Origin of the sequence: Pseudoalteromonas sp. 3D05, assembly GCF_002723455.1 — a bacterium.
Taxonomy (GTDB): Bacteria; Pseudomonadota; Gammaproteobacteria; order Enterobacterales; family Alteromonadaceae; genus Pseudoalteromonas.
Map to the genome: position 1 here is coordinate 57672 of NZ_PDUS01000006.1, position 57671 is coordinate 115342.

Below are 57671 nucleotides of genomic sequence, written 5' to 3' on the forward strand. Positions count from 1 at the left end.
ACTTCCACAACCTTAATTAACATAGACATTGCTTGTAACTTGTCCATTGATTATCTCATTGATTGAAAATATCCTTATCAAATTTACCGTATTATCTTTTAAATAACAAAATGTCATAGTGCAGCTATCAAATAAAGATAGGAAACATACTCTATGCACACTTTATCTCCTGTGAACCCTCAAGCTGCTCTTGCCTATGATCATGTTGGTATTCGAGTCAGCAATAGACAAAAATCAGTCCACTTTTATGAACGTCTTGGATTCAAAGAAACCTATCGCATTGCAGAAGGCGAAGCGAATGAGATGGTTACAGCGGGCGGTGTTCGCATAAATCTTATTTTTAATGGTGCAAAAATAACAGGGCAAAAGAACACACTCCTTGATGAGCCGATAAAAAAACCTGGGATCACGCATCCTGCATTCATTATTAATAACATCAATGAATTTCAAGCTTGGCTATCTAAAGAAGGGATCACAATCACTGAGGGACCAAAAAAACTCGGCCCGAGAAGAATCGCTTTATTTATCCGTGATCCTGATGGGAACGTTCTTGAGTTCAATCAATTATTATCAGAGGAGACAAAAAATGAAATTATATGATTTAGAGTTATCAGGCAACTGTTACAAAGTAAGGTTATTTGCCTCACTGATCCATACACCATTAAATATTATTCCTGTTAACTTTATGCAAGGCGAGCATAAGCAAAGTAAATTAATGAAATTAAACCCTTGGGGAGAAATCCCAATACTTGAAGATGGCAATATAGTGTTAAGAGATGGGCAAGCAATATTAGTCTATCTAGCCAATAAATATGGTGGTGAAGCATGGTGGCCTAGTGAAGCACATTTACAAGCAGACGTTATGCAATGGTTGTCTGTCGCGGCTAATGAAATACAACATGGGCCGAATAAAGCTAGGTTAATTAAAAAGTTTGCAGCTGATTATGATCATACTCAATGCGTGCTGCAATCAAATAAAATACTTGCATTAATCGATTCTCACCTTATGAATAACCATTGGTTAGCAGCAAATCGCCCGACTATCGCTGACTGTGCAATTTATCCTTATATATCAATCGCCCATGACGGAGATATTGAAGTAGATAAATATCCGAATATTAAAGCGTGGATGAAGAGAATTGAGCAGCTACCAGGCTATATCTCTATGCCTGGTAACTAACATTGCCGTATTTTATGCAGACCTAAACAGTCGCTATATTAAGATAACCACGAAACCTTGCAGCTCTGTTGCAAGGTTTTTTAAACCCATAGTTATTTAGCAGGGTAAGATCAGTCATCGATGCTGTTTTAAGCATGAGCAAATCATAATTATTAGCTGGCACAAACCTTGTATTCACTTAGAAGCACTGAACAACATGCACATTTTGTTTATTTTTACTGCGTAATTCGGTAATGATTACGTAGTCGGCTTTATATTTTACAAGGAGGCACTGTGTCTAAGTCTGCAATTTTATATCGCATGGTAACCGGTGAGCATATTTGTCCGTTTGGTTTGAAATCAAAAAATCTGTTAGAACGTAATGGCTACGATGTTGATGATCGCCACCTGACTAACCGCACACAAAGCGATGCATTCAAACAGCAGTACGATGTAAAAACCACCCCGCAAACCTTTATTGATAATAAACGTATTGGTGGCTACGATGAGTTGCGCGACTTTTTCAATCTGGCCAAAGCCGGGCAACAAGGCACAAGCTACACGCCGGTGTTAGCCATTTTTGCAGTCACTCTGTTACTTAGCTGTGGATTGAGCTATGCCAGTGGCGATACTTTATTGTCGATGCAAAACTTAATGCTGTTTATTGCACTATCGATGGCAGTTTTAGCCATTCAAAAGCTGCAAGACTTATACAGTTTTTCAAACTCATTTATTACCTATGATTTACTCGCCATGCGGGTTGTACCCTATGCATATGTGTACCCGTTTATAGAAGCTTACGTGGCAGTTGGTATGGTAGCTGAATTGCCCGCTTATGTAGTTGCACCCTTTGCGTTATTTATTGGTCTAATAGGTGCGGTATCTGTATTTAAAGCCGTGTATATAGACAAGCGAGAACTCAAGTGCGCATGTGTTGGTGGTGATAGTAATGTACCTCTGGGGTTTATTTCACTTACCGAAAACATATTCATGATAGCTGCTGGTTTCTGGATGCTACTCAGTTGCTAGAACATAGAAACCGCACACTCATAGGTTAATATTTTCTTCGTGGTGGAAACATCAAAACTTAGCTAGTATAGCCAAGTGATATACTTATTAACGTCCCATCAATTAGGAATTTATGAATACAGATTTGCTGCTCCACCCTGTTTTCGCTTCATTGGTAATAATTACCATCGCGTATAGCCTCAAAATTATTGTTGCAAAGCTAGCGCGCCACAGAGCCGAAAAGAAAGAGAAAGATATTCGCTATATCTCGCATAATATTAAACACTTTATAAACTTAGTAATGGTGTTGCTATTATTGTTCGTGTGGTCAACAGAAATTCAAAATTTTGCGCTATCAATTGCCGCATTTGCCGTTGCCATTGTGCTGGCAACAAGAGAGTTTATTCAGTGCGTAATTGGCTTTTTTTACCTAGTGACGACTCGCCCTTTTCGGGTTGGCGATTGGGTGCAGGTTGGTGAGTATTATGGTGAAATTGCTGAAACCGATTGGATCAAAACCACTATGCATGAAATTGACATGCACACCTATCAGTTTTCGCGTAAGACCATTTTTATTCCGAACAATAAGCTGATCACTAGCCCGATTAAAAACTTAAACTTTGTGAAGCGCTTTACCACACATCACTTTAATATTGTGCGTAAGGAAAGCTTTAACCCGTACCCTATTTACTCCACTTTAACTCACAAAGCAAAGGAGTACTGTGAGGAATTTGAAGATGTGGCAGGGCGTTACAACTCAATCATTGAGCGAAAGCTAGACGCTAAAATTTCAGGCCCGGAACCAGAAATACACTTTAGCACCACAGAATTAGGTGAATTTAAGGCGAGTTTTACACTATTTTGCCCAACGGAAAAAGCATTAGAAATAGAGCATAAATTAACCGAGTACTTTATGCAGCTTTGGTACAGTGAGGCTGCGAAACAACAAAGCAATAACGCTCCCGCATAGCAAAAATAGGTCACTTTATGGGTATGGCTTAGCTAACTTGATTAAAACAAAGTGAGCTAAGCTTTTGATACTAGCCTCCGGTTCGGAGATCTCGCTCAAACTCAGTTTCAGTTTTTACTGGCTGACAATGTGTTTGTACAGTACTTTTGTTTGCCTCATCTTTGTCGGTGCTAAAAATGGTATAGTTGTAGTCTGTTTCTACTTCACCACCTAGGCACTCATGCTCTGCATAAACCCCGTTTTCATAGCCGTCTTTTACCTCTTGTGATGCACACCCTGCTAGGAGTAAAAACACAGTTAACACAGATAAAAATTTCATAACAACTCCAATAAGGTAATTTTTAGTAATTTATAGTTCATATTCAACATGGAATGAGGGAAGCTTGTTAAGTAATGGTAATAGTGATCTTTCTCTTATTAAATCATCACGCTCATCATCTAACATTTCTCGTTCCCGGTGCAGCTCTTTACGTTTATTACTGCCAACCGTTTCGGCACTTAATTCATCCCTAATGGTATTAAGCCGCCAATCTATTTCATTAAGTCGTTGCTCTATTTCAGCTTTTCTTTCCTCAAGCTGATAACGATCATTACCCTCTTGCCACGCTTTTCTAAACTGTGTGTTATTACACACACCATTATATGATTCGCCACGGATACCCAGAGTAAAGCCATTTTCAGGTTCACAATAATATCGCAAGCCATTGTCATAACCTTCTTTATACTGTGCAACGTCAGGTGAAATACCAAACTCCTGACAGGCTGTTACGGTATCAACACCTTGGCTGTAAGTTTTTCCTGATTGGCCATGATCATAGCCAAGCTGCTGCCAATTCGCGTATGCGCACTCTTCTTGCGATAGGCTCGTACAGCCGCTAAGAGTAATAAGGGCTAGGCTAAAAACACATTTTTTAATCATAAAAAATAACATCTGTTTTCATTTGAATATGCAAGCATACTATTCCTTCTTTAGGGCCATATCAATAAACTCAGAAGTTCCCTGTAAATAAACAAGACCTACCTAACAAGGCTATACTTCTACATTTTGCTCTCTAATAGGTAACTCAATAATAAAATCTATCCCTTTATTCAGTTCTGAATGGCATGTAATTGTTCCTGCAAACAGCTGAGTTACTAAGTTATAAACAATATGTGTGCCTAAGCCGCAACAACCCGCTCCTCTTTTTGAGGTTACAAAAGGATCAAATATCTTATTTTTCATCTCTGGCGTTAAGCCACAGCCAGTATCTTGGTATATGATTTTTATTTTTTGCTGCTCTTGACTGACATTAATAGATATTACCTTTTCTGCATCCCAATCTTTGAATCCATGAATAATAGAGTTGCAGATTAAATTGGTGTAAATTTGAATAAAATGACTTGGATAACTATCAATCTCTATGCTTTCTGGGCAGTTAATCTTCACGGTACAATTAGATTGCTTTATTTCATGTGAAAGTGATTGAATGATCTGCTCTAAATTTGTGCGTATATTAAAGCGGTAACTTTGCTCTGAAACCTGATCGACAGCAACTTGTTTAAAACTTGAAACTAATTCCGCTGCACGATGAAGATTATGTTCAATTAATTGGGTTGACTCAGTCATGTTATCTAAAAAACAACCAAAATCACTTTTAGACACTTTCCCCTGAGCATACTTATCTGTCATATTTTTAACTTGTTCTTTTACATAGCTTGCAGTAGTAATACTCACACCTAAAGGGGTATTTATTTCATGGGCAACACCTGCTACTAAACCACCTAATGAGGCCATTTTTTCTGATTCAAGCAAGTGCGACTGTGTAAATTTAAGTTCATCCAGCGTATTTTTAAGTATTTGATTACTTTCGTTTAATTTCTCTGTCCTTTGTATCACCTTCTCTTCAAGCTGCTGATTTAGATCGGTTAAAGCTATCTCAGCTTGAATAAGAGGAGTAATTACGTGACCATTAAAAATATAGGCTGCAAGTTTACCTTTATGGTATATGGGTGCGCATTGCCACTCTATGACCTCTTCATTGTTATTGACGGTGCTTATTTTAAGCTGTATTACATGCTGTTTTCTTGATGATAAAAATTTATCACTAACATTTTTAAAATCTCTATTTTGTGTAAAAAGCTGTTGCCACAGCTGCCCTTTAATTTGAGTATTTTCCATCGCGAGCACTTGCTCAACAGCTTTGTTAAAACGTTGGATTACAAAATTCTCATCGGTACACACCAATAATGAAGACATTGTTTCAATTACTGTTTCAGAAAAATCTTGCTCATCTTGAAGTAGTTCAATAACTTTTTGTCGCTCATTCATTGTTGAGCTTATTTCTTGATGTAAACGATTAAAAGCACTAGCTAACTCATCTAGCTCATCGGCTTTATCGTGTTGGCATTTTTCGCGCCCAGGTAAACGTAATTCCGGCACGGAACCTGGGACAAATGGTGTACTTCTTAAAAAATTAACAATAAAGTTTAAGTGTCTGATAAGCAGATAGTACATAACAAGTAACACACAAGCAGAAACAATAATCGTTTTAATAAACTGAATAAATAAAATTAATACCGACTTTCTTAATAACTCACCATAAACCTTCGTTAATGATGCCGAAACATGCAGCTCACCAACGAGTGTCTCTTCATAATATAAAGTGAAACTTGAAGCGAGAACTGAACCTGAATCATCAGTTCCAGAATCATAAAAAGTCGTTCGCTCACCTTGAATAACCTGCTCTATTTTTAATGAATCAATATCGGGGATATCTTCAACGCCGTGGATCAAAATAGTTAATTGCTCTTCGTCAAAATTCCATAAACTTTGTGCAAGCGGCTTAGTGAAGCTGATATCAATATAACTAAGCGAGCTATTTATTTGTTCAACTCGATTATTAAAATCCCACGTAATTTGTAAAACCGTTGCCAAAGCAGCAAACAATGAGCTAAAAAGTAATATATAGGACAGTAATTTTTTGGATAAATTACTGTGCTTAAATTGAAAAATTAAATCAGACTTTAATGCTGCAAATTGCGGCATATACACATTCTCTCTGCTACTCTTTTATACAACTTTAGTTTATTTTTCGGATTACAAAAAATATGAAAGCATTATTTTTTAAAATCTCAGCTTTATTTACTATAGTGTGTAGCATGAACTTACTAGCGAATGATGCAGGCATCACGTTATACGCAGAAGATGGCTGGCCTCCATACTCATACGCTGACGGATCAGGGATAAGCAATCAAAAAGTTATAGAAGCTTTTGCGCTTGAAGGCGTAAAGGTAAACATTAAAGTGCTGCCTTTCGCTAGAATTCTTAATTTATTAAAAACTGGTAATGCTATTTTAGGCGTAAACGTAGCTAAGACTGATGAGACCAAAGAGCAATTTTTATTTCACAAATCACCTTTATATACCGTTAAATCGCACTTTTATTATTGGCATAATAAACCGCTTATTATAGGTACTAAAGAAGAGTTAAATAAAAACACTCGCATTGGGGCTATTATTGGTTATGACTACGGTGACTTTATTGATAAGAATGAAGTTGGGCTTAAAATTGAACGAGTTAAAAACCATGAGCAAAACCTTAAAAAGCTTTCCTCTCACCGACTAGATGCACTCATCCTTTTTGACGACATTGCAGAAGAGCTCATCACTACAAACAACCTAGAAAATAAGCTCATCAAGGGGCCTCCTGGCGATTCAATAGAAATTTTTGTGGCTTTTTCTAAAGTTCACCCTAGCAGCTTGAAGTATCTTGAAATATTAAACCGTGGTTTGACTAAGCTGGATAATCAGTAAACCAGCCTAGCCTGATATTTCTTATTATGCTGTACCACCAACCGTTAGGTTATCAATTTTCAGGCTTGGCTGGCCAACGCCAACTGGGACACTTTGACCGTCTTTACCACAAACACCCACGCCTTTATCAAGCGCTAAATCATTACCTACCATAGAGATTTGTTGCATAACCTCAGGGCCATTACCAATTAATGTTGCTCCTTTAATTGGCTGAGTAATTTTACCGTTCTCGATTAAGTAAGCTTCTGATGCACTAAACACAAACTTGCCTGAGGTGATATCAACCTGGCCACCACCAAAGTTTGGCGCAAAAATACCTTTTTTAACTGTACTGATAATATCGGCTTGGCTGTGCTCTCCACCTAACATATAGGTGTTGGTCATACGCGGCATAGGTAAATGCGCGTATGATTCACGGCGCGCGTTACCTGTTGGGTTAACCCCCATCAATCGCGCGTTCATTTTATCTTGCATATAGCCTTTTAGAATACCGTTTTCAATAAGCACATTGTAAGCAGCTGGTGTGCCTTCATCATCAACGTTCAATGAACCACGGCGATCAGCAATAGTGCCATCATCAACCACAGTACACAGCTCTGATGCGACTTTTTCGCCAACTTTCCCACTAAATGCTGATGCACCTTTGCGATTAAAATCGCCTTCTAATCCATGACCTACCGCTTCATGAAGTAGAACACCGGGCCAACCTGCGCCAAGTACCACTTCCATTGTGCCAGCTGGCGCATCAATGGCTTCTAAGTTAACTTTAGCTTGACGCACTGCCTCTTCTGCAAAGCCCATCCAGCGCGGTTTGCCATCTTCTAACTCTTTAAAGTAACCATAATCTAAACGCGCACCGCCACCAGCACCACCACGTTCACGGCGGCCATTTTTCTCTAGCAATACAGAACAGTTTAAACGGATCAGCGGGCGAATATCGGTGGCAAAGGTGCCATCACTGGCAGCAATCAACACTTCTTCATATACCGCCGACATAGAGCTAATCACCTGCTCGGCATCGGGGGCTAATTCGCGGATGTAATTTTCAAGTTCGCGCAATAAGCTGACTTTATCGTTATCGCTCATGCTTTGAATAGGTTGATGTGGCGCATACTGTTGTTTTGCTGCTGTATCACTAAACACTTGAACGGCTTTGTTTTCACCAGCATCAGCAATACTTCGTGCAGCTGTGGCTGCTTTATTAAGCGCTTCAAGATTAATAGCATCTGAGTATGAAAAACCGGTTTTTTCACCGCTCACCGCGCGTACGCCAACCCCACGCTCTACATTGTAAGAGCCTTCTTTTACCAAACCATCCTCTAGTACCCAAGATTCATGGTGGCTTGATTGAAAATAGAGATCTGCGTAATCAACATTGTGTTGATGAATAAAGCTAAGCGTTTTTTCGAGTTCTTCTCGATTTAGCTGGCTGTCGTGTAATAAATGCTGTTCAACCGTGTTCATAATAAATGCTCTCTAAATCGTTGGTGAGATTGCACTGGCATATCTCGTCTAATGGCATGTAGTTGGGATAAGTCTGGTTGGCAACCAATAAACCCAACACCATTTTTTAGCTCACTGAGGATATTGCCCCAAGGAGAAATAATTAAACTATGGCCATATGTCGCTCGACCATTCTCATGTTGACCTACTTGTGCTGCGGCAATCACGTAACTTTGTGTTTCTATCGCTCGCGCTGTTAAAAGTGGTTGCCAATGCGCTGCGCCTGTCACTGTGGTGAACGCACTGGGCACTAAAATAACTTCTGCTCCAGCACGTTGTAATGCACTAAATAAGCCACTAAAGCGTAGATCATAGCATACTGTGAGGCCTATTTTACCAAAAGGGGAATCAACCACCACTACGTCATTACCTGCTTGCGTAAAGTTTGATTCGCGATAAGCGCCGGTGCCATCTGCTACATCCACATCAAATAAGTGAATTTTATTGTAGCGTGCAACTACATCGCCTAGGCTATTAAATAGAAGTGACGCAGCATAGTATTTATTGTTGTCAGTGGCGATAGGCAGTGTACCTGCCGCTAGCCAAATATCATATTTACAACAAAGCTGGCTTAATTGTGCCTGATATGTATCACTTTTTTGAGCTACGGCGAGAGTATCTGCACCCGACTTGGCAAACACTAAAAAGCTTTCGGGTAAACACACTAATAACGGGCGAGTGCTGGGTAAGTTACACAGCTGCTGCTCTAACTGAGCAAGGTTTTCTTGAGCATTGATGCCGGAACACATCTGTAGCGCAATGATATGACCCGATGAAGGCGATGTATAACTCATTGTGTTGCCGTTACCGCTGCATCTTTGAGCTTTAATTCACGTACCTGAGACCCATCTTCAGGTTGATTTTGAGCCGCTTGAGGAAGCTCAACCTCCCGGCTTTTTCTATCGACCTCTTGTACAACAGGGTCGCTCATACTGCCCGTTACTTTAAAGTTGATCTCAGATATTACACGCGCAGAGTGAATCACCTTATCAATAGCCAACGCTGCCAAACCCGTTACTGGGTTTACCATCCATGCAACAATAACCGGAATACTTGATGTTACTTGTGGCGCAACAGCCAAGTCATAATTGATTTCCATGGTGTTTAAGTTTGTGTGCCCTTTAATCGTCAAATCCGCTGGCACCCCATCCATTTTGGTATCTTGAGTATAGGCAACACCTTTATCTAATTGCATGCTGCCTTGAAAGCTATTGTAAAAAAAGCCTTTGGAGAATACGTCTCTAAAATCAAGTTTTAACTTGCGCACTAGTGAGTCTAGGCTCAGCAATGAAAAAACTCGCGCTCCGCCATCACTTATTTCTGCAAGGTGACCATCTTCTAAGTTCCATGCTAAATCACCCGATAATGTGGGTATATCAAATTGGTAAGGTGCGCCTTGCCATGCTAAATCAAAAGTAATGTCAGCATCAGAGTCCTTCACCGTGGTGGTAATATCAAACTCATCAAACAGTTCACCTATATCATCACTTTGCATATTGCCATTAAGGCGTGTTTGACCATTTTTCCACTGCCCTTTAGCACGCAGAATATGCTCTCCTTTATCAACGACAAGCTCAGGGATCAGTAACTGTGTACCATCGCCAAATAAGGACGCACTTACATTATCCAGTTGATAGCTATCTACTTTACAATCTAAACAGTTAAACTCAATCGCAGGGATATTATTTAACCAGGCTAAATCTTCAACTGATGCCGCATTCTCTTGTTCCACAGGCTCTTCATCAGGTTTAGAAAGAAAGTTTAACCGTAAGTAATCACTGGTCACTTGAATAGGACGACTAGTTTGATTAATAGGAATACTAATTTGTGAGCGTAGCTCTTTTGCATTCAGCCTTAAGTTGAGCTCATTTGATTTAGGTTTTAACCGCATTTCAAAATCATTAAAAACAATATCAGCAACGGTTAAACGATTTATTTGCCCCACCACTTCTTTCAATGGAGGAAGCACACCTTCACTTTGTGTTTCAACTTGGCTTACAGTAATAATTTGATCAATCAGCGTGACCCAGGACAATAATGGGGTTTCCTCTAAATTTATAGAAACAGTGAAATCTTCTCTATTCAACCCTAAGTCCTGCGACCCCAAAATTAGGTGTGCATTCGTCATTTTAGCGCTGGCATTTGCTAAAATAGCATTAAAGTAAATCTGATCATTTATATTTGCAGTGATCAAATTAGATATATCATCACCCTGAACCTGTGCCTTAAGTTCCCATGGTTGATCAGCATTTTTAGTATAGGGTGCAGGTAATTCACTTTTCAGCCCTATAAGCTGTGAATTTACTTCAGCGAGGTAATTGAACCCCGAAGGCAAAAAGTTTAATGTGACATCAATCGCAAGGTCACTTTCACCCTTTAAGTAACCCTGAAACAAGCCCTGCGCTTCTGCGATTAAAGTGTCTGTATTAACCTGTGCAACGATATTAATTTCACCACGGTAGGTTTCACCGATGTTTTTGCCATCAAAATCAAATTTAATGGGCATGCCGAGCCAGTTTGCAGTTGCGCTTTTTAAAGCAACATGATCATCATTAAAGTACAGCCTCCCATTAACACCTGATAATTGTAAACCTGGCTGAGACAAATAAATTGGCATGTCCTTCAGTGAAACAACGCCTTTGGCATTAACATTCAATTCATTTAAATCAACTGTCAATTCTATATCAGCATTTGCACTGCCTTGTCCTTGAATCACTGAAAATACATTAGCCAGAGGTTGCTTAAGCGGAGTCGCGCTGAAAAAAGGTAATAAAGACTGTGCATCAGCACGCTTTTTAATCTTAACGGATAAGGTATCAGCATTCATTAAGTCAGCAATACTTACATGTACGCCATCATCTACGGCCAAATTGATTAACTGACCTTGTTGAGTGTAGATATCCATCCGCTCATTTTCAAAATGTAATTGCGCACTGGCTTGCGTTACTTCAGGCCAGTCCGGCGCAAATTGGTACGTCGCATTATCAACTTGCGCCATCACTTCAAATTGCCCTGAGTTGTCTGTAAATGGAAAACCCGACAACGGTCCTGAAAACAATACTTGTGCTTGAGTTAATTCACCTTGTTTTATTGCTCCATTTAAATAACTAACTAGGTTTTCACTCATTACTGGTAATGGAAAGTAATGCCCTGCAATACTTGCATCCGGTGCATAAACCTCTGCGTACAAATCCAGTCTAGGCTGTTCACCCACGCTGACCTTCATTTCTGCTGCTAGTGTAAGCTCTTTATTATCTAGCCATATATTATCACTGCTTATCTGCCAGCCTTGAGGCGTGTGCAATGCATCAATTTCCATATTGAGCTGCGAGTATTTAATGGGTTGAGAAAATGTGTCTTGCGTTAACAACACATTGTTTTCACCAAATAAACTGACCCGTCCACGCGATTGGTTTAAGTTCCCTTCGATACGCAGTTCATTCGCTCCAGGTATTCCCTGATTGGCAAGCCAGCCGATATTCTCTGCTGCAAACCAAAGCTGCCAATCTGCTGATGAGTTAAAGGATGCATAGGCTTTATCTATCACACCACTTGGCTGGCGAGTGATTAATGGGTCTAACACTGAAAAGTTACTTAGCTGAGCTAATTTAGTGGCTAAATCGAGGTCAAACTCTTGTAACCAAAAATGCTTTTGTTTGCCAAGCTGTGCTTCAAACTTCACGTTAGGCCAACTGTGCTGCAAACTGTTCACAGCTAATCCCGTACTTTTTAAACGCCAGCCTTGTTGCCACGGAAATAAATGAAAGCCGCCTTCGCTAATGCTTAACTGATGAGGCTTTGCTTCATTGCCTTGCTCCCAGTTTATAAAACTAGGTAGCCATTTAACTTTAACATCCGTGATTAAGCCTTTTTCAATACTCATCCAAGATTCTAGATTAAGGTTTGACTTCAATTCATGTTTGTCTTTATTGCTGTATTGCGCAACCCATTTGGAAATATCAACCTGACTTGCTTGGACGTAAATATCGCCAGCCATTGCTTCTAACGTTTTACCTGTCAGTGCAATGCGGGCATCAAAGGTGCCTACAGAAATACCTGGTAGTGCTAAGGTACCGCTACCACTATGTTGCTTCGGTTTGTTTTGCCAAACTATATTTTCTAAAATTAAACGACGTTCTTTACCATCGCCCATCAAAAAGTTGATACTACTGTTTTCTACAGCAAAATGGCCCGTATCACCTAAAAACAAACCCTCAATGAGTTCCTTTTGCTCAAACGCTACCTCGCCTTCACCTGAATCAAGCAGCGAAGGGAGATTAACATTGGCATGAAAGCCATTGATCACAAAATAATTAGACTTTAATTGCTGCGTTTTAATGCTTTCCCACAGGTTAAGCTCTAGGCTGGCTTTCGCTATTGTCAGCGCTATGGGTGAAGTGGTGTTATCCTCAAAAGATATCTCTTCCATTACGATGGCAGGGCCTTTGCCCTGCCAACTTGCTGAAATAGCACCGATGGATAAGTTAACTGCAAACTTTTCATAAAGATAACCTTCTAAGTCACCTTTATAATCATTCGCATAAGGAAGCGTATATTTTAAAACAGATACAATAACGGCCAACAGTACTAGCGTTACAGCAAATACTTGCCATAACTTTCTAATACAATAAAAACAAACCGTTTTTGCTTTCATTACATCATAACCACATCGAACTGCTCTTGACTGTAAAGACTCTCAGTTTGAATACTCACTTGCTTACCAATAAATAACTCAAGCTCAGCAAGGTTATGATATTCATCGTTTATCAAGGCTTCACTTACCGCTGGAGCAGCATAAACCATAAATTTATCGGCTGCATAAGCACGGTTTACACGTACGATTTCTCGTAGGATCTCGTAACACACCGTTTCAACTGTTTTTTGCGAGCCACGTCCTGAACAGGCAGGACATACATCACATAGTATATGCTCTAAGCTTTCGCGGGTTCGCTTACGGGTCATTTCAACTAAACCCAGAGCCGATAAGCCATTTATATTTGATTTAGCGCGATCTTTGCCAAGCGCAGATTCAAGTGAATGTAACACTCTGCGCTTATGCTCTTCACTGATCATATCGATGAAATCGATAATAATTATGCCACCTAAGTTTCGTAACCTAAGCTGGCGCGCAATAGCTGATGTTGCTTCAACATTGGTATTGAAAATAGTTTCTTCAAGGTTACGGTGGCCAACAAATGCGCCTGTGTTAACGTCGACAGTCGTCATTGCCTCTGTTTGGTCAATAATTAAATAACCACCTGACTTGAGCTCAACCTTTCTGTGTAAGGCTTTTTGAATTTCATTTTCAACATCAAACAAATCAAAGATAGGTCGCTCACCAGGGTAGTATTCAAGCGCGCCCGCAAGAATAGGCACAAACTCTTCTGTGAATGCTTTAAGCTCATGGTATGTCAATTTAGAATCAACCCGAATACGCTCCATGTCTTCGCCAACGTAATCTCTTAGCGTACGAAATGCTAACGTTAAATCTTCGTGCAGAATACTTTCTTTACTGGTTTTTTTGCGTTTAGTGACTATTTTTTCCCACAGCTTTTTTAAAAATGCTGCATCATGGCGTAACTCCGCCTCACTGGCACCTTCAGCGGCTGTACGCACAATAAAGCTGCCATTTTCATCTGAATAGTCTGCAACAATATGCTTCAAACGACTGCGTTCTTCTTCTGTTTCAATGCGCTGGCTCACCCCAACATGGGTTGCATCAGGCATAAAGACTAAATAGCGAGATGGAATGGTGATATCGGTGGTTAAGCGTGCACCTTTTGTTCCTAGGGGGTCTTTAACCACTTGCACCATAATATATTGTCCTTGGCGCACTAATTCGCGAATATCTTGGACTTTTTTAACTGGCTGCTCATCCACACCTTCAATGATTGAAGCGCTATTAACAATATCTGAAGCATGTAAAAAAGCCGCTTTTTCAAGGCCTATATCTACAAATGCAGCTTGCATACCCGGAAGTACACGACTTATTTTGCCAAGATAAATATTGCCAACAATGCCCAAATTACCTATACGCTCGAGCTGAATTTCTTGCAGGACGCCGTTCTCGATGAGGGCAACACGACTTTCACTTGGGGTGACGTTAATTAGTAATTCTATACTCATGTTACCTACTTAAAAATTCACTTAATAATCTATCGCACTCATATAAAGGTAAGCCCACTACGGCAAAATAGCTACCTGAAATATGTGTTACAAACCGTCCTCCTAACCCCTGAATTCCATACCCGCCGGCTTTATCCTTTGGCTCGCCACTTTGCCAATAACTTTCTAGCTCATCGTTACTTAATGATTTAAAAGTGACTTCGGTTTGAATTACTTGGCTTATAACATCGTTTGGAGTGGCAAATGCAATGGCCGTTAACACCTGGTGTGTTCGATTAGATAGGCGCTGCATCGTAGTTATAAAATCAGCTTTATCAGTTGGTTTTCCAAGCGTTTGCCCATCAATAACGACAACTGTATCACTGCCAAGAACAGGGCGATCAGTATAACCCATCGCAACACCTGTTTGCGCTTTAAGACGTGCTAAACGCTCAACATAGTCAACAGCAGACTCGTCAGCTAATTGGCTTTCATCTGCATCTACACTAAATTGTGAAAACTCATAACCAAGCTGCGTTAGCAGCTCTTTGCGTCGCGGAGAAGCCGACGCTAAATAAATTGCACTTTGCATTATCTAATCCTGAAATGGCGACGATACTTGCGTAATAATAAGAAAATCCAAGGCCAACTTAGCATGCCTGTAACGACGGGCCATAAATACTGCGGGTTAAAATAAACGTCCATTAAAAAATGATTTAGCCAAAATTGCATGAGATGGTAAAACATTAAGAATAAACCCACTAAAATAGCTTGTTGCCAAATGGAAAAATTGCGAATTTTTTGAAAGTTACTAGCTGTAACAAAAATACAAATAGAAAAGGTGAGTGAATTGACACCCAACGGCGAACCCGACGCTAAATCAATCAATAAACCAACAACCCAGGCAGTACCAATATTTAATCGATGAGGAACCGCTAATGACCAATACATTAAAACCAACAACACCCAATCTGGGCGAAACGGTTCAAATGAAAAAGGCAGAGGCATTAGCGACATAATCAAAGCAAAGAAAATACTCACTCCGATCAAAAAGCTATGACGGCTATTCACTGCTAATAATCTCCTGCTGCTGACGCCATAAAACAACCAATAAACGGATGCGATCTAGTTGAGCTACAGGCTCAGCGTATACTTGAGCAAAAGGACTGCCTTCATCACGGTTGATTTCTGTAACAATGGCAACGGGGTAACCCTCAGGAAATGTGCCACCCAATCCTGATGTCACCAACACATCACCTATGCGAACATCTAAACTATGAGGAACATGCGACAATTTAACTTGATTTATCTTACCCATACCTTCAACCACAGTGCGCACTTCATTACGTAAAATACGCACCGGTGTAGCATGAGTCGTGTCCGTCATCAACAACACACGAGACGTTGTTGACCCAACCTTCGTTAATTGGCCAACAACCCCCATTTCATCAATTACCGCCTGCCCTTCACTTAAACCATCGATTGCGCCTCGGTTAATAACCACTTGGTGGCTATACGGGTTTGAATGCACCGATAGTATTTGGGCGATAATTTTTCGGTTGGCTTGCTTTGCTGAAGAGCCTAGTAGTGCTCTTAGTTTCTGATTTTCTTTCGTTAAAAATTGGTATTGTTGTAACTGCTCACTTTGTAACAACTGCTTTTGTTTAAGCGCTTCATTTTCGCTTAATAGTTGCTCACGAGTTTGTAAGCTTTTAGCACCAAAACTAAATACTTCATACGGTAAGTTGGCAAGATAAATTAATGGGCTGACAAGTGTATTTAAACTGGTGCGTACCGTTGTACTACCTTCGGTATACTTATCGCCAACTATCAACACGATACTCAAAAGCACTGCGACAAAAAGTCGCAGTTGCAATGAAATCGTACGTCCAAACATTAACTTCATTAGTCGTAACTAAATACGTCACCACCGTGCATATCAATCATTTCTAGCGCTTTACCACCACCACGTGCAACACACGTAAGTGGGTCATCAGCAACAACTACAGGAATACCGGTTTCTTCCATTAGTAAGCGATCTAAATCTTTTAGTAATGCACCGCCACCTGTTAATACCATGCCCTTAGCAGAGATATCTGAAGCAAGCTCTGGTGGTGACTGCTCAAGCGCCACCATAACAGCACTCACAATACCCATTAATGGCTCTTGCAATGCTTCTAAAATTTCATGAGAGTTAAGTGTGAACGAACGAGGTACACCTTCAGCCAAGTTACGGCCGCGTACTTCAATCTCAACTGGCTCATCCGTTTTAAAAGCGGAGCCAATTTGGTGCTTAATATTTTCAGCGGTCGCCTCACCAATCAAACTACCAAAGTTACGACGCACATAATTAATGATTGCTTCATCAAATTTATCACCACCAATACGCACTGACGATGAATAAACCACACCATTCAATGAGATAATAGCAACTTCAGTGGTACCACCACCGATGTCCACAACCATAGAACCGGTTGCTTCAGATACAGGCAAGCCTGCGCCAATCGCTGCTGCCATTGGCTCTTCAATTAAATAAACCTCACGGGCACCTGCACCCATTGCTGATTCGCGAATTGCACGTTTTTCAACTTGCGTTGCACCACATGGTACACAAATTAAAACACGCGGGCTTGGACGCATAAAGTTGTTGTTATGTACTTGCTTGATAAAGTGCTGAAGCATTTTTTCAGTCACATAAAAGTCGGCGATTACACCGTCTTTCATAGGACGAATAGCTTTAATATTGCCAGGCGTTCGGCCTAACATCTGCTTCGCTTCAGTACCCACCGAAGCAACACTTTTAGGGCCACCAGCACGCTCTTGACGAATAGCGACAACAGATGGCTCATTGAGGACTATGCCTTCATCTTTGACATAAATAAGGGTATTGGCTGTACCCAAGTCGATCGATAGATCGTTTGAAAAAATACCACGGAGTTTCTTAAACATGAGGCTGGATGACCTTTGAAAAACGTTCTTATATTAGCTATTAGTCACTTTAACACGCTGAGTTTGTTCAGCAATCAAAAGCATCATTAGCTAGGTAAATTAGCAAAAAGGAAGCATTGCTTCCTTTCAAGAATATTTATCGTTCTCGTACTAAGCGAAAACCAATGTAATTTGCACGAAAATCAGGTGCTAAAATCAAACGTGTTGCTGCTCTGGCAAGGCTTGGAGCAAAATTCCATGCACCACCACGCACTGTTACGTCTGATTGACCCGATGATTTATGAGTCCATTCCCATACATTTCCTACCGTATCGTACAAGCCAAACGCGTTGGGCGAAAACGAACCTACAGGCGCTGCGCTGCGGTTTGACCATTCACTGCCACACCAACCACAATTAGCTAGGTTTTTACCAATTTCATTACCCCAAGGGTATTCTGTTGTTGTACCTGAGCGAGCAGCATATTCCCACTCAATTTCACTAGGTAAACGATATTGTTGGGCAGTCTCACCCGATAACCAATCAGCGTAAGCTTTAGCATCATTGTAAGTTAAGCACACCGCTGGGAAATTACTTTCTTGCTCAAAACCTGGATTACGCCAATTTAAGCTCACTTCCCACACAGGTTCACCATTAAGGTAATAAGCGCAGCCACGATTAAGTTCAGCCTCGGTTTTATAACCTGTGCTCGATACAAACTTTTGGTACTCACCCACGGTCACTTCTTTGCTTTGCATAGCAAAAGAGTTTTCAATCGTTTTTTCGACCACCGGGCGCTCGTTTGCTAAGCCGTTACCGTTAATATCGCCCATTTTGAACGTACCAGCTGGGATCACAACAACAGCAGCGCTCGACGTGCTATTTATCGATTTATTGCTTTGCTCTCTGGTGAAGGTCGGTGCAGCAATCGACTCAGGCTTTTTTACTAACTTGGCGTTTATCGTGTGTGCCTTTCGTAAATCAATCCTAACACGGTAAGGTTTATACCCTTGCTTACGCACTTCAATATCATGAAGCCCACGTGGTAACGACGTTGATAGTCGTGTCGAGCCAAAACTCACTCCATCAATAAACACTTCGTCATCGTACACATTTGAACGTAATGTCAGCTCGACCATTTTGTTCTTCGTATTATCAACAACAAGCGAGTTTGCATTCGTTGCTGGCTTTACAGCGTAATCTCTAACAGGCTGTTGGCTCATACGCGATACAGAAACGGTATTATCCTGAGTATCACTGAATGTTAACTGACTATCGTAAAACCCTGTTCCGTAGCTTGCTTGGTAAGCTGTGCTTAGTGGAGTACCGTACTCTGAGCAATAACGGTTATCAACACTCAATAAGTTGCATAAACGGCTACTGTTTACATCGCCACGCATAGTCACGCTCAGGTTAACGTTATAATTACCTTGACCACTAAATGCGCTATTTACAACATGACTACTAATAATTTGTACTTGAGCGCCAGCCATATTGCGTTTAGGTTCAACTAGACGTTCTTCCGTCAGGTTGGCAAAAATTTGATCAATGAAGCGTTTTGTGGCTTTTTGCAAGCCCATTTGTTGACCGCGTTGTTCACAGGCAGCCAGCGTTTCAGTGCGCTTACAGTTAATTGTATGATCAACCTCAAGCGTACCTTCACGAGTAAACTCATTTCTTAATCGTTCAACACGTGCTGTTGTTAGTTGCTCTTTCAAGCTTTCGAGGGTATTTAACTGAGTATGTTTAGCTACACGAATTTGCTCAATATCTTTACGATGTGATGCAATTGCCGCTAACTGCATCGCGATGTCATCTTTATTTTGTTTATGATCAACAACGGCTTGCTGGTAACGCGCCTGAGCAGTACTAATATCAATAGTAGGATCGTCGATCAGACGACGATACATTTCATTCATCGCATCAAGCGCTTGGTTTTTCTCTTTGTCTAACTCAGCTGAGCGAGCACGTAATAAATCAAGTTGGCTTTGTAACTGACTTTCTTCTTTTAAGTGTTTTTCAAGTATTTGTGTAGAGTTATCGTATTCAGCTTGTTTAATACTGATCTCAGATTCAATTCCAGAAACGGTTGCTGTATCTTGTGCAAATGCACACGATGCAAACAAACTTGCTGAAATTAACAGAGATAAAGGAGCAATTCGCATATATTCCATTCCCAAAAAGCGGCAATTATTTGGTCATTATTTATTTTTTATAATTAAACTCTTATGCTATGTACTTGCAAGGCAAAACACAAGCTTTGTTCAAAAATTATCTGAGTTTACAACTATTACCATCCATCATGCTAGTAAATAACCATTTCATTCAATGAAAATCATCATTTTAATGCTTATGTTATGAATCATTTTCTTATAGATAATTATTTTGCTAGCCTTGTGTATCATTTTATTCAAAGATAAAACCGTGTATTCAATTTCCGAGTCCCCACTACAACAAATAACAAGCCCAATATTGCTCAAACAAAATCTTACCTTGCACATAAAGCGTGATGATCTTCTGCACCCGCTGATCAGTGGCAACAAGTGGCGTAAATTAAAATACAATTTAATTAGTATGCGCACTCAAGGGAAAAGCGAATTAGTGACTTTTGGAGGGGCCTTCTCAAATCATATCCATGCCTGTGCTGCGGCCGGAAAAGAATTTAATTTCAAAACACACGGAATCATTCGTGGTCCTGAACTTGATTTAAATAACCCAACCTTACAATTTGCTCAACAAGCAGGTATGCATCTACACCCAGTGACACGTTTAGAGTACCGCGAACGCCATAAACATGATTATTTAACCGCATTGCAAACACGATTTCCACATGCCTACTTACTTCCTGAGGGAGGCACAAATGAGGCCGCTTTATTTGGTTGTAAAGAACTGGCAGAATCATTACCACACAGTGATTATATAATTTGTCCAACGGGAAGTGGTGGCACGCTTGCTGGATTGATAGAAGGCGCCTCCCCAAATACACATGTAATGGGTATCGCTGTTTTGAAGCAAGCTGAGTATTTAATTAATGAAATAAAAGCACTGAGCAAAAAAGCAAATAGCCAAACTAATTGGCAGCTACTGTGTGATTACCATGACGGCGGATACGGAAGGTTTAGTCAGCACTTATGGCAGTTTTGTGAGTCAATGCGCACCGCTCATCTACTACCGCTTGAACCTATTTACTCAGGGAAAATGATGTATGCATTATGGCAGCTAATTGAACAAGGCTTCTTTGCATCTGGGAGTAAAATTGTCGCAATCCACACTGGCGGCCTCCAAGGATTGGATGGATTACGATATCGACAACTCATATAAACATAATTTTAGTAAAGTGTTACTTGAGTGAACTCTTGCAATGGTTCCGTAAAATAAAAACCTTGCGCAGCTCTTACACCTAGGTTCTTTAACGTATTTAGTTCTTGTTGCGTTTCCACACCCACGCCATAAACACCAAGATTAAGCTGCTCACCTTTAGCAACAATGTCTTGAACAGTACGCTGTTGCTTTAAATGCTTATCAATATTGTGCATCAGCTCGTAGCCAAGCTTTAACCCTCTGAGTAGCTTAAACGACGTTAAAGATGCAAACTCATCACTGGTAAGAATATTATCAATGACAATTGATGCATTTATCGCGGTAATCTGCTCAAAAGCAGGTGTAAGCTCAGCTTTAAACTGATTAAAGTCCTCTGCTGAAATCTCAAACTGGAGTTTCTGAGCATCTTTAAATGTACTGATAGTCTGTGCAAACTGCTTCCAAAACCGTCGGTTTACCCAGTTTTGTGAATGTAAGTTAATACTTACAACCAACTGTGAAGGCTCTTTATTTAGAATAGATATCACATGTTCAATAACCGTAATATCCAACTGCATGATTGAAGTATCGGTTTTTAAATGAGGAATAAACTGCCTAGCAGATAATAATCCTAACGATTTATGTCTAATTCTTATCAGAGCCTCATGTTGTAGCATTTCCCCTGTATTCAAATCAAAAAGAGGCTGAAAAAATAGAGTGAATTTTTTCTTTGCTATGTACTCTGGTAAATCTTTGCTGCTACTTTTTAATACTTCAAAATGAGTATGACTAAAAGGTATCCGCATTGTATGCCGCCATGGGCTTTGCTTAGCTTGCTCTAAAGCGGATTTAGTAAGTTGATAAACAACAGATTGATCTGCACCTAATCTATAATTACATACACCTAATTTAATATTTTTTCGCGACAAATCTTGACGGTAGAATAGTGAAGCCTGATAAATCACTTGATGCAGCTTATGTGTATAACTGTCTAACTTTGCTTGCGGTATACCCTGTAAAGTAATCGCCAACCCACCTGATTTAAGCAGTTTAACTGAAACTTTAGGAAGTTCACCAAACCCTTTAGCAATAACCAATTTAAAATGGCTTTCTAAGTCGATATTCTCTGGAAAAGGGTAGCCCCAATAAAACAGTGCGAATAAATGGTAATTACCTTGCTGTATGTAATACAACTTTTCAATTTCATCATCTTTGATTGTCTTAGGTACACTACTCGCCCCCTCTTCGTGACTTTTGTTACTACCTACACGACTATTGTTTGGTAAACGTTGAGAGGAAGCCCTGGTTGCTTGTGCAAAGTTACTTTCATAACGTTTATAAAGCATTTTCCACCAGCGATACCCCCACATTATTGCACCAATGATAACCAAATTAAATAATATAAATATGTAGCTTTCAACAACCCAATAAGGCCTATGGTAGAGCCTCAAACTAATATTTTTATAATTAAATATGTCACTTTTTTCACCCATCAAAGCAGAAAAGTAGTGCGGCGTTGAATTACCCTCGGGCTCAAGCATAAAACCATGTGCATTTACTAATGCACCAATGACTTCTTTGTTTACAACCATATCTAGCTTTAAATCATAAACCTGCTGGGCAAGTTTTACTCCTGCTACATGCACCTTCTGATGCAAAACGTCACCCAATAAGAGGTTAAATACACAAATAAACATTAAGCAAACAGCAATATAAATACTGAGCATATTTACTCGTAGATTTTTCAATTTAATTGCCATGGTTCGCACAGAATGATGAAGGAATAGATCAAGTGTTGTTCAAGATCCCCATAAACACAAGGCTTGGAGGCTATTTTAAATGTAACCAAGGTGCTCAAATTATAAAACCTACGTATTTATAATTACCTAACTGATAATGACGACAGTATTAGGGTCTGCTTACCTTTAAAGGTTAAATGTACAGCAGTCTGTTTGGTATTTAGGCAAGGCTGTGCCTATGTGGTGTGGTTATTCCCCATAAATAGGCGCTCATCATAAAGCAAACGAAAATAGGTATTGTAACTGCGCTACTCCTACGTACTGATAAGTTGGCTTCAACTCTTACTAGAGCAAACCATTTTTATAGCTATAAAGACAAAAAAACCCTGTAATAACAGGGCTTTTCTATATTTTTACTTTTGTCTTTGGTTAAAACGGAATATCGTCGTCAAAGTCAATCGGTGGTTCCATTGGGTTTGATGCGCCGCCTTGCGGTGCGTTTTGCGGTTTAGGTGCAAAACCACCTTGTTGAGGTGCATTAGCATTGCTGCTTTGCTGCTGGTTATAACCACCACCTGATTGGTATTGATTATTTTGCTGCGGTGCAGTAGCTGGTTGCTGGCGCGCTGCTGGTGCTTGTTGCTGTGGCGCACTTTGTTGTTGCCCATAACCACCACCTTGTTGTGGTGCGCTTTGTTGCTGGCCATAACCGCCACCTTGTTGTGGAGCGCTTTGCTGTTGGTTGTAACCACCTTGTGATTGACCACCTTGAGACTGGCCACCTTGGTAACCACCACCTTGCTGATCACCTCCACGCGCACCTAACATTTGCATCTGGCCTGTGAAGCCATCTACAACGATTTCTGTGGTGTATTTTTCTTGACCTTGTTGATCGGTCCACTTACGTGTTTGAAGTTTACCTTCAACGTAAATTTGTGAACCTTTACGGCAGTATTCACCCACGATTTCAGCTAATTTGCCAAAAAACACCACGCGATGCCATTCAGTTTTATCGACCATTTGGCCGGTGTTTTTATCTTTGTAGCTATCTGAAGTAGCTAAAGTAATGTTTGCTACGCCATTACCATTAGGCATATAACGTACTTCTGGATCTTGGCCTAAATTACCAACCAAGATTACTTTATTAACACCGCGTGCCATGGACCTTTCTCCTATTTACGTTAGCTCAAACCAGCCACTTTACGGGCTTGGTCTAGGTCAAATTCTTTATCATTAATCTTTAAGTAGCTGCGATTTTCTTCGCATACAACCGTTGCTTCAATTACCCCTGGTAAAGCAACCAATTTAGAGGCAAGCGTTTGTGCTTGCTGCTCTGAACTTAATTCTGTCATTAAGCTAATCATTTTACTTCTAGGCGGGACTTGCATTTGCCAAGCAAGGATAAGCCATATTAACCCAACAAGTGCGGCTGCGGCAAACACTGCTTGCGGGCTTGCTGATTGCGCTACGTAACCCCCTAAAATGCCACCTAAAAATGCACCAAAAAATTGCCCTGAGGAAAACACGCCCATGGCAGAACCTTTTTGATTGGCTGGGGCTAATCGCGAAACAAGCGCAGGCATTGTCGCTTCTAAAAAATTAAAAGCGATGAAGTAAGCAAGCATGCACAGTGCCATACCAATAACTGAATCAACACCCGCAGCTAAAGCTACCATGCTCAATACCAATACAATGATAGATCCTAAAAATGCCTGTTTTTCTTTTTCTTTACGAATAGCAATAATCATCACAGGCGCCATTAGCAAAAATGCTAAAATCAACACTGGAATATAGACTTGCCAATGTGCTTCAGCCGCCAAACCTTTTACAATTAATTGCCCAGGTAGCGCAACAAAAATAGCTGTTAACGTTAAGTGCAGGAGCATCACGCCAAAGTCTAAACGAGCAAGCTGTGAATGCTTAACCAGTTTTTTTATGTCAGAAAAACTGGCTAAAGTATCTCCTTTGGGTGCTTTACTTACGGCTTTAGGAACAAGAAAAAGCACAATAAATATGCCTAATACCGCTAATATTGCCGTTAGCCAAAATACACCTGCAATTCCCCAAGAAGCCGCCACCATTGGGCCTAACAACATAGCAAACGCAAAGCTCATACCTATGCTCATGCCAATTACAGCCATTACTTTTGGCCGTTGTTCATCTCGGCTTAAATCAGATGCAAATGCTAATAAAGAACTGGCAATAGCCCCCATACCTTGTAAGGCACGTCCAAGAGTAACCATTTGCATTGAATCAGCCGTTGCTGCGATCACAGAGCCCAAGGCAAACACACTCAAACCACCCACGATCACTTTTTTGCGGCCTATTTTGTCTGATAACCAGCCCATAGGTATTTGCAATACAGCTTGCGTTAGTCCGTACGCACCAATAGCTATACCTATCCATAGTGGTGAAAAATCTGAAAGCTGCTGACCATAAATAGCCAGTACTGGCATAAGCATAAAGAGGCCAAGCATACGAAAAGCAAACACGCTCGCTAGGGAAACTGCGGCACGTTTTTCTCGTGAATTGAGTGAAGAAGCTGTCATGATTCGCGTGTTCTTGCTGTCTATTAGAATTCGAGGGGGGATTCTATCACAAGCTTAAGAATAAATAATCGCCTCAAAGCGATGATTTTTCATTGATCAAGGATTAATCTTCCCGCGTATTATGAGATACTCAACAAATAAATTTGGTAATGAAACGAGATAGCATGGAAAACATTGAAGTCCGAGGCGCCCGCACGCACAATTTAAAAGACATCAGCCTAACCATTCCCCGTGATAAGTTAATTGTTATCACTGGTCTATCTGGTTCTGGTAAATCGTCTTTAGCATTTGATACGTTATATGCAGAAGGGCAACGTCGGTATGTAGAATCTTTATCTGCTTACGCTAGACAATTTTTATCATTAATGGAAAAGCCTGATGTTGATCACATTGAAGGCCTTTCTCCTGCAATCTCGATTGAGCAAAAATCAACATCACATAATCCACGCTCAACAGTAGGTACTATTACCGAAATCTACGATTACCTTCGCTTAATGTTTGCCCGTGTAGGTGAGCCACGCTGCCCAACTCATGATTTACCGCTTGCTGCACAAACAGTGAGTCAAATGGTAGATACTGTTTTAGCCTTTGAAGAAGGCAGCAAACTCATGTTGCTAGCGCCTGTAGTTAAAGAGCGCAAAGGCGAACATGTTAAATTATTAGAACAATTAGCTAGCCAGGGTTACATTCGCGCACGTATCGATGGTGAAGTGTGTGATTTATCCGATCCTCCTACTCTAGAACTACACAAAAAACACACCATTGAAGTCGTTGTTGACCGTTTTAAAGTGAAAGATGGCTTACAACAACGCTTAGCAGAATCATTCGAAACTGCATTAGAGCTTTCATCAGGTGTTGCGATCATCGCTTCGATGGATGACGCAAATAGCGAAGAATTGTTGCTCTCTGCAAATTTTGCATGCCCAACGTGTGGTTATGCCATGACCGAACTTGAACCTCGATTATTCTCGTTTAATAACCCAGCAGGTGCATGTCAGAGTTGTGATGGTTTAGGGGTAAGACAGTATTTTGACCCAAATCGAGTAATTCAAAACCCTGAATTAAGTTTATCCGGTGGTGCTATTAAAGGCTGGGACAAACGCAGTTTCTATTATTTCCAAATGCTACAAGCGGTTGCTGAGCATTATAAGTTTGATTTAGAAGTACCTTTTCAAAATATCAGTAAAGAACATCAAAAAGTTATTTTAGAAGGCTCTGGCAGCACCAAAATTGCGTTTAATTACCGCAATGACCGAGGGGATTTAATAACACGTAATCATGAATTTGAAGGCGTGTTAAATAATATGAACCGCCGCTACCGCGAAACAGAATCAAATTCGGTGCGCGAAGAACTAGCAAAATATCAAACTAGCCAAGCGTGTCCAAGCTGTAAAGGTTCAAGGCTGCGTCAAGAAGCGCGCAGCGTTTTTATAGGGCAAACCAATTTACCTGATATCACCACGATGAGTATCGGTGAAGCCATGGATTTTTTCCAAAACCTTTCTTTAACAGGTCAGCGTGGTCAAATAGCAGAGAAGATCTTAAAAGAGATCCGTGATCGTTTATCTTTTTTAATTAATGTTGGATTAAACTACCTATCGCTCGAGCGCAGCGCCGATACACTCTCCGGTGGTGAAGCACAGCGTATTCGCCTTGCGAGTCAAATTGGCGCTGGTTTAGTAGGCGTTATGTATGTACTCGATGAGCCATCTATTGGCTTACACCAACGGGATAATGATCGCCTTTTACAAACACTTATTCATTTACGCGATTTAGGTAATACAGTGATTGTAGTAGAACACGATGAAGATGCGATCCGTGCAGCCGATCATATCATCGATATTGGCCCTGGTGCCGGTGTCCATGGCGGTTACGTTATTGCTGAAGGAACCCGCGATGATATTTTAGCCAGTGAGAAGTCTGTTACGGGTCAATTCTTATCGGGTAAACGCAAAATCGAAGTTCCTGCTCAACGTCATCCAACCAACGATAAATGGCTTGAGCTATTTGGTGCCACGGGTAACAACCTTAAAAATGTTGATTTACACATTCCGTTTGGCTTAATGACGTGTATCACTGGTGTTTCTGGTTCTGGTAAATCAACCCTCATCAACGACACATTATTTAAGCTCGCACATACCGAGTTAAATGGTGCAACAACGGCAGAAGCCGCGCCTTATAAAGAAATTAAAGGACTTGAGCACTTCGATAAAGTAATCGATATTGATCAGAGCCCAATCGGTCGTACACCCCGCTCTAACCCTGCAACCTATACCGGTATATTTACGGGTATTCGTGAATTGTTTGCGGGCACACAAGAATCGCGTTCGCGTGGTTACAAAGTGGGTCGTTTCAGCTTTAACGTGAAAGGTGGTCGCTGTGAGGCCTGCCAAGGCGATGGCGTTATCAAAGTAGAAATGCACTTTTTACCAGATGTGTATGTACCATGTGATGTATGTAAAGGCCAACGCTACAACCGTGAAACCTTAGAAGTACAATATAAAGGTAAAAACATTCACCAAGTACTTGAGATGACAGTTGAAGATGCGCACGACTACTTTGACAAAATACCGGCCATTGCGCGTAAACTAAAAACATTAATGGATGTTGGGCTGTCTTATATTCGTTTAGGTCAAGCCGCTACAACGCTCTCTGGTGGTGAAGCACAGCGCGTTAAACTTGCCCGTGAGCTTTCTAAACGTGATACCGGTAAAACCTTATACATTCTTGATGAGCCAACGACCGGCTTGCACTTTGCTGATATAGAACAGTTATTAGTTGTACTGCATCGCTTGCGTGATCATGGCAATACCATAGTAGTGATTGAGCATAATCTTGATGTGATTAAGACCGCTGACTGGATTGTCGATTTAGGCCCTGAAGGCGGCGCGGGTGGTGGTGAGATTCTCATTGCCGGCACACCGGAAGAAGTCGCTGAGTGTGAGCGTTCACATACTGGGCACTATTTGAAGTCATTACTTTAAAGGTTTATACAGGGAATGTTGAGATACTTTAAAGTGACAACTTGGCGTGCAAATAGGCAATTAAAGCAGCAAAATGCAGCTTTAAAGCCCCATAAAGCACGCCTTACTAAACGCTTACAAACCATCTGGTTTAGCTTAAGTACAGCACAAAAGCTATACTTACTCGCTTTAATCAGTTTAGTCGTTTTTCAATCCACATCACTTACTAGTATTCTCACGGTGACAGCTTTAATTGTCGAGTTTTGGCCTAAGTTTATAACGCTTTGGCACTCGCTCGCAGGGAAGGCTTTAATATTGTTATTTTACGCAATAATAGCCAATTTTGTACTTGCCAGTGCCAGTGGTATCGTCAACGAAGTGACTTTAGTTTCTGCTGCACACTTCAACTACACTCACAATTTTGCAACTCTGCTCTATTTGCCTCCTTGGGCGCTAGGGATAACGCTATTCACTTTGCTTATAGTGCAACTATTGCTTCCTTTTTACATTGTGATTTTATTGCTAATAAAACCCTTTGGTTCAGATCGCGTGAAATTTATCACGCAAAGCTACTCACCTTTGTTAACTGCACTATTGCGATTTGCTTTAGCTAGTGTAGTTATTATCAATCTAGTTTCTTTTATAGACGATAAGCCCACAGAAGCCGTATTTGATGACCTCGTTAATAGTTTTACTAGTGGAGCAGAAGCGGGTAGAACTCTTGTAAAAGGTACTCCCCAAGGACAGTTAGTTGCAGTTAATGAGCTCACTAAAAATACTGAAGCGCCGCAGTCGAGTAGGCCTCCTAATGAACAACAAAGTGTTACTGTAAATGTTGAAGGAGATAACGAAGCAGCCAATAGTATGCGCCACTTCCTTGATACCAAAGGCTATTTTGAGCGCAGTAAATGGTTGATTGCTTCATTCGCCTACAACTTTGAAGCTGACGATTTTTCGCGCTGCGCTAAAGCTAAAAATAGCAAGGTAGTTGAGCTAAACGATTATGAAATTGTTGAAATAACACCTGACAATACGATGCCTTACAGCTACAAATTTATAGTTAAAGCCTGTGAGTCACCCGCATTTAAAACTATGTTGAATAAGCGCAACGCAAATTGAGCTAATCAATAGCTCCACTAAGTGCAACTCTCGTTGCAACGTATTTTACAAAATAGCGCGCTAAATCAGTTGGGATAGCCTACTCATCCCAACTGATTTGCATAATTTGCATATCCTTGTATTTAGCACCCGTAAATAAAATTTCGTTCTTTTCATTCACTTCAAAAGCAATATGTCGAAAATCCACATGTGTATTTTGCACAGTTTTATCATGTAAATTTAGTCTAGCGATTCGAGAGATAGAGTCAGAATAATAGAAATAATCTTTACTAATTCCATACACATTCGCTTTTCGAGCATTTGTGGGTAATTCCCAGCTTTGTTTATCTGCCAGACTAATTAACTGATTGTGACTGACGGCATACGCATTGCCTTCACCATCTGAAATAAGTTTATTAGCCTTCACATCCTGAATCACACGAGTGTCACGAGTTAGTAAATTAAGCTCAGCGAGTGTGTTTTTTGAACCAATTTGCTCAACATAAAGAATGCTTTCGTTATTTTTTGACCAAATATAACTGACTATTTTACGCTCGTTAAATTCATCTAACGGGTAGAGCTTTTGCGTATTTACGTCAAAAAAAGCATAGCGTTTATTTATTACTAATAATATACGCTGCTTATTAGGGGATACTTTTAATCCTCCTAACTTATAGTCAGTTGATGGGCCATCATATTTAAATAAACTCAGCTGCTTTGTCAGTCCATTTTGAGCAATCCATAATTGGCTACTACCAGAGCGCTCAGATACAAACACATGGGCTGGCCCCGCTGTATTGATGACCTCAACAATGTAGTAGTCATCTTCATCACTTTTATGAAGTGGCTCATATTCAGGGTTATCGCTAAAAAGATTGGTCGCTTTAATTAATGAGTATGCTTGTGTTTTATTGGCTGAATAAAACAGACTATTAGCAGATTGAACCGCAATGTAATAAGGTGAAATTGCAGGAGTAATCGTTAATGTCCGTTTAACAATATTATTTTTATCAAACACTATGCTTGAAAGATCAGAACCTTCAAACACGATTACACCTTGGTCGTTTGACAGCCAGTCAAAAGCAAAACTAACGGCTCTTTTCTTCGCTTTAAATAATCGTTTAGTCTCACGTGTAGTGAAGTCGTAACTAAATACAGAAAAAGGCTGACCTTTTTGACTTAATATATACGCTATTTTATTACCAGAATGAGACAAACGAGGCATCATTACACCATACATTACACCTGGTGGCGGAATAACAATGGACTCCTTCTGTAACTCTAAATCAAATTTATATAAACCTGAGCCATCTTGTTCATTTTTATACTCAGTATAATAAATATGCTCGCGCCTTTGGTCTACTTGCGCATATCCTGTGTACCTTAAGTCACATTTTTTTATACGTTGAACGTCTCCAATAATGGGAAACTGGCTTAAATCAACCAGTACCATTTCGCACTGTTGCTGTTTTAAGTTTGTCGCTTGTAATAGCACTGCATGCTGGTTTAACTGCCATGATAAAACAGATACTTGAAACCCTGGGTACGTAAGCTCAACTTCTCGTTGATCTGAAAGGCGCTTAATGAATGCACGATTAAAATCCCCTTCTGGCTCAACATTGGTATAAGCTAAATATTGTTTATCTGAGGATATCTCAGGGTGAACTTCACTGCCTATATTCCAGGTACTTGCGACCTTATTAACCGTGATCTGTTTAATATTTCCTGCAGAAGGAGTGTTAATAAAAAACAACCCAAACCACACTAACAAGCAAAGGCATACGATAACTAATATTGAATAAACCCAGAACTTTTTAATAGTCTTATTTTTAACCGGTGTTGAAATAATTGTATTAGCAAAATTTTCATTTACGGTATTCATAATCGTTGTTTCAGGAAGAGAACTTGCTGGTTGCTCTATCTCACTAGTTTGCGCTAAGTTCTTTGGCATTACCGTTAAACTATAACCTTTTCGGTAATGTGTTTTTAAAAGAGGTGCTTTTTCAGTTGGGTGGGTAAGCTGCTTTCTTAACTCTGAAATGGCTCGGTTAATCGCATTATCATCAACAAAGCTTTGCTGCCACACACTCTCAACTAGCGTTTGACGGGAAACGATTTGCTGAGGCTTACCTATAAAATGCAGTAATAACTTAACTAAAAGTGGATCTAATTCCCTTTCTAAGTCATTTGAAGTAATCACACAGCGATTACTAATAAATTGCCAAGGTCCGATTTGATAATTCATAGTCTTTACGTATTTTTATTTTTGTAAACCGTACCACATCTACAGATTATTTTGTATAAAAAGCATTTTAAACCTTATATTGGCAATATAAGGTTTAAAGATAACCCATTAAATTTAAACAAATTACTAATCAAAAAACCTTATCTATTAATTGCTCATAACTAGATAAGCGACTCTTAATAAATTCAGCGATATTCTTTAAACCGTCATCAACGAGCAGCTTAGTAACAATCATTTGTGATTCTAAATTAGCTGCAATTAAAAATATAAAAGGTTTAATTATGAAAAGCACAATGAAAAAAGCACTACCAGTTCTACTACTAGCAACTGCTTTTACGACGACTTCAGTTATCGCAGCTGATACAAAAAACAACACTGCAGAAGTGAACTTTGAGCAGTGCATGGTTGGTGAGCGTATAGAAACAACAAAACCAATTATTAAAACTAATAAAGCAGATACGGCTGATTTGTTAAAAAGTAATGCTGATAAGCAAACGTTACTTTCATCAATAGATAGAAAAATATCAGCTGAGCTTGACTCTTCTATGAACAAAATAAACTCGCAGATAGATAAAAAACTTTCAAAAGTAACATCGTCAATTACTGCTTATTTCAGCAATGTTTTATCTAACTAAAAACAATAAATTTTAAAATTAAATTAAGGAATCATCATGAAAAATTTTACAAAAAAATTAGTATCTGCCAGCGTTTTACTTAGTTGTAGCTTGGTAGCAAATACAGCTCATGCTCAAAGTTCTGTATGGCAAGTAAGTAAAGGGAATGACTCATTATTCATTGGTGGGACTGTACATATTTTACCTAAAGCAGAAATGCCACTTCCTGCTGAGTTTAATCATGCTTATGAAAAAGCAGATACGATCATTTTAGAAGTGCCATTACCAGACCCGGCAGATGCTAATGCTCAAATGCAAATGCTAGGCGCCCTATCATATACAAATAACGAAACATTAAGCCAGAAACTAGAACCCCAAGTTAAAGTTTCACTTGAAAATAAGCTTAACGAATTTGGCGCTAACCTCGCCAAGTTAGATGGTTTTCGCCCTGCGATGGTGAGTATTGTTTTGATGTCGATGGAACTACAAAAACAAAACTTAATGGGAGAAGGAGTTGATGCTTACTTTACAAAAAAAGCCACAGAGGATAATAAAACAAAAAATTACTTAGAGACTATGGAATTTCAATTAGAATTGTTTAAAACAATGGGTCAAGGCAACGAGAATGACTTTATTAAACGTCACTTATCAGAACTTCATAACTATGGTGATATGTTTGAGGAGCTTTTAACAGCATGGCGACAAGGTGATACCGACATGCTAAACAAAGTGGCGCTTGAAGATATGCAGCAAAATGATCCTAATAGCTACAAACAGCTTATTGCTGATAGAAACAATGACTGGTTACCAAAAGTAGAAGCCATGTTCAACAACGATAAGAGTGAACTTGTACTTGTTGGAGTCGCACACCTCGCAGGTAAAGATAGCTTATTGACACTGCTTGAGAGCAAAGGTTACCGCGTTTCTTTAGTTAATGTTGATAACGCAATCGATACAACTGTAAAAGGGGCTGAGTGATGGATAAAACCGACAAGCTTGCTGTATCGTTGCTGCTTATGTTCGGCTCAATGATGCTGATATGTGCTCTATAAAAAATGCCGCTAAAAAGCGGCATTTTTTATTTACACAAATTTATTTACACGAATTTATCCGCGCGGAATAAATCCAAGTGCATCGTACACAGATTTAAGCGTCTTCTCAGCACGAACACTGGCTTTTTCTGCGCCGGTTTTCATGATGTTGTTAAGCAAAGTTTGATCTTCGCGAATCTCTTTAAAGCGCGCTTGAATTGGCTCAATCATACTTACAACCGCATCTGCCGTATCTTTTTTCAGATGACCATACATTTTATCTTCGTACTCTGGCACAAGCTCTTCAACTGAACGCTTAGTAGCAACTGACATTAGCGTTAATAAATTTGATACACCTGGTTTTTCAGTACGATCAAAATAGATACGCGCTTGCTCATCTGAATCTGTTACTGCTTTCTTCAGCTTTTTCTCAATCTTTTTTGGTTCATCGAGTAACATGATATAACCATTTGGATTGTCATCAGACTTAGACATTTTCTTCAGCGGATCTTGCAAGCTCATCACGCGTGCCCCCAGCTCTGGGATATACGGTTGAGGTACTTTAAATACATCGCCATATAAATTATTAAAACGATTAGCGATGTCTCTAGTTAGCTCAAGATGCTGTTTTTGATCTTCACCAACGGGTACTTGATCTGCTTGATACAATAAAATATCAGCCGCTTGTAATACTGGATACGAAAATAGACCCACGTTTACATTATTGGCATGCTTAGAAGACTTGTCTTTAAATTGTGTCATGCGGTTTAACTCACCCATTTGGGCGTAGCAATTTAAAACCCATGCTAGTTGAGCGTGCTCAGGTACTTGAGATTGAACAAATAAAGCTGCTTTTTCTGGGTCGATACCGCAAGCAGCATACAAAGCTACGCCGTCTAATACTCGTGAACGTAATACTTCAGGTTCTTGGCGAATTGTAATAGCGTGTAAATCAACCAACATAAAGTAACTTTCGTGGTCTTCCTGTAGCTTAAGCCACTGGTTGATAGCGCCAACATAGTTGCCTATTGTCATACCACCGGTTGGCTGAATGCCACTTAACACTACTGGTTTACTCATGATGTTCCTTTATATTACTAAAATAAAAAATACTGGGTTAAAAACACGTAAATTAAAAACGAACTTACCGCTGGGTAAGAACAGGTATTATATCTAAGAATGTATCACAGAGGTACTGTGGATTGTAATCACTCAGGTTTTCACCTTGGTTATAGCCATAACTCAGTGCAATTACATCAATGTTTGCAGCTTGCGCCGCTAAAATATCGCTTTTTGAATCACCAATCATTATTGCTTGGCTTACTGGCACATTTAATTGCTTACACGCAAACAAAAGCGGCTCCGCAGATGGCTTTTTAGCCATATCATCGCCACATACAATCACATCAAAGTGTTCAGATAAGGCGAGTTTATCAAGCAGTTTTTGAGTAAATCGACGCGCCTTATTAGTCACTAATGCCTTTGGCGTATTACGTAAAGCTGCAAGACCTGTTTCAACATGTTGATATAGTACACTGTACTCACCAACTTGCTGCGCATAATGCCCATAAAAAAGCTCGATAGCTTTGCTCACGAATTGTTCATCTAACAGCTCACTCACTTGCATATCACCACTTAAACCGCGTTTAACCAGCATTTCAATGCCATTACCAACCCAGCTTTCGACTAAACGCTGGCTAACAATGGGGTAAGCAAGCTCTGATAACGTCAAATTCATGGCTATGTATAAATCATATACGCTGTCGACTAAAGTGCCGTCTAAATCAAATAAAGCCGCCTCGTACTTCATTAATTAACACCTTGTAATTGCTCTCGCATTTGGTCAATCACAGTTTTATAGTCTGGCTGATTAAAAATGGCAGACCCTGCAACAAACATATCTGCGCCTGCTTGTGCAGCCGCCGCTATATTATCAATTTTTATACCGCCATCTACTTCTAGTCGAATTGAACGTCCAGAATCATCGATAATCTTACGAGCCTGACGCAGTTTCTCTAAAGTATGAGGAATAAAGCTCTGTCCACCAAAGCCTGGATTCACTGACATAAGTAAAATCACGTCGAGCTTATCAATAACGTGCTCTAAGTAACTCAAGCTTGTAGCTGGGTTGAATACCAGCCCTGCTTGGCAACCATGATCTTTGATCAATTGTAAGGTACGATCTATGTGCTCACTGGCCTCTGGGTGAAAAGTAATAATTGATGCGCCAGCCTCTGCAAACTGAGGAATTAAACTATCAACTGGCTTGACCATTAAATGCACGTCAATCGGCGCTGTTACGCCGTAATCTCGTAGCGCTTTACACACCATGGGCCCAATTGTTAGGTTTGGCACATAATGATTATCCATCACATCAAAGTGGACTATATCTGCGCCCGCATTAATAACGTTATCAACATCGTCACCTAAACGTGCAAAGTCAGCAGATAAAATAGAAGGTGCAATAAGGTATTTTTGCATTGTTTCTAACATTGGTAATCCTTAATGTGTTTCAGAATGCGCATAAGTGGCGGTTAATGTAACAAATAACCCTAGTACGGCAAAATAATATCCCATGAATACTTACCTATTTATCTAGGCTTAAGAAGAATAAAGCATTTACTCTATCCCTATTTGTGCAAAGGTCGCTTTATAAGCAACTTTTTATAAACAGGTTTTTTACTTTAACCTTATAATAATGCTAGTTTTTATGTTTATTAAGGGTAAATTAAGTTTGTTATTTAAACAATTATTATGTATGCTTGGGTTAGTAACACCATAATGGATTAGTAAAATGCAAGCTTTTAAAATCGGGATCTTAACTGCGACTGTTTTAACTATCAGTACCTTAAGCTTTTTATCTAGCAGTGATGAAACCGTTATTGCAGCCAATGACTGTCAATGCGGCTCAGAGCACCTTGTAAAAAATGCAGTTCATTGTATGAATGCAGAACAAGAATCAAGTTGGGTATCTTGGATTACAGGTGATAGCCGCAGTGCACAGTTTCACTACTTGGATCTTCTAGAGCTGCTCACCCGCGCTGATGAACCACAAAAAGCTCGCTCACTTAGCCCGCGATTTTAGGCATTAAACACATGCTTCGGCTGTTAAGCGCACTACAGAGTGTAGTTGCTGCTTTTTTTGGTGTTCAGTCTGAAGGTAAACGCCAATCAGATTTCAAGCAACACTCAATTTCGTCTATTATTGTTATCGCTATTGCACTTTTTTTGATTTTTATTGCAACTATCTACGCTGTTGTCGCTTGGGTTTTAAATACATAGCCATCAACTCATCTACTTTATTACGCGACCCACCCTTTGGACTGATAGTCCGTTTAACCTGAATCTTGTCCAGTGAAGCTTGACTGTATATTTTACGCGTCCACACTGTATCGTGGTTAGAAATAAGCACTGGCGTACTGTTTTCAAAAGCGGCTTGTTCTGCAAGGTTTGCTAAATTAGCTTGGTCATCTAAGTTAAATCCCCCTTTTGCATAGGAGGTAAATGAAGCTGTTTTACTTAAGGGTACGTACGGCGGATCGCAGTAAATTACCGCATTATCTGGGACAAGTTTAAATACATCATCATAGCCTAAGCAGGTAAACGTTGCTTGCTGTGCTTTATTAGCAAAAAAGTGCATCTCTTTTTCAGGGAAATAGGGGCGCTTATACTTACCAAACGGCACATTAAAAATGCCCTTCAAATTATATCGACATAGACCATTATAACCATGCCGATTCATGTATAGAAACAATATCGCACGCTCATAAATATCATTACTTTGATTAAACTGTACGCGGTAATCGTAATAAGCATCGGGATGGTTATTTATATCTACAAACAGTTTTTTGGCATCACTGATAAATTCATCAGGTGAATTTTTAAGCTCATTGTAAAGGTTTATAAGATCAGCATTGATATCATTTAGAATATAATGTTTAAAATGCGTATTTAAAAATACTGAGCCAGCGCCCACAAACGGTTCAACTAAGGTGTCAGCATGCTTACTCGCAACATCTAAACGTGCGCTAATATCTTCAACTAAGCTGTATTTTCCGCCGGCCCATTTCAGGAAAGCTCTAGTCTTTGTTTGCATTGGCTCTTTACTTCAAACTGATATGGCCGCGATTTTACACTAATCAGTGTGCTTTTACTGATCTAGTAACGCGATTTCTTGTTTTATTTTACTGATTTTTTTATAAAATGGCTGATTGTTAAGCACCGCCTTAGGTAAGGTTGGTGTTACTTCCCGTGCTGCATTTAAGCTTTTGTAATTACCATAAGTAACGACCCACCATAACTTATTATTTCTGCGTGTTTGATATACTTTCGCAAAATCCCCCAACTGCTGCTCTGTAACAAATTGCTCAGCAATTGCTTGTTTAGTTACTGCCAACAATTGGATAACCACATTATTATCACTTTGCTCAATGAACCATGCGTTATCAACAGGTAATGACTGTTCAGCCTCTGCTATTACACTCTCTGTTGTCGCCTTTTGCTTGGGTTCATCAACTAACTGTTTTTGTACTGTGTCACCATCTTTGAGCGCTTTAGGCTCTGTAGCAAGACTACCGAGAATAGCGGCCACATTATTTTGATTCTCTTGCTTATTAGCCTGCTTGAGTGCTCGGGGCACCGCAAGCTCGTCAGTGTTTTCTTGCACTATTTGCTGCTGAGGAGGAGTCTCAAGGGGCTCCACGGTGACTGTTTGCTGTTTGAAGTCATCAATCGCTATGGCTGTAGGCACCGACTCAACAGTTTCTTGCTGATACACATCTTGCCACCATTTAGTCATGTCTGATTTATACAGAAAACCTATGATAAGTAACATAATAATCAGCATTAAAGTGATTAAATGTAGTCGCCATGACACTTTATCGGCGACTTTGACCTCTGCACTGTGCTCTTCTGGCTGCCATGCTAATAAAATACTTGGATTACCATGAGACTCTTTTAAAAATGTCTGAAAAATAGGATCTTCATCTAAAGGTAAATCTTTAAAGTACCAACCCATTAATTGCTTGCTTTCAGCAATCGACAATGCTTCTAGGTGGATTTCAACGGCATTCCTAAACTGCCCGACAGATTGGGACGCGATCAAAATGTATAACGTAGTTGGGCTCTTTTCAGCTAATACCGCTAAATCTGCTGCCATTTCATCAGATATATGACGGCCACCATCTAGCACCCATAAACAAGGTCCGCAGTTTTGACTTTTTGCTAGCTGATAGAAATTATCACTCAACGATAAAGTGTGATCTATCAACGGGGAACGAAAGCTTTGTTCTAATAATTCACTCATAAACTGAGCGTCAGTCATACGTGCACTGACTTGTACAAACGCTTTATTAAAGTCGCTGTATTTATCAGTAATAAATGTTTCTAATAGGTAACTTTTGCCGAGCCCTGAAGGCCCAAGGAGTGTAATTAAGTTTTGTCCATACTCAAATTGCATGGCAATACGATCAACCAAGGCCGATCGGCTTGGTAAGATTTGTGACTGCATTAGCGCCCTATTAAATCACGAACCTGTTGATCTGAGACATTATCAACGAGTGCACATTGGCCAAACTCGGTGGGCAGAATAAAACGAATAGTTCCTTTTTTATTCTTTTTATCTTTGCGCATGTGATGCAAAAAATGCTCGCTAGTCATATCAGCAGGTATTTCACTTGGTAAATTATACGCTGTAATTAAAGACGTTACTCTTGCAACCTCTGTCACAGTCAAGTCACCACGAGTGTGCGCTAACTTAGCCGCTAATACCATACCCGCTGCAACAGCTTCACCATGTAGCCATTTTCCATACCCCATTTGTGCTTCTATAGCATGGGCGAAGGTATGCCCTAAATTTAGTAACGCGCGTAACCCAGCTTCTTTTTCATCTTGTGCAACAATCAATGCCTTGATTTCACAGCAGCGTGAGATAACATGTTGAAGTGTTTCTTCGTCAAGAGCCTGTAATTGGGGAATGTTATCTTCTAAGAAGCTAAATAGCTCTGTATCGTAGATAAGACCATACTTAATCACTTCAGCCATACCAGCAGCGAACTCTCGCTCAGGCAACGTATGAAGCGACTGCGTATCAATAAATACAGCTTGAGGCTGATAAAATGCCCCAATCATATTTTTTCCTAAAGGATGGTTAACAGCCGTTTTGCCACCAACTGACGAGTCAACTTGCGATAACAAAGTTGTTGGTACTTGGATAAAAGGAATACCCCGTTGATAACAAGCTGCAACAAAACCTGTTAGATCACCGACCACACCACCGCCAAGGGCAATTAAGCAGGTATCTCGACCACAATTATTTTCCAGCAAGAACGCTGATATTTTTTCAAACCACGCTAGTGATTTAAACTGTTCGCCGTCAGGGATGACAAAGTGAAGTGGATTTAAATCAGCTAATAACGCCATTGCATCATTTAAATACAAAGGTGCAATGGTGTCATTAGTGATGAAGATAGGACGACAATCACCTAAGTGATGACGTAACCTGTCTGTGTTATGAAGTGCAGATTTGCCAATATATATAGGATAACTACGCTCGTCTAAATTAACAGTTAATTCAAGCATCGCCAGTATCCTTTATTATTGGTTTTTAAAAATCTAATTTCTCAATGATTTGATTAGCAACAACCTTAGCGCTTTGCTCATCAGTGCGTACAGTAAAATCAGCAACTTCTTTATATAGCGGCTCGCGTTCTTCAGCTAGACGCTCTAATACGTCACGAGGTGCCTCTTCTGTTTGCAGTAATGGGCGACGCTTGTCGCGCTGCGTACGTGCAACTTGCTTTTCGATTGGTGTCTCTAGGTATACAACGATACCTCGAGCTGAAAGCTTGTTTCGAACTTCTTTGCTCATCACTGAACCACCACCGGTTGCAAGTACAATACCTTGCATTTCAGTTAGGTCGCCAATGACGCCTTCTTCACGAAGTCGAAAGCCTTCTTCACCCTCAAGATCAAACACCCATGCTATATCAGCACCAGTACGGCGTTCGATTTCTTGATCAGAATCGACAAATTCAAGATGTAATTGATCAGCAATGTGGCGACCAATTGTGCTTTTGCCAGCCCCCATAGGGCCAACTAGAAATATATTACGTTTTTCAGCCATATCTTTTAGTACAAACGAACTCTAAAATTTGAAATAAAACCCCGCCTAACGACCTGGCCCCAAAATTAAGGAGGGGATTATCTCAGTAATTGATTGGGTATTTCAAGTCAAATAGAACAAAAAGACAATTAACGAGCAATTAAAGTCAAAAATTGCTCGTTATGTTAAAGAAACTCGACTTGTTTTAGTCTATTTGAATTTTTGGGGTAACGAAAATTAACAATTCTTTCTTTTCATTAAACTCACTCGTACTTTTAAATAGCGTTCCTAAGTATGGAATATCACCAAGTAAAGGTACTTTTTTCACCGAGTTTATAATTTGCTGCTGGAATATACCACCAAGTACCACTGTTTGACCATTCTCAACCAACACTTGAGTTTGAATCTCTTGTGTATCAATTGAAACAGCTGAACCAGTTGGCGTTTGCACGGTATCACCTCGCGTATCTTGCGTAATAACTAAATCCAAGATTACTTTATTGTCAGGCGTTATATGTGGCGTTACCTCAAGACTTAGTACTGCCTTCTTGAATGTAACCGTTGTTGCACCACTAGACGCCGATTCTACGTAAGGAATTTCTGTACCTTGTTCGATACGTGCTTTTTGCTGATTAGCTGTGGTAATACGTGGACTTGCGATGATTTCACCACGATTTTCCTCTTCTAATGCAGTCAATTCTAAATCAAGCAGTGTACCATTTGCCAACTTAGCCACATGCATACCGATACTACCAGCTGCACCTGTTATAGGTAAATTAACGTTTAATCGATCAGAAATACTCGGAATAGTACCATTAGAGATCGTGTTTGCACCTTGCAGCGTACCTGAAACACCATCAGTTCCTTGTTGGTCACTGAATCCCCAACGTACACCCAAATCTTCTTTTACGTTATCACGCACTGTAACCATACGCGACTCTATAACCACTTGTCTAACTGGTATATCAAGTGTTTCGACCATTCGACGAACACTCTCAATACTTTTGACCGTGTCTTTGATAAGCAAAGTGTTTGTACGTTGATCAACTGAAACACTGCCTCTTGGCGTAATAATACTATTGGTATCTGTTTTTAGTAAGTCAGCAAAATTTTCAGCCTTGGCATAATTCAAACGAATATACTCGCTATATAATGGCTCTAAGTCTTCAACTTGCTGCTTGGCTTTTAAATCTTTAGCTTCTCTTGCTGCCAACTCTTCTGACGGTGCAACCATTAAGATTGAGCCATCCATTCGCTTATCAAGCCCTTTAACACGCAGTACAACATCAAGTGCTTGATCCCATGGCACACCATTTAGGCGTAAGGTAATATTGCCCGTAACTGAGTCACTCGTCACCAGATTAAAATCATTATAGCCTGCGATAATTTGTAACACAGCTCTAACAGAAATATCTTGGAAGTTAAGTGTCATTGGTCGGCCAAGATACTCTTTACCACCATCTAAAAATGAGCGCTGTGACGCATCTTTTTCCACAGTCAATGAAAATACATTCTCGATTTGCTGAAACGTATATTTAAACGCTGTATTTGGTTCGATAACAACACGACTTTTATTATCTTCTTTGAACGTTTCGATTGAACTTACGACGGTGCCAAAATCAAGCACATCAAGTTCATAAAGCAACTCATCTAGAATATCCGTGTGATGAAATTCTGCAATGATCTTACCGCCACTCTCGTGAACATCAACTGCAGCCTGCGTATCTTGTAAAAAAACTAATACGCGCGCTTCACCTTTTTCACCTCGTCTAAAGTCTAGTGATTGAATAGTGTTAATATAATTACTAACATTCTGCGTTGAACCATTTTCATCCTCACTGCTATCACTTTTCAGCATGTTATCTGACACATGCAAAGACACGAGGTTATTTTTAACTTTCGTTTGGTAAATTTTCAAGCTATCCATATGCACGGTAACAGTTAACATGCCATCCTTAGCTTGGCTTGAAACCTTTTCAATACCCGCTTGGTTAATGACCACTTCTTCTAGCTCTTTTTCTACACTAGTGTCAGTAAATCGCATTTCTATACGTGCAGGACTATTAAAAACTTGAATATTAGGTTGTTGTGTTATTTCCTCATCAAATACTAGTTGTAACTCCGTTTCTCCTTCGAGCAGCGGGTTATAACGAATATCATAAAGCAATGGTTCTGCAAAAGCAGAGTGTGTGACTAGCAGTGTAACAGCGACAAGCAACGCTTGATGAACCCTATTACGCCAAGATACTCCCTTACGCATTTTAATTTTACCTTTATTATTTTTAACTTGCGTCATCAGTAGTCGCCTCTAACATTTCAAGCTTAGTTAGGCGCTCTTTCCAACAACCAGACCCATCGGGTATTAACTCTAACAATTCAATATAATCGTTTTGAACATCTTTTACTTCACCATGATATAAGCCTAGATGATAGCCAACGGTGACACGGTGTAAAGTCTCATCAGCCGCTTTAATGAGCGCCCACATGTCGCCCTGAGACCCTAAAGTACCTTTCATCGCTAAATTATCAAGCGGGTATTTCTCTAAAGGTTCACGTGTCCTGTCAGGATCAGGATGGAGACAATTTTTAATTTGCACTAAGTTATTTTGAATAATTTCAGGCTGTGGTGCAACAAACGGACTACGTAATTGACCAGCATTGTACTCAAAGTGCTCAAATTGCGTTAATTGCGGTATTTCTTCAACTTTTGGTGTTGTGCTGGCTTTTACCTGATCGATAAACTCTTGCTGCTCTGCAGTATCATCGTTGCACCCAGCTAAGGCAACCGTAAATAGTAGAGTTAGGGCTATTTTTTTCATTTTTTAGCCCCTTTCTTAGTATCACCTTCATATCTGTATGTCTTTGCAACCACACTAAATGTTAGTTTGCCTGGATTGGTACTTGTTATCGAAAAATCATGCAAACTCACAATTCGCGGTAACTGAGCCACCTTTCCTACAAAGTCTCCAAATTCGTGATAGCTACCCACTACCTCGATCTTTATCGGTAACTCAGTATAAAATTCTTTTTCGATCTCTGGCAGCCAACCAATTTTTAAAAAAGTTAAGCCACTCGTGGTTCCCACATACGTTAAATCATCTAATAAGCCTGGTGTTTCATTAGAAGTCGGTAAGCGACGCAAAAGTTGAGAAAACTTATCTTCCATATCAGTCATTTGGTTGCGATAGATATCTAGGTTACTGGCAATCGCATATTTAGTACGATATGTATTACGTAATTCAACCTCTTTTGCGACTGCGTTATGATAGCTATCAATTTCAGCTGAGACTAAAAGGCTATAACTAAAAAACAATACGAGTGCAGCAACAAAGGCGCCACATATAACCTTAACGGCAACAGGCCAATCACCTATATTCTCAAGTTCTATCTCGTTCCAATCTATCTCTGTTAACGCTTTAATATCTAGGTTCATTATTTGTTTTCGCCTATTTTATCAAAGGGTTTAACATAGAACTCCATGTTAAAGTCGCTAAGTAAACGTGATGAACTTTCTCCTGCGACAATACCTTGCATGCTTGGTTTTTCTAATAGGTATGAGTTTTGAACTTGTCTAAGCATGCTCGATAATCGGTTATTTGACTCACTTCGTCCAATAACCTGAATCACACTTCCACGACGTTCTAACTTCGTTAAATAAACACCACCGGGCACAATTTTAGCAACTTCATCCATTATCTGCGTGCCTAAGTTACGGCTACTTTGTAAATCTTCAATTAGCCTCATGCGCTGCTGCAAGCTCTCTTTTTTTCTATCAAGCTCACGTATTTCTCGAATTTTCATATCCAGTTGGGCAATTTCAGCGTTTAAAAAATTATTTTTTATATTCTGACCGTCACGTAAACCGCCATAATAAGCGCTTAGCATGTACATGCTCAAAAAACTAACTAGCACCACTAAAAATAAAATAGTCGCAAACTTATTTTGTGATTGTTTACGTTGTTGTTCACGCCATGGAAGGAGGTTTATATGTGGCATGATGAAAAGCTCCTTAATGCCAATCCGGTTGCGATCGCAAATTGAGTACGATGACGCTGCATCACATTTCGATCAACCCTTGGTGAAACATCCATATTTTCAAATGGCTGAGCAACTATAGTATGAATACCAAGCTCTTCAACTAACAGTCTGTCTAAACCATCAATCATTGCCGTCCCGCCAGTAAGTACTATATAGTCGATGTGCTCTTTACCGCTTGTGGTTAAAAACATTTGTACCGCGCGACGAACCTGCTGTAATAAAGACGTTTGGAAAGGCGCTAATACTTCAAAGGTATAATTTGGCGGTAAATCTCCTGTTGTTTTGCCAATCTCAGCTTCATCAAAACCTTTATTATAGTATGACACAATGCTGTTAGTGTATTGATCCCCACCGAACACCTGATCTCGGGTATAAATGGTTTCACCACCAAGGACAACACTAACCAGCATGAGCACTGCACCAATGTCTATCATGGCAACACACTTATTAAATGCATCACTAGGAAGTTGTTGATAGTACACATCCATAGCACGGCTAAGGGCATAACTTTCTACATCAACTACTTTCGCCGTTAAGCCCGCGCTTTCTAGCGCCCCGACTCGCGCTTCAACACTTTCTGTGCGCGCAGCTGAAAGCAGTACATTCATTTTTGTCGGATCAGCTTCATTCGTACCTAGCTTTTCAAAGTCTAGACTTACTTCATCAAGTGGGTAAGGAATAAGGCTATCAGCTTCAATTTCAATTTGTGACTCAAGCTCTGCATCTGAAAGCGTCACATCCATAAATATCACTTTGGTTATTACTGTTTGGCCAGAGACAGCAACCGCAGCAGATTTTGCTGATTTAGGTAATTTACGTTTCAATTTAGTGATAATATTGCCAATAGCTTCAATGTCTTGAATATTTCGCTCTGACATTGTCCCTTTAGGCATAGGCTCAATTGCTAAGGCCTCAAGGCGATAGCCAGTTTCCGTTTCATTCAGTAACACAGCTTTAATAGCATGCGAACCGATATCTATCCCTATCATCATCGATGATGATTTATTGAGTAATTGGCTTAACATGTGAGCAACTTGGCCTTTGTTTTAAGAATAAACAAGTTATAATTTTTATATGAAAAAATATTATTCATTTTTTAATCAATATATACTATCAGCCTACGATTCTAATTGGGAGTCCATTTAGGGAAAATATAAGTGATTTTATTCAAGCGAACTTTACAATTTATTATCATTTGCATCTTTTTGGGGCTAATTACTTTAGTAAGCCTTTATTACTATGTTAAATCTGATATCCCTAGCGTGCAAGTTTTAAAAGACGTGCAGTTACAAACTCCTATGCAGGTCTTTTCCCGCGACGGATTACTTATCAATCAATTTGGCGAAAAGCGCCGTATACCAGCAAGTATAGATGAAATTCCTCAACCGCTCATAGATGCTCTTTTAGCAACTGAAGATTCCCGATTCTATGAGCATATAGGGATAGACCCTATTGGTATTGTTCGCTCTGCAATTGTTTTAATTTCTACTGGAGAAAAGAAACAAGGTGCCAGCACTATTACCATGCAGCTAGCGAGAAACTTTTTTTTAACACGGGAAAAAGCGTATATTCGCAAAGTAAAAGAAATCTTTATTGCGTTGCACATAGAAAACTTACTCACCAAAGATGAAATACTCGCGCTTTATTTAAATAAAATTGAACTGGGTAATCGCGCTTTTGGTATTGGTGCAGCCGCACAAGTTTATTATGGTAAATCACTTAATGAATTAAACTTAGCCCAAATGGCAATGATTGCAGGCCTGCCCAAGGCCCCATCTGCATTAAACCCTATTCGCAATCCTGAGCGTGCAAAAGCCCGTCGAAATGTTGTATTAGGCCGTATGCTTGATGAAGGTTTTATCACGCAAGAAACATTTAACGAAACAACTAGCCAACCAATTACAGCTCGCTTTCATGGTGCTGAAATAGATTTATACGCCCCTTACATTTCTGAGATGGTGCGTGCAGAAATGGTCGCTCGTTATGGCTACGAACGTGCTTACAACACCGGCTTTAAAGTATTTACTAGTGTAGAGTCTGACGTACAGGCAGCGGCACAAAAAGCGCTTGTTGATAATTTACATGCGTATGACATGCGTCACGGCTATCGCGGTGCTGACATGCAACTTTGGGATAATGAAACTCAATCCCCTCTAAGTCGTAATGAGATCCTTAAAAAATTAAAGCCACTTAATGAGATAGGGCCTCTGCTAGCTGCTGCCGTATTGGCAGTCAATGAGAAAACCGCAGAGGTATTACTCAAAAATGGCGAGCATGCCACACTTACATGGGATAATTTAAAGTGGGCACGTAAATTTATAACTCGTTATCGTCAAAGTTATGCACCTAAAACCGCCTCAGATATCTTAACTCCTGGCGATCAAATTTGGTTACGTAAAAACGATGATGCCAGCTATATTCTAAGTCAACTTCCTGAAGCCGCCAGTGCGCTTGTATCTCTTGACCCAAATGACGGTCGAATTAAAGCGATTGTAGGTGGTTATAGTTTTGAGCAAAGCCAGTATAACCGAGCAGTGCAAGCTAAGCGCCAAGTTGGTTCAAACATTAAGCCATTTATCTATTCTGCAGCTTTGGAAAATGGCTATACATTAGCCTCGATCCTCAACGATGCACCAATAAATCAATGGGACAAAAGCTTAGGGGTAGCTTGGCGGCCTAAAAATAGTCCCGCAGTATATAATGGCCCTATTCGTATACGACGCGCTCTTGCACAATCAAAGAACGTTATTTCTGTTCGTTTATTGCGTGGGGTAGGATTGCATCGCACGGCTGATCACCTACTGAAATTTGGCTTCCAAGATGATGATATCAATCGTAGTGAATCGCTCGCCTTAGGAAGTGCAGCAATCACGCCGCTTGAATTAGCACGAGGGATGAGTACATTTGCCAACGGCGGCCACCTAGTCACACCGTATTTTATCAGTGAGATTCAAGATTCAGCCGGTAACGTACTTTTCAAAGCGCAACCACAGCTTGCATGTGATCCGATTGACTTGCCTAATCAAACAGATTCGTTAGCACTCAATAGTATGGTCGATGAAACATCATCAGACGTAAATACTGCAACCCCATGTGCTCCTCGTATCATTTCAAAGCAAAACGCATTCTTAATTTCAGACGCAATGCATAGCGCAATTTGGGGCGGTGGAAGCTGGACACATAAAACGGGGTGGAGCGGCACAGGTTGGCGCGCTCAAGCATTAAAGCGCCGTGACTTATCAGGTAAAACAGGCACAACTAATGACTCTGTTGATACTTGGTTTAGCGGTTTTAATAGTAATGTTATGACCACTGTGTGGGTCGGTTTTGATAACCCTGGCAATCCATTAGGTCGCTCTACCTACAATAGTAATCTCGATAAATCTCAGATTTCGGGGGCTGAGTCAGGTGCTAAAACAGCTCAACCGGCTTGGGTCGACTTTATGCGTGTAGCTCTTAAAGACCAGCCTGAAGCGCCGATTGAACCGCCTGAGGGGTTGGTCTCGATTCGAATAGATTTGGCAACAGGCTTACTGAGCCAAAAAAATGACTACACTAGCCGGTTTGAGTATTTCGAAAAGGGCTCTGCACCAACAAAGTATGTTATGCAGCACGTTGAAAATGTATTTGAAGAAGAAACAAAAACAGAAGAAGAGCTGTTTTAAATCGCGATATAAAATCGCAGCTACATAAAAAAGCGCCAATCTTGGCGCTTTTTTATTGCATGTATTTTATTTCAAATTTTGTATTAGCCAATATAAATCAGAATGCACACCTGCTGCGGTAACTTCTTTACCTGCACCAGGGCCTTGAATTACCAATGCATTATCACTATACCATTGACTGTTTATGACAAAGATATTATCGCCCGGTGTTAAATTAGCTAACGCATCACCTTGAGTAGCAAATGCCAATCCGACTTGCGCTGTCACTTTACTATCTGCAAGTGACAAAGCACCCGTGTAGCGCAACACTTTACCCTGCTCGCTCGCTTGCTTGGCTTTATCAGCAATAAAGTTATCTAACTGTTGTTTGTTATCTAAAAACGACTGCCAATCACCTTGTGCTAATTGTTCAGGCATCAGTGCTGTTAAGTCAATATCGTCAAGCTCTAACGTTAAACCTAACTCACGCGCTAAAATAAGTAACTTGCGCTGCATATCACGGCCAGATAAATCTTCACGCGGATCAGGCTCTGTAAAGCCCATTTGTTGCGCTTGCAAAACTAAATCTGAAAATGGCACGCTGCCATCATAGCTACTACACAACCACGATAACGTACCAGAGAACACCCCTTCAATACGCGTGATTTTGTCGCCGCTATTTTGTAAATCGGCTAAAGCAAAGTTAACAGGTAAGCCCGCACCAACAGAGGTGTTATAGCGCCATAATAAATTACGTTCGGCTAAATTATGGCGAAGAGCTTGATACCAGTCATTATTTGCAGTCCCTGCGTATTTATTAGCACTGATCAAATGACAATCTAAGTTGACGAAATCAGGATAAAGTAGGCTAAACGACTCACTGGCGGTAATATCAATCACCACTTTATGTTCGTAATCAAGTTCACCGATATGGGTTAATAAATCGCCTTGCTGATAATCAATTGCTTCGTTATCCCATTGTGTTTGCCACTGCTCCAAGCTAATGCCACTTGGGCTAAATAGCATTTGTTGAGAGCGTAATAAACCCACTAACTTCACACTGAAATGTTGCTCTAAGCGATTTAACTGTTGCGATAGCTGCTCGATAAACACTTCGCCAACATTACCTAAGCCAGCAATGATCACCGCAAGCTCTTGGCCTTTATTGATTAACTTGTCGTGTAACAAGGTTAATACATCACTATCAATTGCTTGATCGGTCAATAACAAAGCATAATCAGTATCTTGGTGACTAAAGCGTGGCGCTAAACTTTGCTCACTAAGCAAAGAGGAAGCCTGTAGAGATAAATGAGCTATATCGTTACTTGGCGCGACAATGGCGCAACCATGTAAGTTTGACTCAATAATATTAGCACGACCCTGTAATTGACTTACAACTTGGTGAGTCGCATCACCTGGCACTAATAAATAAGTATCCCCTTGCTTAACAAAGTGATGCAGACTATGTTGAATCAACTGACTCAGCTGCCCAACCTCACCAGCATTAAGTTGATCTACTCGCAGCAAATCAATGTTCTCTAGTGTGGTAATAAAACGCTTAGCTTTACTATAGCCTTCTTTCACTATTTCTGTGGCACTGGCTTCAGTATCAAAACTGCTACGTACAACCAGCTTTATATCTGTATTTTTTAACGGTGATAATGTTTTGGCATGTAAAACTGGGTTGCCTAAACGTGCTAATAAATTTGCTTGGCCACGGCACACTTTCGAATACTTAAGTGCTTTATTTACCTTACGGGGATCTGTGCTAAATACGCCTTGCGTATCGGTCCAAATAGACACTTGCTGCGCATGGCAATAACTACCTAATAGTGTAGCACTGTAATCACTGCCATTACGCCCTAAAGTAATGGTTTCACCTTGGCAGTCACTGGCAATAAAGCCAGTTACCACATTAACATGCTGCTTGCTTATCAAATCGATACAGGCTTGTTGGTTCTTTTGATGCAGTAACTGTCCATCGTTCAAAGTAAATAGCTGACGCGCATCAATATCCTTTGCGGCTAAGCCTAATTGGTGTAAGTAACTTGCAAGTAATCTCGCCGACCACACTTCACCATGAGCAAGTAAAGCTGACTCCGCTAAAGTTTGCTGCTTTGCTTGTTCAGCCAATATTGCCAGCTCTTGCTGTAATGAACTAAGTGCCTGCTGTTTTAGTTGCGCCGTTAGTAGCTGCTCAATCAAGGTTCGCTGGTGATTATCTAACAATAATAAAATGTCGCTAACAGCTTGAAGATCGCCCTGCTGGTAACTTTGCCACAGTTTAACCAAAGTATTAGTCGTTTTGCCTGCAGCAGAAACAACAACGCAATCACCCACTTCACTATTAGCTAAAATAATATTAGCGACTGCTTGATAACGCTCGGGCGAACTTAAGCTCGAGCCACCAAATTTATGTACGATATTAACCATTATTCTTACCACAATGCCGTATGTGCAGGCGTTAATTTAAATGAGCTTGATTGTTCATCTTGCTGTTGTTTTTGCGCAGCTTGTTGAGCTACAACTTGCTCACCCTGACCCGGCTTTACTTTATTAAACACACGCTCTAAATCAGCCACTAAATCTTTAACATCTTCAATCCCCACCGAAATACGAATCAAGGTATCGCCGACTCCAGCTTCAAGACGGGCTGTAGCATCCATACCTGCATGAGTCATCGTCGCTGGGTGGCAAATTAAACTTTCAACGCCACCTAATGACTCTGCTAAGCTAAATTCTTCTAGGCTTGTTAAAAACGCTGCAGCGTCATTTACATCACCCTTAATATCAAAACTTACCATACCACCAAAACCGCGTTGTTGCTGTTTTGCTAATTCATGTTGCGGGTGCGATTCAAGGCCAGGATAATAAACTTGGCTTACATAGGGTGAGTCTTCTAAATACTGCGCTATAACAAATGCATTTTCTTGGTGCTGACGCAAACGTACATTTAACGTGCGTAAACCACGTAAGGTTAAATAGCTATCAAACGGCGCGCCGGTGATACCAATATTATTCGCCCACCATGCCAATTCATCACCTAACTCTTGATTAGCTGCAATGACAGCACCGCCCACAACATCTGAATGACCATTTATGTATTTAGTCGTCGAATGCACCACAATATCGACACCAAACTCAATCGGGTTTTGCAAAGCCGGTGATAAAAAGGTGTTATCGGCACCAACAAGTGCACCGCACTGTTTAGCAATCGCCGTAATCGCTTTAATATCAGTTAGGCGTAAAATTGGATTGCTGGGTGTTTCAATCCAAATTAGTTTAGGTTTAATTTCAAGGATCTTCTGATGGTTCTCAGCTTTGGTTAAATCTAATACCACCAATTTTAATAAGCCACGCTTCTCAAGCGAAGTAAATAAACGGTAGCTGCCGCCATAACAGTCATGAGGAATAACTAACGTATCATCACTATTAAGTAACTGAGTCGCTAAATGTACTGCCGACATACCCGTAGCTGTAATAATTCCCTTAGCACCACCTTCAAGCTCAGCCAGCGTTTCCGCTAAAATATCGCGGTTTGGGTTGCCGCTGCGGCCATAATCGTATTGACGTTTTGTATCAAAATCAGCAAATGAATAGGTCGTTGATAGATGTAGAGGAGGCACAACTGCACCATGATGTTTATCAGCGTCGATGCCTTTTCGTACCGCGATAGTTGCTTTATTTTTTTGACTCATAACGTCACCTACAATTAAATGGATGTTTAGACGTCTAAAAGGTTAGATGATCAACTCCCATAAGTCAAAGAATTTATGGTACAGACCTTACATTTATAGAAGTAAAGAAATTTAGCGAGCTAGATGGCTAAATAACAAGTGTTTGACTATCTTTTTTAAAACGATAGAATTTCCCGCATCTTTGCAAAGCAACTCGGCGATGCAAACAATTAATAACCTGAGGCAACGATACTTCTTATGGCTAAATGGAATGGTGAATATATTCACCCATATGCAGAACACGGTAAAAAATCAGAACAAGTGAAAAAGATCACCGTATCTATTCCACTCAATGTGCTTAAAGTTTTAACCGATGAGCGCACGCGTCGTCAAATTAATAATTTAAGACACGCAACTAACAGTGAATTACTTTGTGAAGCATTTTTACATGCGTTCACTGGTCAGCCGTTACCTAATGACGATGACTTGCGTAAAGACAATCCTGAAAAAGTACCTGAAGAAGTGAAGAAAATCATGCTTGAGATGGGGCTTGAAGTACCTGTTCTTAACGAAGATTAAGCTACATTCCTGCCTTCAGGAATTGGATACAAAAAAACCTCAGCAACTTGCGTTACTGAGGTTTTTTATTGTCAGATCGTTTTAACCTAAGCCATGTAGTTTTCAGGCATATCGATTTGCGCCACACCTGAATCAATCGCCGCTTGCGCTACCGCTTTAGCAATACGCGGTAATAAACGCGGATCCATTGGTTTTGGAATAATATACTCAGGGCCAAATTCTAACTTATCAACACCGGCAGCAGTTAACACCTCAGCAGGAACTGGCTCTTTTGCAATGCTGCGAATAGCATCTACCGCAGCAATTTTCATTTCATCATTGATTTGGCTTGCACGAACATCAAGCGCACCGCGGAAAATAAATGGGAAACATAAAACATTATTAACTTGGTTAGGGTAATCAGAACGACCTGTCGCCATAATAAGATCGCTTCGTGCACCGTGAGCTAATGCAGGATTAATTTCAGGATCTGGGTTAGAGCAAGCAAAAATAACGGGCTTGTCAGCCATTAACTTTAAGTCTTCAGGCGCTAACAAGTTCGGCCCTGACACACCCACAAATACGTCAGCGTCAGCAATAACGTCTTGCAAAGTACGCTTATCAGTATTGTTCGCAAACAATTGTTTATATTCATTAAGATCATCACGACGCGTGTGAATTACGCCCTTGCGGTCAAGCATATAAATGTGCTCTCGAAGCGCACCACATTTAATTAGCAACTCCATACATGCAACGGCAGCCGCGCCTGCACCTAAACAAACAATAATCGCATCTTCGATGTTCTTTCCTTGAACTTCTAAAGCATTGATCATCCCTGCAGCAGTTACAATCGCAGTACCGTGCTGGTCGTCATGAAATACTGGGATGCTGCAACGCTCAATCAACGCTTTTTCAATCTCAAAACACTCAGGTGCTTTAATATCTTCGAGATTGATGCCACCAAACGTATCAGCAATATTCGCTACGGTGTTAATAAAGTCTTCAGTCGTGCGATGCTTAACTTCAATATCAATTGAATCCAAGCCAGCAAAGCGTTTAAACAACAACGCTTTTCCTTCCATAACCGGTTTTGAAGCCAAAGGGCCCAGGTTGCCAAGTCCTAAAATGGCTGTGCCATTTGTGATAACCGCAACCATGTTGCCTTTACCTGTATACTTATAAGCATTAGCGGGATCCGCTGCAATTTCACGAACAGGTTCAGCAACACCAGGGCTGTATGCTAAAGCGAGATCTTTAGCGGTTTCAGCCGGCTTAGTAAGTTCAATGCTGATTTTTCCTGGAACGGGATGGGCATGGTAATGTAGTGCTTGTTCACGAAAGTCTGACATAACGCGATTTTATCCTGCAAGTAAGTTAAATTAAGTGTGAGAGAGCAGTTCTATATCTTTAATTGAGAACAATACCGATATTATAATTAAATTCAAGCAATATCAGGTCTATCCTGTTATAAGCTATATCAGTTGATTTTATGCGTTTTGTCAGCATTTTTAGTAAATAATTCCAAAAACTCATCTTTAAAACATCATTAAAGCATCAAAAAACCCAACTTAAATTGAATAAATATCCAACATTCACTAACTAGGTTATGAGAAGACGCTTATCACGAACATTTCCCGACGATTACAGCAAATCACCATGATTTAGCTTCTTTTAGTTACAAAAGGTATTATTAAACGTTGTATTATTTAATCAATATAGTGAATAAAAAACAGTTTGTCTGTTGGTCTAAAACTATAATCATTATAAAAAATAGAAATACTTAAAGAACTAAAATAAATACGAGGTGCAGTTGAGGGTGGCAACAAAGCCGTACAGAATGGAATATTTGCCCAATTTAAGCTGCGATTCTTAATAAAGCTTACGTAATACAATGCTCTGTTTTACAGGCACAAAAAAAGCACCCTAGGGTGCTTTTCTCGACACAAAAGCAGAAATTACTTGCTGCTAAGTGAACCGAAACGCTTGTTAAAGCGATCAACACGGCCACCTGTGTCTAGAATCTTTTGCTTACCAGTGTAAAACGGGTGACACGCAGAACATACGTCTAAGTGGATGTCTTTACACAAAGTAGAACTTGTTTCGAATTTATTTCCGCATGAACACGTTGCTGAAATTACTTCGTACTTAGGGTGAATACCTTCTTTCATAGAAACCTCTAGTTAAGGCCGCATCGCTCTCCAAACCCGAAGTCTGGCACCATACGTCGTTTAAATCAAAATAATTGGACGCGTATTCTAAGCAACAACCCCGCTCGCTACAAGCTTTAAATACGTTTTTTGCTAATAAAATGAGCAAAAACTTTAATCGGCTTATTTGCTGATAGGTTTTTTATCGTAACTTTAGTACATTAGCAATCTTGTTGATTGTTGTTGAGTTGCTATGAGTTTTGTTGAAGTTGCTATAAAAGTCCCGCTACAGCGAACTTTTGATTACAGCCTACCGGAACAACTTAATGGTTTATCGGGCACACCGAAGGTCGGTTCGCGGGTTATTGTGCCATTTGGTAATCAAAAAAAAGTCGCTGTCGTCCTAGCACTTAAAAATAATACAGACGTACCAGCCGATAAAATTAAAGCACTCTTAGAGGTAATTGATGATGAGCCTATTTTGTCTGCTCAACATCTTGATTTATTGCGCTTTACTGCTCGCTATTATTGCTACCCATTAGGCGAAACAATACACATCGCGCTACCTGGCGCATTACGCCAAGGCGAATGTCCTGATAAGAGTAGTATCAACATGGTCGCCTTGACTGAAAAAGGTGCCAAACTTCCCTCTTTAAAGGCAAAAAGCCAACTAGGACTTTTAAAACAATTAGCCGAATCAGGGAAGTCCTCACTCACCGAATTAAAAGCCTTGGGGTTTAATAAAAAAACCATTGATAGTCTGCTCAGCAAAGAGCTGATTAACCAAAGTATTGAACACGATAACCAATGGCAGCAACAAGCACCAAAAATCGGTACCAAACCTGTATTAAACAAAGAGCAAGCCGTTGCCTGCACTTCAATAAACCAAAGCACAGGTTTTAATAGCTTTTTACTTGAAGGTGTCACCGGCAGTGGTAAAACCGAGGTGTACTTACAATGCCTAGAAGAAGTATTAAAACGGGGCGAGCAAGCACTGGTATTAGTACCTGAAATTGGCTTAACACCACAAACCGTAAACCGCTTTCGTCGCCGCTTTGTTGATACCCCAATCATGCTTTGGCATTCAGCCCTAACCGATAACGAACGCTTACAAACGTGGCGCTTTTGCGAAAAAGCCAGCTGCGCTATTGTTATAGGAACTCGTTCAAGTATATTTTTACCTTTTTTGAAACTCGGTATGATCATTGTTGATGAAGAGCATGATAGTTCATTCAAACAACAAGATACCTTGCGCTATCATGCCAGAGACCTAGCAGCATATCGTGCTTTTCAACATAAAATCCCTTTGGTATTAGGCTCTGCTACACCCGCACTAGAAACCCTACACAAAGCGATTAATGGTAAGTACCAACTGTTAAGCCTAACGCAGCGCGCGCAAACCAGTACAGATAATAAGTTTCAGCTGTTAGATATGAAAGGCCAGCCTGATCAAGCCGGTATTGCCCATGCAAGCCTTGCTACAATGCGCCAGCATTTAAATCGTGGTAAGCAAGTAATGGTGTTTTTAAACCGCCGTGGTTTTTCACCTACGCTAATTTGCCATGAATGTGGCTGGCTTAGTGAATGCTCGCGTTGCAGTACCAGCGCGACGTTTCATAAAGCCATAGGGCAAATGATTTGCCATCACTGCGGTGAGCAAGAGCGTGTACCACATCAATGCCCTGACTGCGGCAGCACACAAATATTTCCAAATGGTAAAGGCACTGAGCAAATAGAAGAATTTTTAACGAGCGAATTTGCCGATACCCCCATTAGCCGTATTGACCGAGATTCGACGCGCCGTAAAGGCAGCTTGGAAAAAGCCTTAGATGATATCAATCAAGGTGGCGCCCGCATTTTAGTAGGCACTCAAATGCTGGCTAAAGGGCATCACTTTCCCGATGTTAGCTTAGTGCTTATTTTGGATGTAGACAGCGGCCTTTATTCCTGTGATTTTCGTGCTACTGAGCATTTAGCTCAACTGGTTACACAAGTGGCGGGGCGCGCTGGACGAAGCGGAGAGCCCGGCCATGTTTTATTACAAACGCACTTTCCTGAGCATCCACTATTGCAAGACTTGGTCAACAACGGTTACCAAGACTTTGCCCGCTTTGCTTTGCAAGAGCGTGAAGATGCAGAACTTCCCCCAACCACTAATATGGCGATTGTAAGGGCGCAAGGGCATAACGTAAAACAGGTGGTGGATTTTTTAACTGATTTAGTTCCAGTGCAAGGTGTAAGTGGTATACAATTGCTGGGTCCAATTCCTGCACCACTTGAAAAGATAGCAGGAAAATACCGTTTTCAATTACATATTCAAGCGCTTGATCGTCAACAATTACATCAATATCTCGCGCAAATGATAGATTATTTAAGCACCAGTAAATTAGCACAGAAAGTGCGCTGGAGTTTAGATGTCGACCCAATCGATATGATTTAAGGTTAGAGCTTTAAACACACATGGCACAACACGATTTTATTAATAAAAAGCCGGGTAACCGCAACAGTAAAAAACAACCACCACCGAAAAAGCCTTTTCCGATTTTATTAGTCCTTGTGACTCTGGTTTTAGTAGGCGGGTTTTGTTTTGGACTTTGGTATGTAAAAACCAATGCCGATCCTAAACTTGTTGAACAACAAGCAAACCCCACTAAAAAGATTGAAAAGGTTGAACCTGCCAAACCGCGACCGCCTGAATTTATTAAAGAAATAAAAGAGCATGAAGTACAAGTTGAAGTAAAAGAGCTTGAACAAAAAGGCCCCTACGTTATGCAGTGCGGATCATTTAGAACCCGTGCTCAAGCCGAAACACTCAAAGCAAAAATAGCCTTTGCAGGACTTATTGCCGAAGTACGTGAAACCACAGGCACCAATGGCATTTGGTATAAAGTACGCTTAGGTCCTTATAAAACAAAGCGTTTAGCCGAAAGCGACAAAAACAAACTTAAGCGCAGCAAAATAATGGGCTGTGGAATTTGGCTTTGGACTTGATTTTAATCCATTAACCCATATTAACTCCTCATCAATCGTTTTTTACGAGTCGCCCCTGCGACTCGATGATGAGGAATAACATGACCACTATTGTAAGTGTACGTCGCGACGATAAAGTCGTCATTGGTGGCGATGGCCAAGTTTCACTTGGTAACACCGTAATGAAGGGCAATGCCCGCAAAGTTCGACGCCTTTATAATGGCAAAGTAATCGCTGGTTTTGCCGGCGGTACTGCTGATGCCTTTACCCTATTCGAACGTTTTGAAAGCAAACTAGAAATGCACCAAGGTAACCTCACCAAGGCTGCCGTTGAAATGGCAAAAGACTGGCGTAGCGATCGTGCCCTTCGTAAACTCGAAGCCTTGCTTGCAGTTGCAGACGAAACAGCTTCTTTAATCATTACAGGTAACGGCGATGTCGTACAGCCTGAAAATGACCTAATCGCTATTGGCAGCGGTGGTAACTTTGCGCAATCAGCCGCAACTGCATTACTTGAAAACACCGACCTAAG

General features: G+C 40.3%; 50 protein-coding genes (2 of these 50 cut by a window edge). 17 read left to right on the plus strand and 33 right to left on the minus strand.

The genetic code is table 11. The annotated features are described in order from the left end of the window. Nucleotides 1–47: the beginning of a LysR family transcriptional regulator gene (locus CSC79_RS08120; protein ID WP_099295329.1), read on the minus strand. 865 nt of this gene lie to the left of the window's left edge; only the first 47 of its 912 coding nucleotides appear in the window; its start codon is at nt 45–47; its stop codon lies off the left edge, out of view. Nucleotides 48–153: 106 nt separating this feature from the next. Between CSC79_RS08120 and CSC79_RS08125 the strand changes: the two genes are divergently transcribed. From CSC79_RS08125 to CSC79_RS08140, 4 genes are all read left to right on the plus strand, one after another. After that, nucleotides 154–600, plus strand: coding sequence for a VOC family protein (locus CSC79_RS08125; protein WP_099295330.1), 447 nt, complete (start codon nt 154–156; stop codon nt 598–600). Then, on the plus strand, nt 587–1180 hold the full coding sequence (locus tag CSC79_RS08130; RefSeq protein WP_099295331.1) for a glutathione S-transferase: 594 nt from the start codon (nt 587–589) through the stop codon (nt 1178–1180). The genes CSC79_RS08125 and CSC79_RS08130 overlap by 14 nt, the downstream gene beginning before the upstream one ends. A 273-nt stretch (nt 1181–1453) precedes the next feature. Then, a complete protein-coding gene (locus CSC79_RS08135; protein ID WP_099295332.1) occupies nt 1454–2188 on the plus strand; it encodes a glutaredoxin family protein in 735 nt (244 codons plus the stop codon). A 112-nt stretch (nt 2189–2300) separates the two neighbouring features. Then, the gene (locus CSC79_RS08140) at nt 2301–3137 is read left to right on the plus strand and encodes a mechanosensitive ion channel family protein (protein WP_099295333.1); all 837 of its coding nucleotides are present in this window, start codon (nt 2301–2303) and stop codon (nt 3135–3137) included. Between the two features lie 70 nt (nt 3138–3207). Here CSC79_RS08140 and CSC79_RS08145 read toward each other — a convergent pair whose 3' ends face one another. The 3 genes from CSC79_RS08145 to CSC79_RS08155 all read right to left on the minus strand — a co-directional run bounded on the left by CSC79_RS08145 (nt 3208) and on the right by CSC79_RS08155 (nt 6162). Then, entirely contained in the window at nt 3208–3456 is a 249-nt protein-coding gene (locus CSC79_RS08145; protein WP_099295334.1) for a hypothetical protein, read from the minus strand. Nucleotides 3457–3486: 30 nt separating this feature from the next. Then, nucleotides 3487–4056, minus strand: a complete 570-nt coding sequence (locus tag CSC79_RS08150; protein WP_099295486.1) for a DUF2799 domain-containing protein — start codon at nt 4054–4056, stop codon at nt 3487–3489. A 111-nt stretch (nt 4057–4167) separates the two neighbouring features. Further along, complete coding sequence (locus CSC79_RS08155; RefSeq protein WP_099295335.1) at nt 4168–6162, minus strand: ATP-binding protein; 1995 nt, start codon at nt 6160–6162, stop codon at nt 4168–4170. Between the two features lie 113 nt (nt 6163–6275). Here CSC79_RS08155 and CSC79_RS08160 point away from each other — a divergent pair, with 113 nt between their 5' ends. Next, nucleotides 6276–6929: a transporter substrate-binding domain-containing protein gene (locus CSC79_RS08160; protein ID WP_180270405.1), complete on the plus strand. Its 654-nt coding sequence runs from the start codon at nt 6276–6278 to the stop codon at nt 6927–6929. Between the two features lie 24 nt (nt 6930–6953). Here the strand turns inward: CSC79_RS08160 and tldD are convergent, their stop codons facing one another. The 9 genes from tldD to CSC79_RS08205 form a co-directional block, all read right to left on the minus strand. Continuing rightward, nucleotides 6954–8393, minus strand: a complete 1440-nt coding sequence (gene tldD, locus CSC79_RS08165) for a metalloprotease TldD (protein WP_099295337.1) — start codon at nt 8391–8393, stop codon at nt 6954–6956. Further along, nucleotides 8390–9226 (minus strand): carbon-nitrogen hydrolase family protein, encoded by an 837-nt coding sequence (locus CSC79_RS08170; protein WP_099295338.1) that lies wholly within the window; start codon nt 9224–9226, stop codon nt 8390–8392. The genes tldD and CSC79_RS08170 overlap by 4 nt, the downstream gene beginning before the upstream one ends. After that, on the minus strand, nt 9223–13086 hold the full coding sequence (locus CSC79_RS08175; RefSeq protein WP_099295339.1) for a YhdP family protein: 3864 nt from the start codon (nt 13084–13086) through the stop codon (nt 9223–9225). The genes CSC79_RS08170 and CSC79_RS08175 overlap by 4 nt, the downstream gene beginning before the upstream one ends. Then, nucleotides 13086–14558 carry a ribonuclease G gene (gene rng, locus CSC79_RS08180; protein WP_099295340.1) on the minus strand — a complete coding sequence of 491 codons (1473 nt, stop codon included), beginning with the start codon at nt 14556–14558 and terminating at the stop codon, nt 13086–13088. Before rng ends, CSC79_RS08175 begins: the two co-directional genes overlap by 1 nt. A gap of 1 nt (nt 14559) precedes the next feature. Continuing rightward, nucleotides 14560–15129 (minus strand): nucleoside triphosphate pyrophosphatase, encoded by a 570-nt coding sequence (locus CSC79_RS08185; protein WP_099295341.1) that lies wholly within the window; start codon nt 15127–15129, stop codon nt 14560–14562. Next, nucleotides 15129–15608, minus strand: a complete 480-nt coding sequence (gene mreD / locus CSC79_RS08190) for a rod shape-determining protein MreD (protein ID WP_099295342.1) — start codon at nt 15606–15608, stop codon at nt 15129–15131. The genes CSC79_RS08185 and mreD overlap by 1 nt, the downstream gene beginning before the upstream one ends. Further along, a complete protein-coding gene (mreC, locus tag CSC79_RS08195) occupies nt 15601–16443 on the minus strand; it encodes a rod shape-determining protein MreC (RefSeq protein WP_180270406.1) in 843 nt (280 codons plus the stop codon). The genes mreD and mreC overlap by 8 nt, the downstream gene beginning before the upstream one ends. Next, nucleotides 16443–17486 (minus strand): rod shape-determining protein, encoded by a 1044-nt coding sequence (locus tag CSC79_RS08200; protein ID WP_058560919.1) that lies wholly within the window; start codon nt 17484–17486, stop codon nt 16443–16445. Before CSC79_RS08200 ends, mreC begins: the two co-directional genes overlap by 1 nt. 136 nt (nt 17487–17622) lie before the next feature. Beyond that, complete coding sequence (locus CSC79_RS08205; RefSeq protein WP_099295343.1) at nt 17623–19629, minus strand: SUMF1/EgtB/PvdO family nonheme iron enzyme; 2007 nt, start codon at nt 19627–19629, stop codon at nt 17623–17625. 259 nt (nt 19630–19888) lie between these two features. On the opposite strand from CSC79_RS08205, the gene CSC79_RS08210 reads away from it, so the two are divergent. After that, a complete protein-coding gene (locus CSC79_RS08210) occupies nt 19889–20785 on the plus strand; it encodes a pyridoxal-phosphate dependent enzyme (protein ID WP_099295344.1) in 897 nt (298 codons plus the stop codon). Nucleotides 20786–20793: 8 nt separating this feature from the next. Here the strand turns inward: CSC79_RS08210 and CSC79_RS08215 are convergent, their stop codons facing one another. The 3 genes from CSC79_RS08215 to CSC79_RS08225 all read right to left on the minus strand — a co-directional run bounded on the left by CSC79_RS08215 (nt 20794) and on the right by CSC79_RS08225 (nt 25052). Then, on the minus strand, nt 20794–22512 hold the full coding sequence (locus CSC79_RS08215) for an EAL domain-containing protein (protein WP_237113989.1): 1719 nt from the start codon (nt 22510–22512) through the stop codon (nt 20794–20796). Between the two features lie 420 nt (nt 22513–22932). Beyond that, complete coding sequence (gene ssb / locus CSC79_RS08220) at nt 22933–23664, minus strand: single-stranded DNA-binding protein (protein WP_099295346.1); 732 nt, start codon at nt 23662–23664, stop codon at nt 22933–22935. Nucleotides 23665–23684: 20 nt separating this feature from the next. Next, nucleotides 23685–25052: an MFS transporter gene (locus CSC79_RS08225; protein ID WP_099295347.1), complete on the minus strand. Its 1368-nt coding sequence runs from the start codon at nt 25050–25052 to the stop codon at nt 23685–23687. Between the two features lie 164 nt (nt 25053–25216). Here CSC79_RS08225 and uvrA point away from each other — a divergent pair, with 164 nt between their 5' ends. Together uvrA and CSC79_RS08235 are read left to right on the plus strand one after the other, a co-directional pair. After that, nucleotides 25217–28036 carry an excinuclease ABC subunit UvrA gene (uvrA, locus tag CSC79_RS08230; RefSeq protein ID WP_099295348.1) on the plus strand — a complete coding sequence of 940 codons (2820 nt, stop codon included), beginning with the start codon at nt 25217–25219 and terminating at the stop codon, nt 28034–28036. Nucleotides 28037–28051: 15 nt separating this feature from the next. Beyond that, the gene (locus CSC79_RS08235) at nt 28052–29134 is read left to right on the plus strand and encodes a hypothetical protein (protein ID WP_099295349.1); all 1083 of its coding nucleotides are present in this window, start codon (nt 28052–28054) and stop codon (nt 29132–29134) included. Nucleotides 29135–29213: 79 nt separating this feature from the next. Here CSC79_RS08235 and CSC79_RS08240 read toward each other — a convergent pair whose 3' ends face one another. Further along, entirely contained in the window at nt 29214–31358 is a 2145-nt protein-coding gene (locus tag CSC79_RS08240) for a winged helix-turn-helix domain-containing protein (RefSeq protein ID WP_099295350.1), read from the minus strand. Nucleotides 31359–31639: 281 nt separating this feature from the next. On the opposite strand from CSC79_RS08240, the gene CSC79_RS08245 reads away from it, so the two are divergent. Both CSC79_RS08245 and CSC79_RS08250 read left to right on the plus strand, forming a co-directional pair. Next, nucleotides 31640–31993, plus strand: coding sequence for a hypothetical protein (locus CSC79_RS08245; protein ID WP_099295351.1), 354 nt, complete (start codon nt 31640–31642; stop codon nt 31991–31993). Between the two features lie 36 nt (nt 31994–32029). After that, on the plus strand, nt 32030–32950 hold the full coding sequence (locus tag CSC79_RS08250) for a TraB/GumN family protein (protein ID WP_099295352.1): 921 nt from the start codon (nt 32030–32032) through the stop codon (nt 32948–32950). A 128-nt stretch (nt 32951–33078) separates the two neighbouring features. Here CSC79_RS08250 and trpS read toward each other — a convergent pair whose 3' ends face one another. The 3 genes from trpS to rpe all read right to left on the minus strand — a co-directional run bounded on the left by trpS (nt 33079) and on the right by rpe (nt 35496). Next, nucleotides 33079–34083: a tryptophan--tRNA ligase gene (gene trpS / locus CSC79_RS08255; protein WP_099295353.1), complete on the minus strand. Its 1005-nt coding sequence runs from the start codon at nt 34081–34083 to the stop codon at nt 33079–33081. A gap of 64 nt (nt 34084–34147) precedes the next feature. Next, nucleotides 34148–34813: a phosphoglycolate phosphatase gene (locus CSC79_RS08260; protein WP_099295354.1), complete on the minus strand. Its 666-nt coding sequence runs from the start codon at nt 34811–34813 to the stop codon at nt 34148–34150. Beyond that, the gene (gene rpe / locus CSC79_RS08265) at nt 34813–35496 is read right to left on the minus strand and encodes a ribulose-phosphate 3-epimerase (RefSeq protein ID WP_099295355.1); all 684 of its coding nucleotides are present in this window, start codon (nt 35494–35496) and stop codon (nt 34813–34815) included. Before rpe ends, CSC79_RS08260 begins: the two co-directional genes overlap by 1 nt. Nucleotides 35497–35797: 301 nt before the next feature. On the opposite strand from rpe, the gene CSC79_RS08270 reads away from it, so the two are divergent. Then, nucleotides 35798–36088, plus strand: a complete 291-nt coding sequence (locus tag CSC79_RS08270) for a hypothetical protein (RefSeq protein ID WP_099295356.1) — start codon at nt 35798–35800, stop codon at nt 36086–36088. Nucleotides 36089–36099: 11 nt separating this feature from the next. Further along, entirely contained in the window at nt 36100–36285 is a 186-nt protein-coding gene (locus tag CSC79_RS08275) for a DUF2970 domain-containing protein (protein WP_099295357.1), read from the plus strand. On the opposite strand, the gene CSC79_RS08280 is transcribed toward CSC79_RS08275, so the two are convergent. The 9 genes from CSC79_RS08280 to CSC79_RS08320 all read right to left on the minus strand — a co-directional run bounded on the left by CSC79_RS08280 (nt 36248) and on the right by CSC79_RS08320 (nt 45168). After that, complete coding sequence (locus CSC79_RS08280) at nt 36248–37099, minus strand: Dam family site-specific DNA-(adenine-N6)-methyltransferase (RefSeq protein ID WP_099295358.1); 852 nt, start codon at nt 37097–37099, stop codon at nt 36248–36250. The genes CSC79_RS08275 and CSC79_RS08280 overlap by 38 nt on opposite strands. 54 nt (nt 37100–37153) lie before the next feature. After that, nucleotides 37154–38512 carry an AAA family ATPase gene (locus CSC79_RS08285; protein ID WP_099295359.1) on the minus strand — a complete coding sequence of 453 codons (1359 nt, stop codon included), beginning with the start codon at nt 38510–38512 and terminating at the stop codon, nt 37154–37156. Further along, on the minus strand, nt 38512–39582 hold the full coding sequence (aroB, locus tag CSC79_RS08290; RefSeq protein ID WP_099295360.1) for a 3-dehydroquinate synthase: 1071 nt from the start codon (nt 39580–39582) through the stop codon (nt 38512–38514). Before aroB ends, CSC79_RS08285 begins: the two co-directional genes overlap by 1 nt. A gap of 25 nt (nt 39583–39607) precedes the next feature. Further along, nucleotides 39608–40126 carry a shikimate kinase AroK gene (gene aroK / locus CSC79_RS08295; RefSeq protein WP_054204874.1) on the minus strand — a complete coding sequence of 173 codons (519 nt, stop codon included), beginning with the start codon at nt 40124–40126 and terminating at the stop codon, nt 39608–39610. A 184-nt stretch (nt 40127–40310) separates the two neighbouring features. Next, a complete protein-coding gene (locus tag CSC79_RS08300; protein WP_099295361.1) occupies nt 40311–42401 on the minus strand; it encodes a type IV pilus secretin PilQ family protein in 2091 nt (696 codons plus the stop codon). Then, nucleotides 42388–42924 (minus strand): pilus assembly protein PilP, encoded by a 537-nt coding sequence (locus CSC79_RS08305; protein WP_099295362.1) that lies wholly within the window; start codon nt 42922–42924, stop codon nt 42388–42390. Before CSC79_RS08305 ends, CSC79_RS08300 begins: the two co-directional genes overlap by 14 nt. After that, the gene (locus CSC79_RS08310) at nt 42921–43538 is read right to left on the minus strand and encodes a type 4a pilus biogenesis protein PilO (protein ID WP_099295363.1); all 618 of its coding nucleotides are present in this window, start codon (nt 43536–43538) and stop codon (nt 42921–42923) included. The genes CSC79_RS08305 and CSC79_RS08310 overlap by 4 nt, the downstream gene beginning before the upstream one ends. Beyond that, nucleotides 43538–44101, minus strand: coding sequence for a PilN domain-containing protein (locus CSC79_RS08315; protein ID WP_099295364.1), 564 nt, complete (start codon nt 44099–44101; stop codon nt 43538–43540). The genes CSC79_RS08310 and CSC79_RS08315 overlap by 1 nt, the downstream gene beginning before the upstream one ends. Further along, the gene (locus CSC79_RS08320; RefSeq protein WP_099295365.1) at nt 44089–45168 is read right to left on the minus strand and encodes a pilus assembly protein PilM; all 1080 of its coding nucleotides are present in this window, start codon (nt 45166–45168) and stop codon (nt 44089–44091) included. Before CSC79_RS08320 ends, CSC79_RS08315 begins: the two co-directional genes overlap by 13 nt. A 132-nt stretch (nt 45169–45300) precedes the next feature. Between CSC79_RS08320 and CSC79_RS08325 the strand changes: the two genes are divergently transcribed. After that, the gene (locus CSC79_RS08325) at nt 45301–47808 is read left to right on the plus strand and encodes a PBP1A family penicillin-binding protein (RefSeq protein WP_099295366.1); all 2508 of its coding nucleotides are present in this window, start codon (nt 45301–45303) and stop codon (nt 47806–47808) included. Between the two features lie 66 nt (nt 47809–47874). Here CSC79_RS08325 and metL read toward each other — a convergent pair whose 3' ends face one another. Both metL and metB read right to left on the minus strand, forming a co-directional pair. Continuing rightward, nucleotides 47875–50220 (minus strand): bifunctional aspartate kinase/homoserine dehydrogenase II, encoded by a 2346-nt coding sequence (metL, locus tag CSC79_RS08330; protein WP_099295367.1) that lies wholly within the window; start codon nt 50218–50220, stop codon nt 47875–47877. Between the two features lie 5 nt (nt 50221–50225). Next, nucleotides 50226–51485 (minus strand): cystathionine gamma-synthase, encoded by a 1260-nt coding sequence (gene metB / locus CSC79_RS08335; RefSeq protein WP_099295368.1) that lies wholly within the window; start codon nt 51483–51485, stop codon nt 50226–50228. Between the two features lie 237 nt (nt 51486–51722). Between metB and metJ the strand changes: the two genes are divergently transcribed. Beyond that, nucleotides 51723–52043: a met regulon transcriptional regulator MetJ gene (gene metJ, locus CSC79_RS08340; RefSeq protein ID WP_099295369.1), complete on the plus strand. Its 321-nt coding sequence runs from the start codon at nt 51723–51725 to the stop codon at nt 52041–52043. An 86-nt stretch (nt 52044–52129) separates the two neighbouring features. Here the strand turns inward: metJ and CSC79_RS08345 are convergent, their stop codons facing one another. Continuing rightward, complete coding sequence (locus CSC79_RS08345; protein WP_099295370.1) at nt 52130–53371, minus strand: malic enzyme-like NAD(P)-binding protein; 1242 nt, start codon at nt 53369–53371, stop codon at nt 52130–52132. 606 nt (nt 53372–53977) lie between these two features. Next, nucleotides 53978–54190 (minus strand): 50S ribosomal protein L31, encoded by a 213-nt coding sequence (gene rpmE / locus CSC79_RS08350; protein WP_087532649.1) that lies wholly within the window; start codon nt 54188–54190, stop codon nt 53978–53980. A gap of 232 nt (nt 54191–54422) precedes the next feature. On the opposite strand from rpmE, the gene priA reads away from it, so the two are divergent. From priA to hslV, 3 genes are all read left to right on the plus strand, one after another. Then, nucleotides 54423–56609 carry a primosomal protein N' gene (priA, locus tag CSC79_RS08355; protein WP_099295371.1) on the plus strand — a complete coding sequence of 729 codons (2187 nt, stop codon included), beginning with the start codon at nt 54423–54425 and terminating at the stop codon, nt 56607–56609. A 20-nt stretch (nt 56610–56629) separates the two neighbouring features. Continuing rightward, complete coding sequence (locus tag CSC79_RS08360) at nt 56630–57160, plus strand: SPOR domain-containing protein (protein WP_099295372.1); 531 nt, start codon at nt 56630–56632, stop codon at nt 57158–57160. 80 nt (nt 57161–57240) lie between these two features. Then, nucleotides 57241–57671 carry the 5' portion of an ATP-dependent protease subunit HslV gene (hslV, locus tag CSC79_RS08365; RefSeq protein WP_099295373.1) on the plus strand. Its footprint extends 88 nt past the window's final position, so the window shows 431 of its 519 coding nt (coding positions 1–431); its start codon is at nt 57241–57243; the stop codon falls past the right edge of the window.

What these genes read in the sequence shown, in the direction of transcription:
- CSC79_RS08125 (WP_099295330.1), top strand. Translation starts at nt 154, where the DNA reads ATGCACACTTTATCTCCTGTGAACCCTCAAGCTGCTCTTGCCTATGAT.
- CSC79_RS08130 (WP_099295331.1), top strand. Translation starts at nt 587, where the DNA reads ATGAAATTATATGATTTAGAGTTATCAGGCAACTGTTACAAAGTAAGG.
- CSC79_RS08140 (WP_099295333.1), top strand. Translation starts at nt 2,301, where the DNA reads ATGAATACAGATTTGCTGCTCCACCCTGTTTTCGCTTCATTGGTAATA.
- CSC79_RS08145 (WP_099295334.1), bottom strand. Translation starts at nt 3,456, where the DNA reads ATGAAATTTTTATCTGTGTTAACTGTGTTTTTACTCCTAGCAGGGTGT.
- CSC79_RS08150 (WP_099295486.1), bottom strand. Translation starts at nt 4,056, where the DNA reads ATGATTAAAAAATGTGTTTTTAGCCTAGCCCTTATTACTCTTAGCGGC.
- CSC79_RS08155 (WP_099295335.1), bottom strand. Translation starts at nt 6,162, where the DNA reads ATGCCGCAATTTGCAGCATTAAAGTCTGATTTAATTTTTCAATTTAAG.
- CSC79_RS08160 (WP_180270405.1), top strand. Translation starts at nt 6,276, where the DNA reads ATGAACTTACTAGCGAATGATGCAGGCATCACGTTATACGCAGAAGAT.
- tldD (WP_099295337.1), bottom strand. Translation starts at nt 8,393, where the DNA reads ATGAACACGGTTGAACAGCATTTATTACACGACAGCCAGCTAAATCGA.
- CSC79_RS08170 (WP_099295338.1), bottom strand. Translation starts at nt 9,226, where the DNA reads ATGAGTTATACATCGCCTTCATCGGGTCATATCATTGCGCTACAGATG.
- CSC79_RS08175 (WP_099295339.1), bottom strand. Translation starts at nt 13,086, where the DNA reads ATGAAAGCAAAAACGGTTTGTTTTTATTGTATTAGAAAGTTATGGCAA.
- rng (WP_099295340.1), bottom strand. Translation starts at nt 14,558, where the DNA reads ATGAGTATAGAATTACTAATTAACGTCACCCCAAGTGAAAGTCGTGTT.
- CSC79_RS08185 (WP_099295341.1), bottom strand. Translation starts at nt 15,129, where the DNA reads ATGCAAAGTGCAATTTATTTAGCGTCGGCTTCTCCGCGACGCAAAGAG.
- mreC (WP_180270406.1), bottom strand. Translation starts at nt 16,443, where the DNA reads ATGAAGTTAATGTTTGGACGTACGATTTCATTGCAACTGCGACTTTTT.
- CSC79_RS08200 (WP_058560919.1), bottom strand. Translation starts at nt 17,486, where the DNA reads ATGTTTAAGAAACTCCGTGGTATTTTTTCAAACGATCTATCGATCGAC.
- CSC79_RS08205 (WP_099295343.1), bottom strand. Translation starts at nt 19,629, where the DNA reads ATGCGAATTGCTCCTTTATCTCTGTTAATTTCAGCAAGTTTGTTTGCA.
- ssb (WP_099295346.1), bottom strand. Translation starts at nt 23,664, where the DNA reads ATGGCACGCGGTGTTAATAAAGTAATCTTGGTTGGTAATTTAGGCCAA.
- CSC79_RS08225 (WP_099295347.1), bottom strand. Translation starts at nt 25,052, where the DNA reads ATGACAGCTTCTTCACTCAATTCACGAGAAAAACGTGCCGCAGTTTCC.
- uvrA (WP_099295348.1), top strand. Translation starts at nt 25,217, where the DNA reads ATGGAAAACATTGAAGTCCGAGGCGCCCGCACGCACAATTTAAAAGAC.
- CSC79_RS08235 (WP_099295349.1), top strand. Translation starts at nt 28,052, where the DNA reads ATGTTGAGATACTTTAAAGTGACAACTTGGCGTGCAAATAGGCAATTA.
- CSC79_RS08240 (WP_099295350.1), bottom strand. Translation starts at nt 31,358, where the DNA reads ATGAATTATCAAATCGGACCTTGGCAATTTATTAGTAATCGCTGTGTG.
- CSC79_RS08245 (WP_099295351.1), top strand. Translation starts at nt 31,640, where the DNA reads ATGAAAAGCACAATGAAAAAAGCACTACCAGTTCTACTACTAGCAACT.
- CSC79_RS08250 (WP_099295352.1), top strand. Translation starts at nt 32,030, where the DNA reads ATGAAAAATTTTACAAAAAAATTAGTATCTGCCAGCGTTTTACTTAGT.
- trpS (WP_099295353.1), bottom strand. Translation starts at nt 34,083, where the DNA reads ATGAGTAAACCAGTAGTGTTAAGTGGCATTCAGCCAACCGGTGGTATG.
- CSC79_RS08260 (WP_099295354.1), bottom strand. Translation starts at nt 34,813, where the DNA reads ATGAAGTACGAGGCGGCTTTATTTGATTTAGACGGCACTTTAGTCGAC.
- rpe (WP_099295355.1), bottom strand. Translation starts at nt 35,496, where the DNA reads ATGTTAGAAACAATGCAAAAATACCTTATTGCACCTTCTATTTTATCT.
- CSC79_RS08270 (WP_099295356.1), top strand. Translation starts at nt 35,798, where the DNA reads ATGCAAGCTTTTAAAATCGGGATCTTAACTGCGACTGTTTTAACTATC.
- CSC79_RS08275 (WP_099295357.1), top strand. Translation starts at nt 36,100, where the DNA reads ATGCTTCGGCTGTTAAGCGCACTACAGAGTGTAGTTGCTGCTTTTTTT.
- CSC79_RS08280 (WP_099295358.1), bottom strand. Translation starts at nt 37,099, where the DNA reads ATGCAAACAAAGACTAGAGCTTTCCTGAAATGGGCCGGCGGAAAATAC.
- CSC79_RS08285 (WP_099295359.1), bottom strand. Translation starts at nt 38,512, where the DNA reads ATGCAGTCACAAATCTTACCAAGCCGATCGGCCTTGGTTGATCGTATT.
- aroB (WP_099295360.1), bottom strand. Translation starts at nt 39,582, where the DNA reads ATGCTTGAATTAACTGTTAATTTAGACGAGCGTAGTTATCCTATATAT.
- aroK (WP_054204874.1), bottom strand. Translation starts at nt 40,126, where the DNA reads ATGGCTGAAAAACGTAATATATTTCTAGTTGGCCCTATGGGGGCTGGC.
- CSC79_RS08300 (WP_099295361.1), bottom strand. Translation starts at nt 42,401, where the DNA reads ATGACGCAAGTTAAAAATAATAAAGGTAAAATTAAAATGCGTAAGGGA.
- CSC79_RS08305 (WP_099295362.1), bottom strand. Translation starts at nt 42,924, where the DNA reads ATGAAAAAAATAGCCCTAACTCTACTATTTACGGTTGCCTTAGCTGGG.
- CSC79_RS08310 (WP_099295363.1), bottom strand. Translation starts at nt 43,538, where the DNA reads ATGAACCTAGATATTAAAGCGTTAACAGAGATAGATTGGAACGAGATA.
- CSC79_RS08315 (WP_099295364.1), bottom strand. Translation starts at nt 44,101, where the DNA reads ATGCCACATATAAACCTCCTTCCATGGCGTGAACAACAACGTAAACAA.
- CSC79_RS08320 (WP_099295365.1), bottom strand. Translation starts at nt 45,168, where the DNA reads ATGTTAAGCCAATTACTCAATAAATCATCATCGATGATGATAGGGATA.
- metL (WP_099295367.1), bottom strand. Translation starts at nt 50,220, where the DNA reads ATGGTTAATATCGTACATAAATTTGGTGGCTCGAGCTTAAGTTCGCCC.
- metB (WP_099295368.1), bottom strand. Translation starts at nt 51,485, where the DNA reads ATGAGTCAAAAAAATAAAGCAACTATCGCGGTACGAAAAGGCATCGAC.
- metJ (WP_099295369.1), top strand. Translation starts at nt 51,723, where the DNA reads ATGGCTAAATGGAATGGTGAATATATTCACCCATATGCAGAACACGGT.
- CSC79_RS08345 (WP_099295370.1), bottom strand. Translation starts at nt 53,371, where the DNA reads ATGTCAGACTTTCGTGAACAAGCACTACATTACCATGCCCATCCCGTT.
- rpmE (WP_087532649.1), bottom strand. Translation starts at nt 54,190, where the DNA reads ATGAAAGAAGGTATTCACCCTAAGTACGAAGTAATTTCAGCAACGTGT.
- priA (WP_099295371.1), top strand. Translation starts at nt 54,423, where the DNA reads ATGAGTTTTGTTGAAGTTGCTATAAAAGTCCCGCTACAGCGAACTTTT.
- CSC79_RS08360 (WP_099295372.1), top strand. Translation starts at nt 56,630, where the DNA reads ATGGCACAACACGATTTTATTAATAAAAAGCCGGGTAACCGCAACAGT.